The organism is Kineococcus anabasis (genome assembly GCF_054590795.1).
In genome coordinates this window covers 652732-709177 of record NZ_BAAIHU010000001.1, presented here as the reverse complement: position 1 = coordinate 709177, position 56446 = coordinate 652732, and the positions used below count along the sequence as shown (strand labels likewise).

Sequence of the window (56446 nt, the reverse complement as noted above, 5' to 3'; positions counted from 1 at the left end):
CGAAGCGCGGATCGACGATCTTGTCGCCACGGGAGGTGTTGAGCACGTACAGCGCCTCTCCGCGCCGGTCGGCTTCATCGAGGGCGAACGTCAGGGCGGCATCCCCCTGGGGGCTGGGTGTGTAGCCGACGATGATGGTCATGACTGCTCCCGTCCTGCACCGGGCCGGGCCGGTGTCTCGATGGTGTCGCCGCTGCCGTGGGTGCCGGTGGCGGGGTTGTCGCGGCTGGGCGCGTCGTCGGCGTGGGCCGAGGCCAGGACCACCTCACCGAGGCGGCGTTCGCGGCGCTTGAGGTAGAAGCTGCCTGCCAGCAACAGGAAGAGCGCGCCGTACGTGGCGATGGTGAACGGCGTGCTGACGAGGACCGCGAGATCTCCCTGGCTGATCTGCAGCGCGCGGCGCAACTGCTTCTCGGCCAGCGGGCCGAGGATGAGGCCGATCACGGCGGGCGCGACGGGGTAGCCGTGCACGCGCATCGCCCAGCCCAGGAGTCCGAGCAGGAACAGCAGGACGAGGTCGGTGGTGGAAGACCCGACGGAGTAGCTGCCGAGCGCGGCGAAGGTGAGGATGCCGGCGTAGAGGTAGGGGCGGGGGATCTGCAGCAGCTTCACCCACACCCGGGCCAGCGGCAGGTTCAGGACCAGCAGCAGCAGGTTGCCGACGTACAGGCTGGCGATGAGCGCCCACACCAGCGCTGCCTCGTCGGTGAACAGCGTGGGCCCGGGGTCGATGCCGTAGCTCTGGAAGGCGACGAGGATGACGGCCGCGGTCGCCGATGTCGGCAGGCCCAGGGTCAGCAACGGCACGAGGACACCGGCGGCGGCGGCGTTGTTCGCGGCCTCCGGCCCGGCCACGCCCTCGATGGCGCCCTTGCCGAACTCCTCCTTGCGGCCCGACACCTTCCGCTCCAGCCCGTAGGAGAGGAACGTGGCGACGTCCGCGCCGCCGGCGGGAATCGTCCCGATGGGGAAGCCCACGAGCGAGCCACGCAGCCAGGCGGGCCAGGACCGGCGGAAGTCCTCGCGGGTGAACCACGACCCGGAGATGGGGACGAGGGGGATGGGTCCGCGGCGCATCCGGGCCGCGACGAGCAGGGCCTCCCCGACGGCGAAGACACCGACCGCGACGACGACGACGTCGATCCCGTCGGCCAGCGCCGGCAGGCCGAAGGTGTAGCGCTGTTGTCCGGTGATGAGGTCGGTGCCGATGAGGCCGATGAACAGGCCGATCCCGAGCGAGGCGATGCCGCGGGCGGGGGAGCTGCCCATCACCGCGGCGACGGTGAGGAAGGCGACGACCATCAGCGCGACGAAATCCGCTGGGCCGAGCTGGACTGCGAACTCGGCGAGGACCGGTGCCAGCAGGGTGAGCCCGAGGGTGCCGATGGTGCCGGCGACGAACGAGCCGATCGCGGCGGTCGCCAGGGCCGCCGCGCCGCGCCCGGCCCGGGCCATCGCATTGCCCTCCAGGGCGGTGATGATCGACGCCGATTCGCCGGGGGTGTTCAGGAGGATCGAGGTGGTCGACCCGCCGTACATCCCCCCGTAGTAGATGCCCGCGAACATGATGAGCGCGGCCTCGGGTTCGAGGGAGTACGTCAGCGGCAGCAGCAGCGCGACCGTCATCGCCGGGCCGATGCCGGGCAGGACACCCACGGCGGTGCCGACCGTGACGCCGATGAGCGCGTACAGCAGGTAGGCGGGGTTGAGGGCCGTGGCGAACCCGTCCGCGAGCAGGCCGAAGTCACCCAAAGCCGATCACTCCCGACAGCGGCCCTGCGGGCAGGTACAGCCCCAGGACCTGGAGGAAGAGGATGTGGGTGCCGACGGCGATGACCAGGCCGACGACGACCGGGCGCCACACGGGCCGGGCGCCCAGCGACCAGGCCGTGCCGCCGAAGAGCAGGGTGGCCGCGATCGGCCAGCCGAGGGGCTCGACGAGGACGACGAGCGCCGCGAAGGACCCGGTGAGCTCGGCGACGGTGACCCAATCGGTCCCGGCGGAGGCGTCGACGTCCTCGGAGTCCTCCACCTCCCCGCGCCGCCCGGTCAGGACGGCGGCGACGACGGCAACGCCTGCGGCGATGAGCAGCATCCCGACCGCGTAGGGGAAGACGCGGGGCCCGACGGTGTTCTGGGTGCCGGTCTGGGCGATGGTGCCGGCATGCACGACGGTGTAGACGCCGAGGGCGGTGATCGCCACGGGCAGCAGCAGTTCCGGCCAGCGCCGGGGGCGAGCAGGTGCCGACGCAGCGCCGGCACCCGTCCCGGCGCCGGCGGCGCCGAGTGCGGGGACGCCTGTCACGACGTCAGCCCGATGTCCTTCAGGACGCCCTCGACGCGGGTCTCCTCCTCGTCCAGGAAGGCTTCGAACTCGGCCCCGGAGAGGTACTCGTCGTCCCAGTCGTTGGTCGCCAGCAGGTCCTTCCAGGACTGCGAGGCGTGCATCTGCTCGACGAGGGCGGACAGTTTCTGCCGGGCCTCGTCGCTGATCCCCGGAGGCGCCACCACCCCACGCCAGTTGGTCAGGGTGACGTCGTAGCCGGCCTCGGTGATGGTCGGGACGTCGAGGCCCTCGACGCGCTCTTCACCGGAGACGGCCAGAGCGCGCAGATCACCGGAGCGCACCTGCTCGGCATACTCCCCGACACCGGAGATGCCCGCGGACACCTGTCCTCCCAGCAGAGCGGCGAGGGACTCACCACCACCGGAGAACGGCACGTAGTTGATGTTGGCGGCGGGGACGCCCGCCGCCTTGGCCAGCAGCCCGGCGAGCATGTGGTCGGTGCCGCCTGCGGATCCGCCGGCGATGGCCACGCCCTGGCCTCGCGCGGACATGTCCGCCACGAGGTCCGCGAGGCTCTGGTAGGGGGAGTCCGCCGGCACGACGATGATCTCGTCCTCGCCGGTGAGGCGGGCGATGGGCGTGACGTCGTCGAGGGTGGCTTGCGAGCCGTTGGTCTCGATCGCGCCGACCATGACGAGACCCATGACCATGAGGAAGTCCTCGCTGCGCTCGTTCTTCAGCTCCGCGAGGCCGACGGTGCCTCCCGCGCCGCCGACGTTGCTCACCTGCACGCTGCCGGCGAGCTCCTCGCCCTCGATCGCGGAGGCCATCGCGCGGGCGCTGGAGTCCCAGCCGCCGCCCGGGTCGGCGGGCGCCATGATCTGCAGGCGGCGGATGCGTTCCTGCCCGCCGCCGCCGGGGGAGGTGGAGCCGCCCTCGGAGCACGCCGTGGTGAGGGCGAGGGTCCCGACGGCGAGCACGACCGCGGCGCGGCGGGTGAGGAGACGGTGCGTCGGGGTGCGGGGGACACCGCGTTCGGCGGCTCTGGTGCGGGTGGTGGCGGCGGTGCGGAGCACGAGTCCTCCTCGTCGAGGGTCGTCAGGGTGCTCGAACCGTAGGAGCGGGGCGCCCGGGCCGGGCGTTGCGGCGGCTATTGGTCGTTCCGGTCGTTGTGGTCGCCGAGCGGCGCCGTCCGGGGAGCGCTCATCGGGCGGTGGCGGCCAGGTCTTCGATCGCCGGCGGGGGTGGGGCACACTGGTCGCGTGCGTCGGTCGATGCCGCTCGGGTTGCAGTTGCTGGTTCTGCAGGTGGGCATCGTGCTGCTCACGGTGACCATCGCCGGCGCGCTCGCAGTGCGCCTCCAGCAGCAGCAGATCCGCGACGCCTACCGCCAGCAGGTCCTCACCGTCGCCACCTCGACGGCGAGGTTGCCCAGCGTCGTCGACGCCTACGACGACCCGGACCCAGCGGCTGCGCTGCAGCCGCTGGCGGAGCTGCTGCGGCAGGCGGCGGGCATGACGTTCGTGGTGATGACGGACGCGTCGGGGGTCCGGTACTCCCACCCCGACCCGGCGCGCATCGGCGAGCGTGTGTCGACCGACCCGTCGGGGACACTGGCGGGGCGCGTCTACGTCGGCACGGAGACGGGAACGCTGGGGGAGTCGCTGCGGGCGAAGGTGCCGGTGCGCGACGGGTCGGGGCAGGTGATCGGCGCCGCGAGCGTCGGCATCCTGGAGACCGAGCTCGCCGACGACCTGCGCGAGGACGTCCCCGTGCTGGTGGCGTGGATGGCGGGTGCGGCGCTGCTCGGCTCAGCCGCCTCGTACCTGCTGACGCGGCTGGTGCGCCGGCGCATCCACGGTCTCGAACCAGAGGAGATCGGGCGGTTGCTGGAGGCGAGGGAGGCGATGCTCCACGGCATCCGCGAGGGTGTCCTGGCGGTGGACAGGGCCGGGGTGCTGGTCCTGGCCAACGACGAGGCGCTGCGCCTGCTGGACCTGCCCGCCGACCCGACGGGGCGCGCCGCGGCCGACGTCCTCGACGCCCACGTGCTCGACCTCATCACCGGGCCGCGCGACCTGATCGACGAACCCCTGCTCGCGGGTGAGCGGTTGCTGGTGGCCAACCGCACCTCCGCGGTGGTGTCGGGACGCCAGGTCGCGTACCTGCTGACACTGCGCGACCGCACGGAGCTGGTCACCGCGATGCGGGAGCTGGACTCCCAGCGCAGCCTGACAGGAACGCTGCAGGCGCAGGCGCACGAGTTCTCCAACCACCTGCACGTCGTCCAGGGGCTGCTGGAGCTGGGGCGCCCGGAGCAGGCGCTGTCCTTCATCGACCGCATCGGCGGTGGCGGGGACCTGCTCTCGGCCGGGGACCCGCCCAGGGTCCGCGACCCGGAGACCGCGGCGCTGCTGCTGGCGAAGGCAGCGGTGGGGCGTGGGCGCGGCTGCCGGGTGACGCTGGACCCGGCCAGCGAGCTGGACGCCGCCGCGGGCGACGACGACCTGCTGACCGTGCTGGGCAACCTCGTCGACAACGCCGTCGACGCCGCCGGTGCGGGCGGGACGGTGGTCGTGGCGTTGCTGCGCGCCGCGACGACGCAGGAACCGGGGTCGCTGCTGGTGCGCGTCGACGACGACGGCCCCGGCGTGTCCCCGCAGCGGCGGACGGAGGTGTTCCAGGTCGGGGTCACGACGAAGAGCGGTCGGGGCCAGCACGGGCACGGGATCGGCCTGGCGCTGGTGGCGCGCGTCGCGGCCCGCCGCGGCGGCCGCGCGGTCGTGCTGGAGTCCCCCCTGGGCGGGGCACGCGTCGAGGTGGAGCTGCCGGCCGCACGGGTACCGCGGCCCGTCGCGCGGAGCGTCCGGTGAACGCGTCCCCGGCGCAGCCCGGCGAGCCGGTGCGAGTGCTCGTGGTGGACGACGACGCCGCCGTGGCGGGCGTGCACCGCGCCTTCGTCGAGACGCTGGAGGGTTTCGCGGTGTGCGGCGTGGTGCACCGCGGGGTGGACGTCCTGCCGGCCGTGCGGGCGAGCGCGGCGGACCTGGTGCTCCTGGACATCCACCTGCCCGACGAGTCGGGCATCGACGTGCTGCGCAGGTTGCGGGCGACCCAGACGGCCGTGGACGTCATCGCCATCACAGCAGCCCGCGAGGTCGACACGGTGCGCGACGCGATGGCGGGTGGGGTCTGGCACTACCTCGTCAAACCCTTCTCGCTCGCGACCTTCTCGGACCGGATGCGGGCCTACGCCGACCAGCGCAGCGAGTTCTCCGGCGGGCACAGCACCCGGGAGCTCGGGCAGGACGAGGTCGACCGGCTGCTGCGTGCGCGCCAGCAGCCGCCGTCGCTGCCGAAGGGGTTGTCGCCCAGAACGCTGCAGGTGATCCTCACGCACCTGCGTGCGGCCGGAGGAGAGGGCGACGGGAACGTGTCCGCCACCGAACTGGCGCAGCTGTGCGGCATCGCGCGGGTGAGCGTGCGCCGCTACCTGGAGCACCTGGAGCGGATCGGCCTGGCGAGCGTGCATCCGCGCTACGGCCGGGCAGGGCGCCCGGAGAACGGCTACCGCTGGACGGGGTGACCACTTCGCTCGCCGGCACCGCAGCGCTCGACGCGGCGGCGGCGAGCGCGATGTCCGGAACGTTCCGGCCACAGCCGGGCACAGCGCCCCCCGTAGCGGCCCCTCGCTCCCGAGAAGGGCTCGGCGGTGTGTGCGGGTGCTCCTGCCTGCTCCTGGCGAGCCGGTGCAGCAGGCCGGATGTCGTGCTGTGCCCCGGTGGGGTCAGGCGTCGAGGGCGTCGATGCGCTGGTCCTCGTCCCGCATCCGCTCCGAGCGGGAGTCGTGGGCTCCGTTCCAGGTGCCCAGCAGCAGGAACGGACCGGCGGCGGTTCCGAGCGAGCCGGAGCTGAGCACGAGCGTGCGCACGGAGGAGCGGTCGCTGTCGGTGAGAGCTTGTCGACCGGGACTCCCCGCCCTTCAGCAGACGCAGACGTCACCTGTCTGGTCCTGCCGCCACGACCACGCCCGCACGGCGGTATGAGCGTGAGGCTCGGGCGTGGCTGCGCTCGGCCGTCCACGTCCGCACACCCTTCGGGATGGCGGACGTGGACGGTTGACGTGGGGTGCCCGCCGGAGCACCCACCGGGCGGACCGGACGGGCAGCGAACCCTCCGCGGCAGTCGAGGCACCTGTGCAGGAGTTTCTGCTCGACGCACCGGCGGCAGAACGTGTCCTCGGACGAGCAGATCACCGCCTCCGGGGAATCGGGACGTCTTCCCCGCAGCACTCGCACGAGGGCCGCAGCGCCAGCACGGCGTGATCGCGATCAGTGGGCTGGTCCGAACCTGTTCCGTGCGGGATTCGCACGACTGCGCGCTCGTCGCCGTCACGTGGGTGATCGGCGGCCCCTCATGATCGCGCACTGAGCGCGGCGTGACGGTGCGTCTTCGCGCGCTGGCGCCGGTGATCAGGCGGTCGAGGCCCGAGCGGCTGATCCGCGGTCTCCCGGACGATCGCGGCGAAGGGCTGGCCGCCGGTGGTGCCGACGATCACGGCCGCTGATGATCCGCAGGGCACGTCCTAGTCCTGCGTCTCCGCGCGGGCGATCTCGGTGAAAGCCGCGGCGAGCAGCGGCGGCAGCCGGCGCCCCGAGCGGCGCAGCAGGTGCGCGACGAGGACGGTCGCGGCGGCGGCCACCGCCGCGGGGTCCGCCGCCCGGTGCAGGGGCGGGGAACCCTCCCCGGCCGTGCCGTCGTCGGCCACGGCGCCCGGTGGGGGGTCGTCGGGGTGCACGCCGAGCGCGCCGCAGACGAGGACGACGAGCACGAACGGGTCCACCTCCGGCGGGGTCGGGGTCCAGCCGGCGGTGCCGCGCAGGCAGTCGGTGACCACCTCGCGCACGTCGTCGGCGTCGATGCCCTCGGGGTGCAGCTGCTCCACCAGCGCCCGCACCACCGCGCCGAGCACGAGGCGCACGTGTTCCGGCTCGGCCTGCGCCAGGCGCGCGGCGGCCTCGCCGTGGCGGCCGGTGTCGCCGTCCTGCGCGGCCCGCACCGCCTCGCCCACCGCGTCGGCCAGGGCGCGCACGGGCGCGGGCAGCTCCTCCGGTTTCACGCCCCGAGCGTAGGCGCCGGGACGGACACCGGGTGCCGGCCGCGGTGGGTGGCGCGGGTCAGGCGGCGGGACGGTAGGTGGTGACGACCGTGCCGTCGCGGAACGTCCGCTCCCCGGTGACGGACAGCGCGCGCGGCGCGGGGCGACCGCCGAGGACGGGGATGCCCGCGCCCGCCAGGACGGGGTAGCGCTTGAGGACCAGCTCGTCGATCTCGTCCAGCAGCTGCGAGGCCAGCGCACCGCCGCCGGCCAGCCACACACCGCCTCCCGCCTCCGCCTTGAGCCTGCGCACCAGGCCCACCGGGTCGGCGGCGACCACCTCCACCGCCGGGTCCGCCGGGCCTGGCAGGGAGCGGGACAGGACGTACTGGCGCAGGTGCCCGTACGGGCTCGGGTAGCCCGCGTCCAGGCCCGGCTGGTAGGTGCCCCGCCCCATCACCACCGTGTCGAACCGGGAACCGGTCGCGGTGACGCCAAGCTGGGCCCGCACGTGGGTGGGCAGCGTCTCGGGGAACTCCGCCCTGATGAAGTCCAGCACGTCCGGGGCGAGGGGGAAGAACCCGGTGTCGCCGTCCGGCCCGGCGATGTACCCGTCGACGGTGACGCCGACGTAGTAGGTCAGCTCGCGCACGGCGCCTCCTCCGCGGCGCCCGGCGGGCGCACCGCACAGGGGTACCGCACGCGCGGGCGCGCGTGCCAGCGGTTTCGGCGGTGTGGAGGGTGCCCGGGCACGGGCCGGCTCACCCCAGGGTCGTGCCGAAGGCCAGGCCCAGCGCGTACGTCGCGGCGGCCGCGCCGAACCCGATCGCCAGCTGCCGCAGCGCCCGGCGCAGCGGTGGCCCACCGGAGAGCAGCCCCACGACGGCGCCGGTGCCCAGCAGCGCCAGGCCCACCAGGACGGCCGCGGTGAGCGCGGCCGCGGTGCCGCCCAGGCCCAGCAGGTACGGCAGCACCGGCACGACCGCCCCGGAGGCGAAGAACGCGAAGCTGGACAGCGCCGCGCCCAGGCCGGTGCCGACGGCCTCGTGCTCGTCCTCGGCGGCGCGCGGGCCGGCCGCCAGCGCGTGGTCGTGCAGCACCTCGGCCGCGTGCGCCTCGGCCTCCGCCGGGGACATCCCCCGCGCCCGGTACACCAGGGCCAGCTCGTTGGCGTCGACGTCGAGGTGGGGCAGGGCGGCGTGCGCGGCGGGGTCCGGTGTGGAGGCGGCGAGCAGTTCGCGCTGGGAGCGCACGGAGACGAACTCCCCGGCCCCCATGGACAGCGCCCCGGAGAGCAGCCCGGCGAGGCCCGCGAGCAGGACGGTGCGGTTGCCGACCCCGGTGGCCCCCATGCCCAGCACGAGGGACAGGTTGCTCACCAGGCCGTCGTTGGCGCCGAACACCGCCGCCCGGAAGGTGCCGGAGAGGCGGTTGCGCCCGCGCACCGCCAGGCCCCGGACGACCTCGCCGTGGATGCGCTCGTCGGCGGCCATGGCCTCGGTGGCGTCCGCGTCGCCCTCGTAGGGGGAGCGGGACTCGGCGCGCTGGAGGAGGGCGAGCACGAACACGAACCCGAAGTACCTGGCCAGGAACGCCAGCACCCGGGTGCGCAGGCCCGCGCTGCGGGGCAGGCCGACGTCCGGGCCGAGCAGGCGCTCCCAGTGGGCGGCGTGGCGGCCCTCCGCCTCGGCGAGGGCGTCCAGGATGGCGCGTTCCTCCCCGCCGCGGCGCCTGGCGAGCTCCCGGTAGATGGCCGCCTCGGCGCGCTCGTCCGCGAGGTACTGCCGCCAGCGCCGCAGGTGGGCGGGGGAGGGGGAGGCGGGACGGGTCACGGTGGACCATGGTCCCACGGCTGGGTGCGTGCCCGTCGTGCGCGTGCCGGGCGTGCGCGGGGGCGGGCGGAAAACGGCAGGAGGCGGCGCAGCCCCGCGTGCGACAGTGCGGCGGTGGAGACCCTGCCGAACCCCGCCGACGTCCTGCGCTGCGTGGACGCCCCGGCCGGCACCCGCGCGCCCCGCGACGTCGGCGTGGTCGACGGCCCGCGGGAACTGCCCGCCGGCTACCCGCACCCGCACGCCTCGGAGGAGGCGCGGCGGATCGCCGAGCGCGGTCTCGTGCTGCGCGCGCAGGTCGGCTCCGGCGTGCACGGCACCGCCGTCGGCGGGCAGGACGACCGCGACGAGATGGGCATCTGCCTGGAACCGCGCCGGTTCGTCACCGGTCTGGCCCGGGTTCCCGCCGGAACCCGGGGCACCACCGAGCGGGTGCAGTTCCAGCAGTACCACCGGCACACCGCGTGGGACCGGCCCGGTGGGCTGCGCAACCGTTCCGGCGCAGGCGATCTGGACGTCGTGGTGTACTCCGCGCGCAAGTGGGCGCAGCTCGCCCTGGCGGGGAACCCCACGGTCCTGCTGCTGCTGTTCGTCCCCGACGAGGAGGTGGTGTTCCGCGACGAGGCCGGTGCCGAGCTGGTGGCGAACGCCCACCGCTTCGTCTCGCGCCGGGCGGCGCAGCGTTTCCTCGGCTACCTGGGGGCCCAGCGCGCCGCCGTGACGGGGGAGTGCGGCTCGCCCCGCGCGGAGCTGGTGGCCGCGCACGGCTACGACACCAAGCACGCGATGCACGCCCTGCGCCTGGGGCTGCAGGGCGTGGAACTGCTCACGACCGGCCGCATCACGCTGCCGGTGCCGCAGCCGGCGCTGGGCTACCTGCGGTCGGTGCGCGCCGGCGAGGTGCCGCTGGCGGAGGTCCTGGAGGTGGTCGGCCTCGCGGAGGAGCGGCTGCTGCGGTTGCGCGACGGCAGCGGCCTGCCGGAGCAGCCGGACCGGGCCTGGGTGGACGACTGGCTGCACCGCTCCTACACGGCCGCCTGGGCGCGCGGCTGACGCAGGCGGGCCGGCGCGGGGTCCGGGGGGACCCCGCACCGGCCCGCGCGGATCAGGCGGCCCGCCCGCCCTCGCGGGCCTCGCGCCCGGCCAGGTCCAGCGCGGGGGCCAGGGCGGTGCGGATCTCCTCCAGGAGGGTGGCGCGCGCGGCGGGGGCGAGCCTGTCGCCCGCGTGCGCGAGCGCCAGCCCCTCCCCGGCGACCTCGGCGCCGATGGTGGCCAGCAGCTGCGCGGCGTGCGAGCGGGCGCGGACCCCGCCGCGGGCGCCGGGGGAGGCGGTGAGCACCGCCGCGGGCCTGCCGATGAGCACCGACTGCGCGTAGGGGCGCGAGAGCCAGTCGAGGGCGTTGACGAGGACCCCCGGGGTCGTGCCGTTGTACTCGGGGGTCGCCACGAGCAGGAGGTCGCTGGCGGCGACCGCCTCGCGCAGCTCCTGGACGACCTCCGGGGCGCCCTGCGCCTCCACGTCCGCGTCGTAGTGCGGCAGGCGCGCGAGGCCGGCCTCGACGCTCACCTCGGCCTCCGGCAGGGCCTCGGCCACCGCGTGGGCGAGGCGGGTGTTCAGCGAGTCGCTCCGGGTGGAGCCGGACAGGACGAGGATGCGCATGGGAGCCTCCGCTGAGCCGTGCGGGCACGGCCGGTACGAGTGGTTAGCACCCTAATGGTGTCAGGTGCAACAATCAGCGGCAAGCTGCGCGGAGGGAGCCGGTGTGGAGGAGCGGGAGGCGGAGGCCGTCCACGCGGCCATCCGCGCCGTGTGCCTGCGCCACCGGGCGCGCACGGCGGAGCTGCTGGCCGCCACCGGCCTGCACCCCGGGCAGGAGGTGCTGCTGCTGGAGCTCGACGAGCACGGCCCGCGCACGCAGGCCCAGCTCGCCGCGGCCGCCGGCTGCGAGCCGCCCGTCGTCACGGTCAGCGCCCGCAAGCTCGAGGCCGCCGGGTTCCTCACGCGCGAGCCCTCGCCCACGGACCGCCGGGCGACGGTGGTGCGGCTGACGGACAGGGGCCGGGCGGCCGCGCGGCAGGTCCGCGGCCTCCGGGTGCGGCAGGCCGAGGAGGCCGTGGCCGGGCTGGCGGCGACCACGCCGCAGCAGCTCCTCGCCGTCCTCGACGACCTCGCCCGCAGCCTGTGCGGCGCGCGGCAGGACACGTCGCACCCCCCGGACCCGGGCGGGTGCGCGGGCTGAGGCGGCACCGGGCGGCGGGGGCACCCCCCGTCGCGGCCGGGGGCGCCGTCCCGGCTCAGCGGGCGGTGTACGTCCAGTGCCAGGGCTCGCGCTTGACGTTCTCGCTGAAGCCGTACTCCTTGGCGTGCGCCCGCAGCCAGCCCACGGCGCCGCCGGAGGTGTCGATGTCGACGCTCAGGCCCCAGCCGTGCTCGCTGGTCCCCGGCCTGGCCGCCAGGCCGCCCTGGGAGTACAGACCCTTGCGCTGCGCCAGCTCCACCTGCGACTCGTACGTGCGGTAAGAGTCGGTGACCTTCAGGCGGATGCCGTCCTTGGCCGCGGCGGCGTTCATGCGCTCGAAGTTCTCGGCGGCCGGGCCCCACATGCGGTGCTGGCCGACGCCGATGCTGCGCAGGGCGCCCGTGGGGATCTTGCCGTTGCCGTAGGCGGCCAGCTCCACGGGGACGCCGGCGGCGTTGCGCTTGCCGGAGACGGGCGCGCTCGCCGCGGCCCCACCGGTCGTGCCGCCGCCGGTGACGGCGGTGCTGCCCATGACGCCGCCGACGGCCGTGCCGGCGCCCGCGGAGGTCGATCCCGCGGCGCTCTGCTGGGCCACGAGCTGACGGGGGACGAGGTGGTGGGAGGAGACGGGCTGCGCGGCGGCCTGCGCGGTGGCGGCCTGCTGCTGGGCGGGGGCCGCGCCGGCGAGGACGCTCGCGAAGTCGCCACCACCCGCGGCGCTCGCCGGGATCTGGCGCGTGACCACCGCGGGCACGCTCACCGGCCGCATCGACCCGAACCGGGCGTCGAGCTCCGCGATGCGCGACATGACCCCGTTGATGCCGTCCATTGACCCCGTCCCTCCGCGATACGTCGTCCCGCACTGTGTCGGCCGATGGCGGCTACGCCTTGAGGGTGACGGCGTCACGGGTGCCGGACGCCGGTGCCGGACGCCGGTGCCGGGCAGGGGCGCGGAGGAATGCGGTGGCGCCGCGGCGCGGCGGGGAGGAGGCTGCGGGCGTGCCCACCGTCCGGCCCGCGGAGCCGGCCGACCTGCCCCTGCTACCCGCGCTGGAGGCGGCGGCCGACGGGATGTTCGCCGCCGCCGGCCTCGTCCTGCCGCCCTGCGTCGGCTCCGTGGAGGACCTGCGGACGGCGGCCTGCGTGCTCGTCGCCGGGCGCCCGCCCGCCGGGTTCGTGCGGCTGGAGGTCGTGGACGGGCTGGCGCACGTGGAGCAGCTGGCGGTGCTGCCCTCCGCGACGGGGCGGGGCACCGGCTCGGCGCTGCTCGCCGCCGCGGCCGGCTGGGCCCGCGGGGAGGGGCGCGCCGCCCTCACGCTGACGACCTTCCGCGACGTGCCGTGGAACGGGCCCTTCTACCGGCGCCGGGGGTTCCGCGAGCTGGCCGAGCCCGGACCGGAGCTGCGGGCGGTGCGCGCCGCCGAGGCCGCCGCCGGCCTCGACGCCCTGTCACCGCGCACGGCCATGGTGCTGCCGCTGCGGAGCGCGACCCCGCCGGGGTAGCGGCTCGCCCGACCGTGGTGTCCCGGCCCGGGCGCCACGGGCGGGCGCCCGGGCCGGGAACGTGCGGTGCGGGAAGCCTGCGGTGCAGGGCCGCCTCAGTGCCGGCGTGCGGCGTACTGGCGGGGCGCGGAACCGCCGGCCCTGCCCGGGATGCGGGAGCGGCCGCTCCGTTCCTGCCACGCCGGTGCCTTCCGGGCTGCCGTCGCGGGCGGGAGCCGGTCGACGCCCGCGGCGGGAGGCGGGAGCGCCGGCACCGCGGCGGGGAGGGCGACCTGGAGCGCCGGCGCGGGAGGCGCGGACGCCGCCGCCCGCAGCCCGGTGCCCTCCGGCGGGAGCGCACCGGTCGCCGGTGGGGTGTGGTCCGCGGGGCGGTCGCGGAAGGGATCGGGCAGCGGGAGAGGGGTTCGCATGGGGTCCTCCTGACGGGAAGGGGCCGTGCGGCGCCCCGTGCCGGGACGGGGCGTGCTGCAGCGGGCCGGGCGCGACGGCGCGGCACGGCGTGGCGGGGCGCCGGCAGCGGGCCGGCGGAGGAACGGTGCGGGCGGAGCGGTCACGCCCGGAGCGCCTCAGGAGATCATGCGACGACGGTAGGGCGGCCCGCGCTCCGGGCGCCAGGGGTTTTCCGCCCCCCGCCCCCACCCCCCGTCCGGTCCGTCCCGTCTGGTCGGGACATGCCGTCGGTGAACCGGTCAACTCCGGCGGCGGTACAACCCTTGACGGCGGTGAAACGTCTCAGTACGGTGCCGGAAAACGCTTGCACCGACCTCTCCCACCGCCGGGCGGGGTCGCGCGGAGTGGGGACCGCCCACCGCGCAGGCGTCGTCAGGCCCCCACGGACGAAGGAGTTCGACGATGAGGCTTCTCTCCCGCACGACGACCGGTCGGGCCGTCGTGTGCGGCGGCGCCGGCGCCGCCCTGATCCTCTCTCTGGCCACCGGTGCCGCGGCCGAGCCGGCCGCCCCCGCCGCGGGTGCGGGCACGACGGCCGGCTCGAGCGGCGCGACGCGCCTGGACTGGCTGGACCGCGGCCTCGTCGCGGCCGCCACCGACCGGGGCGTCTTCCTCTCCTGGCGCCTCCTCGGCACCGAGGTCACCGGCTCCACCCCGAAGGGGATGACCGGCCCGGCCTTCCGGGTCTACCGCGACGGCGCGCTCGCGGCCACCGTCACGGACAGCACGAACTGGCTCGACGCCGCAGGCAGGGCGACGTCGCGCTACCGCGTCGTGCCGGTCGTCGGCGGCCGGGAGGCCGGCCCGGCCGGCGAGGCGACGCCGTGGGGCGGCGCGTCCCTGGACGTGAAGCTGCAGAAGCCGGCCGGTGGCACCACCCCGGCGGGTGAGGCGTACACCTACTCGGCCAACGACGTCACCGCCGCGGACGTGGACGGCGACGGGCAGCTCGAGCTGGTCGTGAAGTGGGACCCGTCCAACTCCAAGGACGTCTCCCAGAAGGGCTACACCGGCAACGTCTACCTCGACACCTACAAGCTCGACGGGACCCTCCTCGCGCGCATCGACCTCGGGGTCAACATCCGCGCCGGCGCGCACTACGCGCAGCAGCTCGTGCAGGACTTCGACGGCGACGGCCGCGCCGAGATCATCGTCAAGACCGCCCCCGGCACGACGAGCACCCGCTACGAGGGCGGTAAGGCGGGGGCGACCTCGCCCATCACCCTGCTGCCGCAGGACGTCGCGGCCGGCGTGAAGCACACCGACGACTACCGCCTCAGTGCCCCGCAGTACCGCGACCACCTCGCCGGGATGCTGAAGAACTGGCACGCCCACCCCGAGGTCGTCGCCGGGCGCTGGCCCGCGACCGTGGAGCAGGCGCTCGGCATCGCGCCGAAGTACGCCTACCCGCTGTCCGCGGCCGACGCCGGCGCCCTGGCCGACTACTTCATCGACGTGTACGCGCCCGGCCGTTCCGCCCGCAACGAGCTGCGCAAGTTCGAGGGCTTCATCGTCACCGGCCCCGAGTACCTGACGGTGTTCGACGCCGGCACCGGCCGCGAGCTGCAGACCGTCGCCTACGAGCCCGGTCGCGGCGACGACGGCCTGATGTGGGGCGACTACGCGTACAGCCGCATCGAGCCGGGCAACCGGGTCGACCGGTTCCTCTCCGGCGTCGCCTACCTCGACGGCAAGAGGCCCTCCGCGATCCTCGCCCGCGGCTACTACACGCGCACCACCGTCGCGACCTACGACTGGAACGGCGAGCAGCTCGTCAAGCGCTGGTTCGTCGACAGCGGCCACACGCCCCTGACGAACCCGTTCAACGACAACCCGCACGGCCGCAACGGCAGTGACCCGGTGTACGGGTCGCTGACGACGCAGGGTTTCCACTCCCTCGGCGTCGCCGACGTCGACGCCGACGGCAAGCAGGAGATCGTCTACGGCTCCGCGACCCTCGACGACGACGGGAAGCTGCTGTACTCCTCCACGGACGTCCTGCCCGCGGGCTCCGCGGCCCCCGGGACGGTGGCCAAGCTCGGTCACGGCGACGCGATGCACGTCACCGACATCGACCCCGACCGCCCCGGGCTCGAGATCTTCACGGTGCACGAGGGCGCCACCAGCGCTCCCTACGGCTTCGCGATGCGCGACGCCGCGACCGGCAAGGTCCTGTTCGGGGCGTACTCCGGCCGCGACACCGGCCGCGGGATGATCGGTGACGTCGACCCCGCCGTGCGCGGTATCGAGGTCTGGGCGGGCATGCCGAACGGTTCCGACGGCTCCGGGCTCAAGAGCGCCAAGGGCACCACGGTCGCCGCCGGCACCCCCGGCACCAACCAGTCGATCCGTTGGGCGGCCGACGGCACCACGCAGATCGTCGAGGGGTCCGGGGACCAGAACACGGTCGTCCGGGACTGGAAGCGGGGCGTGCTGCTCACCGCGACGGGCACCCGGACGAACAACACCACGAAGGGGAACCCCTCGCTCGTCGCCGACATCCTCGGCGACTGGCGCGAGGAGCTCGTCGTGCGCACCGCCGACAGCTCGGCGCTGCGGATCTTCCTCAGCACCGAGGTGACCGACCGCAAGCTGTTCACGCTGCAGCACGACGCGCAGTACCGCGCCGACGTCACCCGGCAGCAGACGTCCTACAACCAGCCGGCGTACACCTCGTTCTACCTGGCCTCGGACACCGACTTCACCAAGGTGCCGGTGCCGAACGTGGTGGCCCCGACGGCCGCGTCCCTCGCGGCGCGGCTCGCCGAGCTGACCCAGGCCGGGAAGGTCACCGGCCCGCTCGCGAACACGCTGCGCGCGCACGCGCAGAACGCCCAGCGCCACCTGGAGAGCGGCCGCACGGACCAGGGCCTGCGGGAGCTGGAGCGTTTCCTGGGGCAGCTCGACAAGCACTCCGGGCAGGGCGGGGCGACCGAGCACGCCCAGCGGGTCCTGCGCCACGGTGCGACCTCCGCCATCACCGCCATCGGCTGATCCGCGGGCGCCCCGCGGGGCGAGCACGACCGGCGCCGGCCACCTTTCGGGGCGGCCGGCGCCGTCGTCGTGTCACGGGGCCACCACCCGGAGTGAACCGGTTCACACGCGCCGGTTTCCCGTCTTGACGGATGCCGAAACGTTTCATTACGGTCAGGAAATCGGTTGCCGCCCGCCGATGAGCTTCCCCCTCCGACGACGATGTCGACGCCGCGCGCCCTGCCGTGGCAGATGGGAGCACCTCGTGCTCGTCTCCCCCCGCACCCCCTCCCGCGGTGGCTCCTCCCGGAGCTCCCGCCGCCTGCGCCTGACCGCCGCCGCCGCGCTGTGCCTCGCGGTCGCCGGCACCGCCGCGGTGCCCGCCGAGGCCCGCGTCAACGGACAGGCCGAGCGCCTGGACCGCGGCGCCGTCAGCGTCCGCAGCGGAGACGGCAACCTCGTCTCCTGGCGCCTGCTCGGCAACGACCCCGCCGGTATCGGGTTCCACGTCTACCGCGACGGGACGCGCATCACCTCGACCCACCTGACCGGGGCCACGAACTTCCTCGACCGCGGCGCCGCCGCCGGCGCCCGGTACGAGATCCGCGACGTCGTCAACGGCACGACCGCGTCCACCGGCGCGCCCGCCCTGTCCTTCGCCGCCGGCTACCGCGACGTGCCGCTCTCCGTCCCCGCCGGGGGAACCGTCGGAGGCAGTTCCTACACCTACTCCGCGAACGACGTCAGCGTCGGTGACGCCGACGGCGACGGTGACTACGAGCTGTTCGTCAAGTGGGACCCGTCCAACGCCAAGGACAACTCCCAGGCGGGCTACACCGGTCCCACCCTGATCGACGCCTACCGCCTCGACGGGACCCGCCTGTGGCGCATCGACCTGGGCCGCAACATCCGCTCCGGGGCGCACTACACCCAGTTCCAGGTCTACGACTACGACGGCGACGGCAGGGCCGAGGTCGCGGTGAAGACCGCCGACGGCACCCGCGACGGCAGGGGCACGGTCATCGGCAGCGGGAGCGCCGACCACCGCAACTCCGACGGGTACGTGCTCCGCGGCCCGGAGTTCCTCACCGTCTTCAGCGGCCTCACCGGTGCGGCGCTCGCGACCGCGCCGTACGAGCCGCCGCGCGGGGACGTCGCGTCGTGGGGCGACTCCTACGGCAACCGGGTCGACCGCTTCCTCGCCGGCACCGCCTACCTCGACGGCTCCCGTCCCAGCATCGTCATGGCCCGCGGCTACTACACCCGCAGCGTCATCGCCGCCTGGGACTTCCGCGGTGGGCAGCTCACCCGTCGCTGGACGTTCGACTCCAGCTCCAGCACGAACGGGTCCGCGTGGGCGGGGCAGGGCAACCACAGCCTCGCCGTGGCCGACGTCGACGCGGACGGCCGCGACGAGATCGTGTACGGCGCCATGGCGATCGACGACAACGGCTCCGGGCTCTGGAACACCAGGTACGGCCACGGCGACGCCGGGCACACCGGCGACCTGATCCCGTCCCGGCCGGGCCTGGAGGCGTTCAAGGTCTCCGAGTCCGCCAGCCAGCCGTCCTCGTGGATGGCCGACGCCCGCACCGGCCAGATCCTGTGGCGCACCCCGGCGGGCGGGGACAACGGCCGCGGCGTCGCCGGTGACGTCTGGGCCGGCAGCCCCGGTGCGGAGGCGTGGTCCTCCCTCGGCTCGGACAGCCTGCAGCGCGGCTCCGACGGCGCCGCCCTGGGCCGCAAGCCCTCCTCGGCGAACTTCCTCGTCTGGTGGGACGGGGACCCGGTGCGCGAGCTCCTCGACGGCACCCGCATCGACAAGTACGGCACCAGCGGGGAGACCCGCCTGCTCACCGGCAGCGGCGTCGCCTCGAACAACGGCAGCAAGTCCACCCCGGCCCTCTCCGCCGACATCCTCGGCGACTGGCGCGAGGAGGTCGTCTGGCGCACCACCGACAGCCGGGCCCTGCGGATCTACTCCACGCCGCACCCCACCGGCGTGCGGATCCCGACCCTCATGCACGACCTGCAGTACCGCACCGCGATCGCGTGGCAGAACACCGCCTACAACCAGCCGCCGCACCCCAGCTTCTTCATCGGCGACGGCATGGCCGCCGCACCGACCCCGTCCATCCGGGTCGTCGGCTGATGGCGCTCACGCGGGAGCGCCGCACCACCTCGGGTGGCGCGCTGGGACGCCTGGTCGCCGCCACCGTGGCCGCCGTCCTGACCGTCGGGGCGCTCGTGGGCCTCGCCGCCCCGGCCTCCGCGGCGCCGGGGGACGGCACCGCCACGGACTCCAACGTCCGCTACTTCGGCCGCTGGAACTTCGCGGACCCGGCCGCCCCGACGGCGGGCTGGGCCGGCGCCTACGTCGCCGTCGGCTTCACCGGCGCGAGCGTCAAGCTCCGCCAGCGCAACGCGATCGACGTCTGGGTGAGCGTGGACGGCTCGCCCTACGTCCGCCACAGCAACGTCTCGGGGACCGTCGACGTGACGCCGCCCGGCCTGCGCGCCGGCAACCACCAGCTCCGGGTGTCCTACCGCGCGGTGGCGGGCAGCTACCGCGGCGACGCGGTCTTCCGCGGGGTCGTCCTCGACCCGGGCGCCACGACCCTGCCCGCCGCGGTGCGGGCCCCGCTGGTCGAGTTCGTCGGCGACTCCATCACCGTCGGCCAGCTCACCTCCCAGCTGTCCCTGACCGGCTACGGCTGGCTCGTCGGGGAGCGCCTCGGCGCCGAGCACACCCAGATCGCCGAGGGCGGGGCCTGCCTCGTGGAGTCCGCGGACGGCTGCACCGGGCTGTCGCGGCGCTTCACCCGCGTCGCCTCCGGCGCCACCTCCCCGGAGTGGGACTTCCGCAGGTACCAGGCGCAGGTCGTCGTCATCAACCTCGGCACCAACGACGTCGGGCACAGCGTCAGCAGCACGCAGTTCCAGAGCGTCTACACCGAGTTCCTCGGGACCGTCCGCGGCAAGTACCCCAACGCGACGATCATCGCGATGCGCAACTTCAGGGGCCGCTACGCCCCGCAGACGCAGGCGGCGGTCCAGGCGCGGACGTCGGCCGGTGACCGCAAGGTCGTCTACGTCGACACCACCGGCTGGATCGACCCGGCCGTCCACACCAGCGACAACGTGCACCCCAACGACCAGGGGCACCGCGTGATCGCCGACCGGCTCGCGCCGATCATGCAGCCGTACCTGGGGTCCACGACGACGCCGCCGGCTCCGTCGGGTGTGCAGCTGGTGGGGGTGGCTTCGGGGCGGTGCCTGGACGTGGTGGGCAGCAGCCGCACCCCGGGCGCGGAGATCGACATCTACGACTGCAACGGTGGGGCGAACCAGCGGTGGGTGTTCACCTCCGCCGGTGAGCTGCGCTCCTTCGGTGGGGAGCNCTGTGCCTGGACGCCGAGGCGTCCGGGACGGCGCCGGGCACCCGGCTGGTGTCCTACACCTGCAACGGGCGGGCCAACCAGAAGTTCGCCCGCGGCGCGAACGGCTCGATCGTGGGGCAGCAGTCCGGTCTGTGCCTGGACGTGGCCGCCCGCGGCACCGCCAACGGCACCCGCGTGGCGCTGTGGACGTGCAACGGCGCCACCAACCAGCAGTGGACCACCCGGTGAGCGGCCCGACCACCCCGGTCGTCCCGGTCACCCCGGCACAGGGAGCACCCGTGACACGCCTCGCACGCCGCCTCCGCTCCGCCGCGAGCGCCGTCGGAGCCGCCGCGCTCCTCGCCACCGGGCTGGGCGTGGCCGCCACCCCCGCGGTGGCCGCCCCGCCGCCCACCACGGTCTGGCTGGCCGGTGACTCGACCATGGCGAACAGCTCCGGGACCAACATCGTCGGCTGGGGGAGGGAGTTCCAGTCCTCCTTCGTCCCCGAGGCCACCGTCTCGAACAACGCGCAGGGCGGGCGCAGCATCCAGACGTGGATGTACGAGGGCGGGGTCAGCTCCACGATGGGCTCCAACGGCGAGTGCACGCTGACGAGCACCGCGCCCTCCGCCCGCTGGCAGACCACCCTCAACGGGATGGAGCAGGGTGATTTCCTCTTCATCCAGTTCGGCATCAACGACGGGTCGCCCACGTGCCCGCGTCACGTCGGCGGGGCGCGCTACAAGGAGCTCATGACCCAGATGGCCCGCGCCGCCACCGCCCGCGGTGCGCGTCCGGTGCTGCTCACCCCCGTGGCGGCGATCAGGTGCAGCGGGTCCACGGCCGTGGGCAACCGCGGCTACCTCACCGAGACCCGGGAGGTCGGCGCGGCGACCGGGGCCCCGGTCATCGACCTGCACGCCCTCAGCGTCTCGCTGTACAACCGCCTCGGGTTCTGCCCGAACGACGGCGACTACAGCCGCGGGGCCGTCGGTGACTTCTTCGCCGACGACCACACCCACTTCTCCGCCTCCGGGGCCCGGCAGATCGCCGCGCTGGTGGCGGACGCGGTGGACCGGCAGAACATCCCCCTGGAGGCCTGGCTGAGGACGGCCCAGCCGGCTCCGTCGGGTGTGCAGCTGGTGGGGGTGGCTTCGGGGCGGTGCCTGGACGTGGTGGGCAGCAGCCGCACCCCGGGCGCGGAGATCGACATCTACGACTGCAACGGTGGGGCGAACCAGCGGTGGGTGTTCACCTCCGCCGGTGAGCTGCGCTCCTTCGGTGGGGAGCTGTGCCTGGACGCCGAGGCGTCCGGGACGGCGCCGGGCACCCGGCTGGTGTCCTACACCTGCAACGGGCGGGCCAACCAGAAGTTCGCCCGCGGCGCGAACGGCTCGATCGTGGGGCAGCAGTCGGGCCTGTGCCTGGACGTGGCCGCCCGCGGCACCGCCAACGGCACCCGCGTGGCGCTGTGGACGTGCAGCGGCGCCACCAACCAGCAGTGGACCACCCGCTAGGGCCGTCCACCCCACGACCAGGAGGCCCCGCCCCGGGCACCGCAGCCGGGCCGGGGCCTCCTGCTCCACCGCAGGACCTGCCGTCGCCGGGCGGCCCGTCGCACGACCGGCCGGGACGCGGGCCCGCTGGTAGCCTCGGGCGCCGCTCGGGCCCGGAGTCCGGGGTAGCCCCCAGCGGCTGCCCCGCACGCCGTCACAGTGGAGAGACGCCCATGAGCGAGCGAACAGCCCCCGCGCGACCGGGGAGCGCCAGCGCGCCCCCCGTCAAGCGGGGCGTCTTCTACGGGGCCGCCGCCGGCGTCCTCCTGGTCACCCTCTGGGCGATCGTGGACCCCACGGGCGCCGGCGGCGCGCTCGGCACCGTCGCCGGGGCGATCTCCGAGTGGTTCGGCTGGTTCTACATCCTCCTCGCGACCGTCGTCCTGCTCTTCGTCGTCGGCCTGGCGATCTCGCGCTACGGCCACGTCCGTCTCGGCCCGGACGGCTCCCGCCCGCAGTACAGCACCTTCACCTGGGCCTCGATGCTGTTCGCCGCGGGCATCGGCACCGACCTGATGTTCTACGCGGTCGCCGAGCCCGTCACGCAGTACCTCACCCCGCCGGTGGGGGAGGGCGGCACCGTCGAGGCGGCCCGCGAGGCCACGGTGTGGACGATGTTCCACTACGGGATCACCGGCTGGGGCATGTACGCGCTCATGGGCATGGCGCTGGCCTACCTCGCCTTCCGCCGCGGCCTGCCCCTGGCCATCCGCTCGGCCCTGTACCCGGTCTTCGGCCGGCGCGTGCAGGGCCCCGTGGGCGACGGCGTCGACCTCGCCGCCGTCCTGGGCACGATCTTCGGCGTGGCCACGTCCCTGGGGATCGGCGTCGTCCAGCTCAACTACGGTCTGTCGGTGCTCTTCGGCCTCCCCGAGGGGCAGAGCGTGCAGATCGGGCTGATCGCCCTCGCCGTCGCCATGTCCACGGTCTCCGCCGTCAGCGGCGTCGACCGCGGCATCAAGCTGCTGTCGCAGCTCAACGTGCTCCTGGCCATCGGCCTGGCGGTGTTCGTGCTGATCGCCGGCAAGACCGTCTTCCTGCTCAACGCCCTCGTGCTCAACGTCGGGGACTTCTTCCGCACCTTCCCCGAGCTGACCACCCAGACGTTCGCCTACGACCGGCCGGTGGACTGGCTGAACGCCTGGACGCTGTTCTTCTGGGCCTGGTGGATCGCCTGGGCGTCCTTCGTCGGCCTCTTCCTGGCCCGCATCTCCCGGGGCCGCACCATCCGCCAGTTCGTCACCGGCACGCTGCTGATCCCCTTCAGCTACATCGTCATGTGGGTGTCGATCTTCGGCAACAGCGCCATCGACCTCATCCGCTCCGGCAACACCGGGTTCGGGGAGCTGGCGGCGGCCACCCCGCAGCACGGCTTCTACACGCTCCTGCAGGAGTACCCGGCGTTCCCCTTCGTGGCGGCGGTGGCGACCTTCGTGGGGCTGCTGTTCTACGTCACGTCGGCGGATTCCGGCGCGCTGGTCATGGCCACCCTCTCCTCCCGGACCAGCGGCCCCGAGCAGGACGGCGGGCCTCGGCTGCGGATCTTCTGGGGCGTGGCCACCGGTCTGCTGACGGCCGCGATGCTCCGCGTCGACGGCATCGCCGCCCTGCAGAGCGCGACGATCATCATGGGCCTGCCGTTCGCCTTCGTCATGGTGCTCGTCATGGTCGGCCTGTTCGGGGCCCTGCGCTCGGAGGACCGCGGCGAGAGCGAGCTGCGGCCCCTGTGGGGCGGGGCCCCGCGGACCGGGGCCCGTGGGCACGACGCGCCGCGGCCCGAGCCGGTGACCGCCGAGCGGAGCTGACCGCCTGGCGGAGCCGACCGCACCGGGCGGACGGCTCCCGGACGCACGACGGCCGGGCGGGGAGGACCCCGCCCGGCCGTCGTGCGTGTGGACCGGTTCGTCGTGCGTGTGGACCGGCTCAGGCCTGCGCGGCGCCCTTGCGCCGGTACCGCGCGCGGGCCAGCGTGAAGTACAGGCTCACCGCCACGTAGTACGCGAGGTAGCTCAGGGACAGCGCCACCACCACGGGGTGCGGGTCGGGGAACTGCACCAGCAGGACCGCGTAGGTCACCAGCCAGACGACCGTGAGGACCAGGCTGGGCGTGCGCAGGGCGTTGGTGCGGGACGGGTACAGGTACCCGATCGGCACGAACACCAGCACGGAGCACACCACGAGGATGGTCGCCACCACCGCCGGGCCGAGGTCCAGCACGATGGCGTAGAACGCCACCACGTTCCAGTAGCTCGGGAAGCCCAGGAACAGGTGGTCGTCGGTCTTGGCGTCGACCCGGCAGAACTGGTAGCTCGAGGCCAGCAGGGGCAGCACGGCCAGCGCGATGCCGGCCGCTCCGGCGGGCAGGCGCCCGTCGCTGAAGAGCAGCAGCATCGGGGCGAAGGCGTACGTCAGGTAGTCGACGATGTCGTCGAGCCGGGCGCCGTCGAACCAGGGGAGGTGCTCGCGCACCCGCAGGCGGCGGGCGAGCATGCCGTCGGTGCCGTCGATGACGAGCGCGGCCAGGCCCAGCCACAGCGCCGCCATGGCGTTGCCCTCGAAGGCGGCCAGCACGATGAGCAGCGCGAGCGCGGAGCCGCTGGCCGTGTAGAGGTGGACGGCTCCCGCCCCGAGGCGCTGCCGCCCCGAGGAGTGCCCTGGGGTCACGACAGGGGTGTCCGATGGGAGAGCCTCTGTGCTGATGTCGCCACCCCCGGTGCCGGTGCGGAGCGCCGGGCGGCAGGGGGCCGGCGCGGCTGTCGATGGGGGGAAACGCTACCGCCGTCCACGGCTGCCCGCGTCCGCTGTGCACGGGCGCGCGCGTCGCGGCACCGCCGGGGCGCCCCGGGAACACCCGGACGGGCGTGCCGCCGCACCGGCCGCAACAGGGGTTTCTGCAGGTCCGGCCCGCCCGGGCGGGCGGCCCGGGCCCGCACGGGGCGCGCCCGGGTGTCCGTGCGATGGTGCAAGCTGCGCGGGTGAGAAGGACCCGCGGCCCGGTGGAGGGCCACCGCCGGGACACCGGCCCGGACGCCCGCCGGGACACCGGCCCGGACGCCCGCCGGGACACCGGCCCGGACGCCCGCCGGGACACCGGACGCGACCCCCGCCGGGGCGCCGCCCAGCGGCACCACCGCCTGGAGCTGACCTTCCTGCCGGGCCTGGAGGACGTCGTGCGCGCCGAGCTGGCGACCTGCCCGAACGCCGGGGTGGTGCGCCCGGTGCCCGGGCGCCCCGACGCCGTCGTCACGAGCTGGAGCGGCCCGCTGCGGCCGGCGCTGGCGCTGCGGACCGTCGTCGCCCCCTTCCTGGTCACCCGCTTCGCCGTGCCCGGTCCCCGCGCCCTGCTCGACGGCGCCCACTTCCCCCGGCTGCTGGCCGCGGTGCGCACCGCCCGCGACCTCGGCCCGGGGCCGGCGCCGCGCACGTTCCGCTTCGACGCGGCCGGGCGCGGCTCCGCGGTCTTCCGCTCCCTGGCCGCCCAGGTCGCCGACGCCGCGCACCTGCGCCACGACCCCGAGGAGGGGGACGTGGTGCTGCGGGTGCGCCCCGACGCCGGCGGCGACGGCTGGGAGGTCCTCGTCCGCCTCGGCTCCCGGCCCCTGTCCGCGCGGCCGTGGCGGCGCGCCGGGCACCCCGCCGCCGCCAACGCCACCGTGGCCGCCGCCATGACCGTGCTCGCCGGCGCCCGCCCCGGCGACCGGGTCGCCAACCTGATGTGCGGCTCGGGCACGCTCCTCGTCGAGCGGCTGCTCGCGGGGCCCGCCCGCTCGGCCGTGGCCGTCGACACCGACGCCGGCGCCCTCGCCGCGGCCGCGGAGAACCTCGCCGCCGCCGGGCTCGCCGACCGGGTGCGGCTGCTGCACGGCGACGTCGCGGAGGACGGCTGGACGCGGCACGGGCCCTTCGACCTGCTGCTGGCCGACCCGCCGTGGGGTGACAAGGCGGGCCGGGACCAGGACGCCGAGCACGTGCACCGCCTGCTGCTGCGCCGCGCCGCCGGCGCCGCGGCCCCCGGTGCGCGCCTGGTCGTCCTCACGCACGCGCTGCGCGTCATGGAGCGGTGCCTGCGGGAGGCCGACGACGTCTGGCACCTGCAGGAGCAGCTGAGCGTCTTCCACAAGGGGCACCACCCCCGCATCTACCTGCTGCACCGCCAGGACGGACCGGACCGTTGCACGTCACGGTGAGCGACTGCCACGGTGGTGCCGTGCGCACCTCCGCGGCGGAACGGGCCTCCGGGCTGGGCCGCGCGCTGCTCGCGGGCGCCGTGGTGGCGGCCGGCTGCGGTGGCGTGCTGGCCCTCCTCGCCCTCGCCGGGCGCGAGCCGGCCCTGTGGCGGCGCCTGCTGCCCGCCGCGCTGTGCGCCGCGCTGACGCTGGCGGCCGTCGCGTGGTTGCGCCGGCTGGACCGCGGCGGGATGCGCGCGCTGGGCACCACCGGGCCGGGGGCGCTGCGGGGCCTCGCCGTCGGCGCCGCCGTGGTGCTGCTCGCCGCGGTGCCGGTGCTGGTGCCGGCCGGTGCGGCGGGGCTGGTGCGCTGGGAGGTGGCCGGCCGGGCGGAGGTCGCGGCGCTGGCCGGTGCGGTGCTCGTCGCCGCCCTCGCCGTCGTGCTCCCCGCGGAGGTGGCGCTGCGCGGTTACGCCCTGACCTCGCTGCGGGAGCGCGGCGCGGGCGCGGCGTGGGCGGCGGTCCTGGTCACCAGCGTCTGGGTGCTGGTGCCCACGGCCGCGGTGGTGGTGGGCGGGGCCCTGGTGCGCGCCACCGGCCGGCCGGGGTCCCTCGCCGACGTCGGCGGTGTGGCCCTCACCGGATCCCTCACCGGGGTCCTGAGCGGCCCGGAGCCCGTGGCGGCCGCGGTGCTGACGACCGCGGCCGGGCTGGCGCTGGCCGCGGCCCGCGAGGCCACCGCCGCGCGCTCGGTCTGGACCTGCGCCGGGGCGCACCTGGTGCTCGTCGTGCTCCTGCTCGGCGTGGGCACCGGGCGCACGGGCAGCGGGGCGGTGCGCCCGGCGCTCCTCGTGCTCGTCCTGGCCCTGGCCGCCGCGGTCTTCCTGCTGCTGCGGCGCCGCGCGGCCGGTGCCCCGCCGCGCCGCCGCCGCGCACCGCGCCCCAGCGCCCCGGTGGCGCTGGAGCAGGTGCGCTGAGGTCGTCGTGGAGCTCCCGCGCGTACGGCTTCCCGACCTGCCGGAGGCGCTGCGGTGGGACCACAACGCCCACCACCACCCGTGGCTGCTGGCCAGGGTCCCCGCGGGCGCCCGGGTCCTGGACGCCGGGTGCGGCGCGGGGGAGCTGGCCCGGCGCCTCGCCGGGCGCGGGGCCGCCGTGGACGCCGTCGACGTGGAACCGGCGGTGCTGGAGCGCGCGCGGGCGCTGACCCCGCCGTCGCTGCCGGTGCGCTGGGTCGAGGGTTCCGTCCTGGACCCGGACCTGCCGCTGGAGGAGCGGGGGTACGACGTCGTGACCGCCGTGGCCAGCCTGCACCACCTGCCGCTCGTCCCGGCGCTGCGACGGTTCGCGGACCTGCTGCGCCCCGGCGGGCGGCTGCTGGTCGTCGGCCTGGCGCGGCCGGTCTCGGCCGCGGACCTGCTGTGGGAGGCCGCCGCCGTTCCCGCGAACGCCGCGCGCGGTGCCTGGCTGGCGGCCCGCCGGCGGGCGGGGAAGCCCCACGAGGAGGGGATGCCGCTCCGCGACCCGGAGGCGTCCCTCGCCGAGGTCCGGGCCGCCGCGGCGCAGCTCCTGCCCGGGTCCCGGGTGCGGCGGCGGCTGTACTGGCGCTACACCCTGGACTGGTCCCGGCCGGGGCCGCGCTGAGCGGCGATCGAGGCGGCCGCGTCCAGCAGCACCGGCAGCAGGCGCAGGACCGCGGCGTCCCGGGCGGCGAGGTCCGCGGGGGTGCGCACGCCGAGCAGCCCGGTGGTGGCCCGGCGCAGGGCGGCGTCCGCGGCGGCCACGTCGCGCGCCGCGCCGCCGTCGGCGAGGACCGTGCGGCAGCGCGCGAGGGTGGCGACGATCCAGAACACCGCCTCGCGCGCCGAGCCGGAGCGCACCAGTTCCGCGGTGCCGTCGACGGAGACCGTGCGCGCGTCGGGGGAGAGGTCCCGGGAGAACGGCAGACCGCCGTGCCCCAGCGCCGCGGCGGTGTCGAACACCTCGGCCAGCGGTTCCAGGTGCGCGGCGACGTCGCCCGTCCCGCACCCCGCGCACCCCAGCAGGCCGAGGAGCTCCCCGTGCAGTTCCGGCAGGCCCCGGGCGTGCAGCACCTCGCGGGCGGCGACGTAGCGCCTGCGGACCGTGGGGACGCGCAGGTCGGCCACGAGGGGGATCTGGGTGGGCAGCGACGCGGGGAACAGCCACGCCAGGACCTGCCGGTGCCAGGGGTCGTGGGGGTCGCGGGCGGCGAGGTTGCGCCGGACGCGGGCGGCGACGTCGGCGCACCGCCTCGCTGTCGCGGCCGGTGTCGCGAAGTCCGCGGACACGAACCGGGACAGGGCTTCCAGGAAACCTCCGCGATCGGCGAGCACGGCGCCGGGCGTGGCGAAGCTCGGGGCGAGGAAGTAGCAGCCGGCCACCTCGCGGGGATCTGCGAGGTCCGCGGCGGGCAGGACCGCCACGTCCAGCAGGACACCGCCGGAGCGGCTCTTGCCGGGTTTCCCGGGCCCGGCCTGCGCCAGCACCACGCTGACGTCCACGTCCGAGGTCCGCGGCAGGTCGGCACCGGGGGCTGCGGCGAGGACCGAGCCGGTGAGGAACGCGCCGCGGAAACCCGGCAGGCCGGTGGCGTGTGCACCGACCCAGGTGCGGGCCGCCTCGCGGGCGTCGCGGACGAGCACCGCACCAGCCTACGGCCGCAGGTGCCGCCGCCGGACTCCACCCGGGGGTGGAGGCGGGAACCCGGCCGCGGGCGGACGACCCCGGCGCCGCGCGCTGCCTACCGTGGAATCAGGCCGGCCACCTGCGCCGGCACGAGACGAACCCCAGGAGTTCCGCGATGCCCGAGCCCGTCCCCGCCCGCCCCGAAACCCGCCCCGTGTCCCGCCCCGTCGTCGCGGGGGTGGCGGCCGTCTCCGCGACGGCGCTGGCCGCGGCCGTGCTCGCCTCGCTGTCGCTGACCGGGACCTCGCCGGGGGCGCTGCTGGCGGAACTGCGCGGGCAGGTCCGCACCGACAGCTACGGCAGCGCGGACCGGGCCCCCCGGGGCGACGTGCCGGCGTGGCTGCCCCCGTCCTCCGCGGAGGTGGTCGTGCGCAGGCCGGGGGAGGAGCAGGGGGCCGGCCCGGGGGCGGTGGCGGTGCAGGCCGACGTGCCGCACGGCTGGGCGCTGCCGCAGGAGTGCGCGGCGGTGGGGTACTCCCAGCCCTGGGACGGCGGCGGGAACTGGCCGCTGGCGCGCTCCACGCCGCTGTCGAGCTGCCCGGACGACGGTGGGGCCTGGACGGCGTTCCTCGACGGCGGGCGGCTGTACGCCTGGCGGTGAGGTCCCTCCCGCCTCAGCCCGCGCCCGCCCCCAGCGCGCTCACGTGCCGCTCGAGCAGGTCCGTCGCCCAGGTGCCGGCCACCTCCTCCGGCTGGCGCAGCAGGTGCAGCGCGAGGCCGTCGACGAGGGCGTGCAGCCGCCGGGCCTCGAACCCGGCGTCGAGGGCCGGGTCGTCGCGGCCGGCGGTGAGAGCCTCGACGCAGGAGCGGCAGGCCCCGGCGAGCTCGGCGTGCGCCGCGTCGTAGACCCGCCGCAGCGCGGGGTCGGTCGGGGCGAGGGACCCGATGTGCAGGAACACCTCCATCTCCATCCGGCGCTCCGCGTCCAGGGGCAGCAGCTCGGCGAGCAGTGCGCGGACGGCGTCCGCGGCCGGCAGGCCGCCCGGGAGCGCGGCGGTGCGTTCGCGGACGCGGCGGCCCACCAGTTCCAGGCAGAACACCAGCAGGGCCTGCTGGGTGGGGAAGGCGCGGCGCAGGGAGCCGGTGGCGAGACCGGCCTCGGCGGCGACGGAGCGCACCGAGACGCGGCCGACGCCGTCGCGGACGAGGACGCGCCAGGCGGCGCGGGCGACCTCCACCTCGCGGGCGGCGTGGTCGACGAGCTTGGGCACGCCCTGAATGTATACGACTGTGCTAACTTGACGGAGTTAGCACAGTCGTGTTCAGAAGGGAGGCCGGGATGATCGCGCTGATCGTGGCGTGCGAGGTGGGGTTCTGGGTCCTGGTGGCCGCCGGGCTCGTGGCGCGCTACCCGCTGCGCCGCCCCCGCACCGGCCTGCTGCTGCTCGCCGCCACCCCGCTGGTCGACGTCGTGCTGCTCGTGGCGACCGCCGCGTCCCTGCGCGCCGGGCACGTGGCCACCACCGCCCACGCCCTGGCCGCCGTCTACCTCGGTTTCTCCGTCGCCTACGGCCACCGGCTCATCCGCTGGGCCGACGTCCGCTTCGCCGCCCGCTTCGCCGGCGGCCCGGCGCCGGCGCGCCTGCACGGCGCCGCCCACACCCGCCGCTGCTGGGGCGACGTGGGCCGCACCCTGCTGGCCACCGCGATCGCCGCCGGCCTCCTCCTCGCGCTGGTGGCCTGGGTGGGCGAGCCCACCCGCACGGCCGCGCTGGTGGGGATGCTGCCCGTGCTGGGGATCGTCCTCCTCGTGGAAGTTGTCGCCGCGGTGAGCTACACGCTGTGGCCGCGCCGGGAGAAGGTCCGCCGCGGGCTTGACCCTGCCGCTGCGTCAACCGGAACGCTCCTCGCAGGCCGGGACGACCCGGCCGGTGTGCGCGGAGGAGGACGAGGGTGAGCTGGCCGATCACCGAGGTGGCGCGGATGGCGGGCGTGACGTCGCGGACGTTGCGGCACTACGACGCCATCGGCCTGCTGGCGCCGGCCCGCGTCGGCCCCGGTGGTTACCGCCACTACGAGGTGGTGGACCTGCTGCGGCTGCAGCAGATCCTGCTGCTGCGGGAGCTCGGCCTGGACCTGACCACCATCGCGGAGGTCCTCGGCGGGCAGCGGGACCGGCTCGCGGCGCTGCAGGCCCACGAGCGGTGGCTGCGCGCCGAGTCCGAGCGCCTCGCCCGGCTCGCCGCGACCGTCGCGCACACCGTCACGCACCTGCGAGGAGGGACGACCATGACCGCATCCGAGCTGTTCGACGGTTTCCGCGAGCGCACCGCCCAGGCGGAGGAGGACCTCGCCGCCCGGTTCGGGGAGGGCGTGCGGGAGCACTTCGCCGCCGCCCGCGAGCGCACCGCCGGCTGGAGCGCCGAGGACTACCTCGACGCGGAGGAGACCGGCAGGCGGATCGACGCCCGCGTCCTGGAGGTGATGCGCTCCGGCGCCGCACCGGACGGCGACGCCGCGCTCGACGCCGTGGAGGAGCACTTCCGCGCCGTCAGCCGGCACTGGACGCCGGACGCCACGAGCTACGCCGGGCTGGGCCGGTTGTTCGTGGAGGACCCGCAGCACCGCGCCCGGTACGACGCGCTGGCGCCCGGGCTGGCGGAGTTCTACCGCGACGCGATCGCCGCCTACGCCGCGCGACGCCTGGGCTGAGGCCGCGCGGGCTCAGTCCGGGCTCAGTCCGGGGTGGGACCCGCCCGCACCGGCGTGCTATTCGCTGGTGCGGGCGGCCTCCGCGGGCGCAGCATGCGGGCGTGGGCGAGGAGACGGCGGGAACCCGGACCGGCGGGAGCGGTGACACGGTGGTGCCCCTGCGCGGGTACCGGGCGCCGCGGGACGGGCGGACCCCGGCGGCCGTGGTCGCGCTCCTGCGGCACCTGGACGCCGCGGGTTTCCGCGGCGCCGCACCGCGTCCCGTCGCGGGAGCCGGGTCGCGGACGCCGCGCACCGTGGCGCCGTGCCCGGAGGACGCCCTGCCGGGCATCGGCGCGACCCTGCGGGAGCTGCACGTGGCGTCGGCGTCCTTCCGGGCACCTCCGGGCACCCGGTGGCGCCCGTGGTACGGGCGCACGCTGGGGGACAGGTCGCGCCGGGCCCTCGGCCACTGCGACACCTCCCCCGCGCACGTGCTCGTGCGGCCCTCGGGTCGCGTCGTCCTGACCGGGTGGGGGACGGCCGGGCCGGTGGACCCGCTGGTGGACCTCGCGCAGGCGTGCGGCCTCCACGCCGGGTTCTCGGACACCGGGTTCTCGAATGCCGGGTTCTCGGACGCCGGGTTCTCGGGCGCCCAGGAACCCGGCGCGGAGTTCGGGATCGGGGAGTTCCGGGGCGCGGAGTTCCCGGGGGCTGAGTTCCGCGGTACCGGTCCCCACCCCGCCGGGGAGTTCGACCCCGCCACCGGTGCCCGCCGCGCGCGCCTGGTGTGCGACGGGTACGCGGCGAGCGCCGCGGAGCGGGCGGAGGTCCTCGACCTGCTGCTGGCGCTGGCCGTCCTGGGCGCCGCCGACCGCACGCTGGCGGTGGCGCCCGGCCGGGAGCGCGAGGCGGCGGAGGCGGTCGCGGGCGGCGTCCGCGAGGCGGCCTGGCTGCTGCGGCACCGCCGCCTGCTGGCCGGCGCCCTCGCGTGAGCACCCGGCCGCGTGGGCGGTTCCGGCCGCGTGGGCGGTTCCGGTCGCTACGGCGGCGGCTGCGCGGCGTGCACGGAGACGTCCGCGGCGGCGACGTGCACCCGCACCGGGGAACCGGGGACGAGGTCCAGGTCGGCCGCGGCCCGGACGTCGAGGTCCACCAGGACGTCTCCGGCGGCGCTCCCCACCCGCACCCGCACGCCCGGGCCCGCCGGCTCCACGTCCAGCACCGTTCCCTCCAGCGCTGCCTCCAGCGCTGCCTCCAGCGCTGCCTCGAGCGCTGCCTCCGGCGGGACCTGCGGCGAGTCCTCCGGCCCGGTCCCCGGCGTACCCAGCAGCCGTGCTGCGGCGGGCCGGAACAGCGCGACCGCCGCCGCCCCCGCGGGGCAGTCCGCGTCCACCGCACCGGTCAGCACCGTGCCGCCGGTGGTCAGCAGACCGGTGGGGGTCGCGGTGCCCGGCAGCAGGTTCAGCCCCGCCAGGCGTGCGGCGAACGCGCCGCGGGGCCGGGTGAGGAGTTCCCCGGCCGGACCGGCCTCCACGACGCGCCCCGCCTCCAGCACGACGGCCCGGTCGGCGAGCGCCGCCACGTCCAGGGGGTCGTGGGTCACCAGCAGCGCCGAGCGGCCGTCCTCGCGCAGGACGCGCCGCAGGAGCCGCCGCAGCAGCGGCGCGGAGCGCACGTCGAGCGCGGCCATCGGCTCGTCGAGCAGCAGCAGCCGCGGGCGGGCGGCCAGGGCCCGCGCCAGCGCCACCCGCTGCGCCTGCCCGCCCGACAGCTGCGCCGGGCGCCTGCCCGCCAGGTCCGCCGCCTCCACCCGTTCCAGCCAGTGCAGCGCCTGCTCCCTCGCCCGCCCGCGGCCGGTTCCGCGGCTGCGCGGGGCGAACGCCACGTTCCGCGCGACGTCCAGGTGGGGGAACAGCAGCGGCTCCTGCGACAGCAGCACCGCACGGCGCCGGTGCGGCGGGACCCACACGCCCGCGGCGGTGTCCGCCAGGACCTGACCGTCGAGGACGACCCGCCCGTCGCCGGGGCGCAGCAGGCCCGCCGCCACGGCCAGCAGCGTGGACTTCCCCGCGCCGTTGGGTCCCAGGACCGCGACGACCTCGCCCGGCGCCACGTGCAGCGCCACGTCCAGGTCCCGCGCCGGCACGCGGACGTCCAGCACGAGACCCGCGCGGGGTGGTCCACCTCCCGGGTTCCCCGGCGCCTCGCCCGCGCGTTTCACCGGGTGTCGCGGCCGCGGGCCAGGACGACCACCCCGACGGCCACGGCCACCAGCAGCAGCGACAGCGCGACGGCCGCGTCGGGGTCCACCTCGCGCTGGAGGTAGATCTCGGAGGGCAGCGTGCGGGTGACGCCCTCGCGGCTGCCCGCGAACGTCAGGGTCGCGCCGAACTCCCCGAGCGCCCGCGCGAACGAGAGCACCGCGCCGGAGGCCAGGCCGGGCAGGACGAGCGGGAGCGTCACCCGGCGCAGCACCGTCGTGGGGCGCGCCCCGAGGGTGGCGGCCACCGCCTCGTAGCGCCGCCCCGCCGAGCGCAGCGCGCCCTCCAGGCTCACCACGAGGAACGGCATCGCCACGAACGTCTGCGCCAGGACGACCGCCGCGGTGGAGAAGGCGATGCGGAGGCCGAGGAGGTCCAGGTGCTGGCCGAGCAGCCCCTGCCTCCCGAACGTGGCCAGCAGCGCGATGCCCCCGACGACGGGGGGCAGCACCAGCGGCAGGAGCACCAGCGCGCGCAGCACCCGAAGGCCCGGCAACGCCGAGCGCGCCAGCACCAGCGCGAGCGGCACGCCCAGCAGCAGGCAGCACGCGGTGCTCGCCGCGGCGGTGCGCAGGCTCAGGCCCAGGGCGGCCAGCGACGCGGGGGAGGTGACGAGGGCGGGGAAGCGCACCCAGTCCACGCGGGTGAGCATCCCCAGCAGCGGCAGGGCGACGAGCAGCGCACCCGCGGCGGCGGGCAGCAGCACCCAGCGGGGCAGGTCGGTGCCGGTGGCCGTGGTGCCCGCCGCCGGCCGCGGTGGCCGCCTCACGGGCGCGGTGGCGGGCCGAAACCCGCCGCCGCGAGGACGCGCCGCCCCTGCGGTCCCTGCACGGCCGCCACGAACTCCGCGGCGAGGTCCCGCTGCTGCGCCTCGCGCAGCACGGCGATCGGGTAGGTGTTCACGACCTGCGCCGCCTCCGGGAGCGGCACCGCGTGGACGCGGCCGGCGGCGGCGCGCGCGTCGGTGACGTACACGATGCCCGCGTCGGCCTCCCCGGAGACGACCTTGCCGAGGACGTCGGCCACCGAGGACTCCTCGCTGACGGGGTCCAGCCGCACCCCGGCGGCGTCGGCCACCTGCCGGGTCGCCGCCCCGCACGGGACCTGCGGGGCGCAGACGACCAGGGCCAGGCCCGGCCGCGCGAGGTCGCCGAGCCCGCCGACGCCCGCGGGGTTCCGCGGCGGGGTGATGATCTGCAGGGTGTTGGTGGCGAACGCCGCCGCCTCGCCGTCCACGAGCCCCGCGCCGCTCACCTGCGCCATGCTGCGCTCGTCCGCGGTGGCCAGGACGTCGGCGGGCGCTCCGGCCGTGACCTGCGTGACCAGCTCGGAGGAACCGGCGAAGCCCAGCTCGACCTGCACGCCCGGGTGGGCCGCCTCGAACTCCCCGCCGATCTCGGTGAAGGCGGCCTTCAGGGAGGCGGCGGCGAGGACGGTGAGCGTGCGGGGGGCCGCGGAGCCGCCGGGCCCGGCACCCTGTGCTCCGCCGGTCCCCGGTGCGGGGGGGCCCGTCCCGCACGACGCCAGCAGGACCAGGGCCGCCAGCGGCGCGGCGGCGCGGGTGATGCGGTGCGGCACGGTCACGACGATAGTGCCCGCCGGTGCCCGGCCCGCCCGGCGTGGCGGTGGGCCGCCGGTGGACGGCCGCACCGCCGCACCCGCCGGCTGAACCGGTTCTGCCCGCCCGGCGCTGCCCCCGGCGTGGCGTCCCGGGCACGGATCCGCCCGGCCCTAGCGTGACGTGCGGCGGCCGCGGCGAGGTGGCCGTCTCCGCGCGGCAGCCGCCGGACGGGCTGCCGGAGTCCCTGGAGGAACCGTGGCGGCAGCGACGCACCACCCCCGAACGCCGGCCCCCGACCCCTACGTGCTGGACCCCGCGGGGGTCCGCGAGCCACCGGCGGGCTGGGCCGCCTCCGCGCGGTTCTTCGGCCCCGGTCTCATCGTCTCCGCGTCCATCGTGGGCGCCGGCGAGCTCATCACCGCCACCGCGCTCGGTGCCCGGGCGGGTTTCGTCCTGCTGTGGCTGGTGGTGTTCTCCACCCTCGTGAAGGTCGCCGTGCAGGTGGAGGTCGCGCGGTGGTCCATCGCCACGGGGGGCCGCGCCCTGGACGGCTACAACCGGGTTCCGCCGCGCGTCGGGCGCCTCGGCTGGGTGGTGGTGCTGTGGGTGCTCATGGCGCTGTCGAAACTCGTCCAGACCGGTGGCCTCATCGGGGGCATGGCGGCCGTGATGTCGCTGCTGCTGCCCATCGGGTCCGCCCCGCTGGAGCCGGTGAGCCTGACGGTGTGGGCGGTTCTCGTGACCCTCGTCGCCGTGGTCACGCTGCTGCCCAACAGGTACGGCCTCATCGAGAAGGTCGCGACGGTCCTCACCGTCACGTTCGTGGTGGTCACCGTCGCCGTCACCGCGGGCCTGCCGGCCACGGAGTTCGGCTTCGGCGCGCAGGAGATCGCCTCGGGGCTGTCGCTGTCGCTGCCGCTGGGCGCGCTCGGCATCGCCATCGCGATGTTCGGCCTGACCGGGGTGGGTTCGGAGGAGATCACCGCGTACTCGTACTGGTGCCTGGAGAAGGGGTACGCGCGCTGGACGGGCCCGGACGACGGCTCGGAGGCGTACCGGCGCCGGGCGCGGGGCTGGATCGCGGTGATGCGCAAGGACGCCGCCGCGTCGTGGGTGCTCTACACGGTGGCGACGATGGCCTTCTACGTCATGGGCGCGGCGGTGCTGCACCCGCAGGGCTTGGTCCCCGAGGGCAACGACATGATCGCCGTGCTGTCCGGGACGTACTCCTCGGTGCTGGGGGAGGGCGGCCGCTACCTGTACCTGTTCGGGGCCCTGGCCGCGCTGGGTTCCACCATCTGGGCGGCGGTGCCGTCGTGGTCCCGCTCGTGGGCGAACCTCGTGGCGATCCTGGGCGGCCTGGACTGGGCGGACGCCCGGCGCCGGAACACCGTCATGCGGTTCTTCGTCGTCGCGCTGCCGCTGACCTGGCTGGCGACGTACCTGTGGATCGCCTCGCCGTTCGTGATGATCCTGATCGGTGGGGTGGCCGGCGGCGTCTTCCTGGCCGCGGTGGCCGTCGCGGCGTGGTGGCTGCGGCGCCACGAGGTCGACCCGGCGCTGCGCGGGGGGCGCGGCTCCGCGGTGGCGCTCGCCGTGAGCGCCGCCGCCATCGTCGCGCTGGGCGTGTGGAGCGCCCTGAGCTCGACGGGGCTGGTCTCCGCGGGGGGCTGAGCGTCCCGCTCCCACTTCGTACACGACTCGATGTACAGTCGCGGGGTGGAGCTCCTGACGCACGGCGGGGTGCTGGCCCGCTTCGGCCACGCCCTGTCCGACCCGACCCGCGCGCGCCTGATGCTGGCCCTGCGCGAGGCCCCCGGCTACCCCGCCGAGCTCGCGGAGCTGCTGGGGGTCAGCAGGCAGAGCCTGTCGAACCACCTGGCCTGCCTGCGGGGCTGCGGTCTCGTCGTGGCCGTCCCCGAGGGCCGCCGGGTCCGCTACGAGCTGACCGACCCGCGCCTCGGGCACGCCCTGGGCGACCTCCTCGGGGTCGTGCTCACCGTCGAGGCCGCGTGCGCCCCCGACGGGCAGGGCTGCTGCTGATGTGCGACGGGCACGCGGCGCGACCGGCGCCCCACGACGAACTTCACGACGTACCCCACGACGCGCGCCGGGACGTGCTGACCCGGCGGGTGCGGCTGCTGGTGGCCGCGACCATCACGTGGAACGTCGCCGAGGCCGCCGTCGCCCTCACCGCCGGGGTCCGGGCCTCCTCCAGCGCGCTCGTCGGCTTCGGCCTGGACTCCGTCGTCGAGGTCTCCTCCGCCGCGGCGCTGGCCTGGCAGTTCTCCGCCCGCGACCCCGGGGTCCGCCAGGCCCGGGAGCGCCGCGCGCTGCGCGTCATCGCCCTGTCCTTCTTCGCCCTGGCCGCCTGGGTCGCCGCCGACGCGGTCCGCACCCTCACCGGCTCCGGGGAGGCGGACCCCTCCCGCACGGGCATCGTGCTGGCCGCCCTGAGCCTGCTGGTCATGCCGCTGCTCTCCACCGCCCAGCGCCGCGCCGGGCGGGAGCTGCACTCCGCCTCCGCCGTCGCCGACTCCCGGCAGACGATGCTCTGCACGTACCTGTCCGCGGTCCTGCTCGTCGGGCTCGTCCTGAACGCCGCGCTCGGCTGGTCGTGGGCCGATCCGGTCGCCGCGCTCGTCATCGCGGGCCTCGCCGTGCAGGAGGGGCGCGCCGCCTGGCGGGGGGAGGGCTGCTGCGCCCCCGGCGCCGGCACCGCGACCGGATCCGCCGCCGCGCAGGCGTCCTGCTGCGCCGGGCCGCAGGAGGCCACCCCGCCGCCGGCGGACATCGCCGCGCCCCGTCCCGCGCTGACCGTCAAGCCGCTCGCGGCCCCGGGCGGGACCGCCGGCGGCGGCTGCGCGAACGGCTGCTGCGCCCCGGCGCCCACCCCTGCCGGAGCGGTGCCCCTGCCGCTGGAGGCGCGCCACCCGCGCTGAGCGGCGCCCGCTCAGCCGGTGACGCCCACCCGGTCGGTGAAGGCGTTGGCGAAGACGCCGTCCGGGTCGTGACGGGCCACCAGCGCCCGGAAGTCCGCCATCCGCGGGTACAGGCCCGCCAGGCGCCGTGCGCCGGTGGTGAAGAGCTTGCCCCAGTGCGGCCGGGCGTCGAAGGGGTCCAGGGCGGCCTCCACGTCGGCGAGGGCTGCGAGCACCTCCGCCGGGCGCTGCCGGAACGTGAAGTGGACGGCGAGGGTGTCCCGCCCGCAGGAGCCCGACAGCCACAGCCCGTCCGCCGCGACGGTGCGGATCTCGCACATGTGCAGCAGGGGCGCGAGATCCGGGCCCAGCTCGCGCAGCGCGCCGATCGCGGCGGCGGCGTGCCCGCGGGGCAGCAGGTACTCCGCCTGCAGCTCCTCGCCGTTGCTGGGGGTGAAGCTGAACCGGAAGTGCGGCAGCCGCTCGTGCCACGGCCCGGGCACCCCGAGCTGCTGCGTCGCGTTGCGCACGTCGACCTCGGGCAGCGGGTGCAGCGGCTCGCCCGCCCGGTGCGCGCCGAACAGCTCCCGCGGCGCGTCGGGCGAGTCCGCCAGGCGCGTCTTGAGCCACACCTGGCGGGTGTCCGGGCCCACCCAGTCCGTGTAGACGCTGACGCTGTAGGCGGCCGAGGTCACCGCGTCGAGGTTCGCCAGCAGCGCCTCGAAGGACAGCCCGGAGTAGACGTCCTGGCGCACCTCGTAGGCGGGCACGACGTCCAGCTCCAGGTGCGTGACGATCCCCAGCGCGCCGAGCGCCACGACGCTGCCCTCGAAGTCCGCCTCGCCGCGCTGCACCCGCCGCACCTGACCGCCGGCGCCGACGAGCTCCACCGCCCGCACCGCCGCGGCCAGGTTCTGCGTGCGGTCCCCGGAGCCGTGGGTCCCCGTCGCCACCGCGCCCGCGACGCTGATGTGGGGCAGCGACGCCATCGTGGCCAGCGCCATCCCCCGCTCGTGCAGGGCCTGCGCCAGCACCCCGTAGCTCGTCCCGGCGCTCACCCGGGCCACGCCCGCGCCGGCGTCGACACCGACCTCCACCGGCAGCCCCTCCAGGGTGACGAGGTCACCGGGGGAGTCCGCGATGTCGTTGAAGCAGTGCCGGGTGCCCAGGGCGCGCAGCCGCCGCGCGCCGGCGACCACGCGGCGCAGCTCCTCCGTCGACGTGGGCCGGTGCAGCGCCCGGGCGGCGTAGCGGTGGTTGCGGGCCCAGTTGAGCCCCGGTGCCGGTGCCGGTGCCGCGGGGGACGTCGTCGTCGGAGTGCTCACCGGTGAACGATAGACACCACCGGAACGGGCGCCGGGCTCAAGAGCGCTGCGTGCGGTCCCGATGCACCGACCGTGGGAGGAACCGGCTGGCACCGCTACTCTCGTGGCGCCATGGGCCCGCAGACGAGACGCCACGGGGCGGTGTCCCCGTCCGGGGAGGTCCCCGTGCGGCCCGGGAACGACTCCACCGACCCCTTCACGACCATCTTCGTGGCGTCACCGGTCCCGATCGGCCTGTGCGCGCGCGGGGTCTTCATCGCCGTCAACCCCGCCATGTGCGAGCTCCTCGGCCGTCCCGAGTCGGAGCTGCTGGGCTCCTCCACCGTTCCCTTCACCCACCCCGACGACCTGCACACCAACCGCAACATCGCGGCGATGCTCGAGTCCGCCCGCGCCCGCGGCGAGCGCGCGGTGCAGCTGGAGAAGCGGTACGTGCGCCCCGGCGGCGAGATCGTCTGGGCGTGGCTCACCGTCACCGTGACCACCGGGGCGGCGGGTGAGGAGTGGACCCTCATGCACGCCCAGGACATCACCGCCCGCAAGGCCGCCGAGGAGGCCCTGCGCAGCTCCGAGGCCAACCTCGCCGCGCTCAACCGGATCGCCCGGCGCGTGCAGGCCGGGGAGGACCCCCGCCAGGAGATCATTGACTCCGCGCGGGCGGTGTCCGGCGCCGGCTTCGTCGCCCTCTGCGAGCCGCAGGGCGGTGAGGGCCCCGCGGCGCTGCGCGTCACCGCCGCCACCGACCCCGGCGCGGTGGGCGCCCAGGTGCAGCTCGGCTCGGCTTCCGCGACGTCCCACTGCTACCTCTCCGGTGACGTGGTGCTGGTGCCGGACTGCTCCGCCGACCCCCGCGCCGGGCAGGACCTCCCGCAGGTCGCCGCCGCCCGCTCCGTGCTGTGCAGCCCGCTGCGGACCACGGGCCTGGTCAGCGCGGTGCTGGTGGTGTGCTGGCGGGAGCAGGTCGCCCTCGTCGAGGAGCGTCCCGCGCGTGCCCTGCTGATGCTGGCCGCCGGCGCGTCCGCGGCGCTGGAGCACGCGCGCGTGGTGGCGGAGCTGGAGGCCTCCGCGGTCACCGACGCCCTGACGGGCCTGCCGAACCGCCGCGGCTGGGAGGAGCACCTGACGCGGCTGGCCGCGGCGTGCGCGCGGGAGGGCCGGCCGCTGACCGTCGCGGTCCTCGACGTCGACCGGTTCAAGCTCTACAACGACACCGAGGGGCACCTGGCGGGGGACCGCCTGCTCGCGGAGGTGGCGCGGCTCGTGGCCCGCGAGCTGCGCGGCAGCGACGTCGTCGCCCGCTGGGGAGGGGAGGAGTTCGCCCTGGCCCTGCCGGACTGCTCCGCCGAGGCGGCCCTGCCCATCCTGGAGCGTGTCCGCCTCGCCGTCCGCGACGCGCGCACGTGCAGCATCGGCTACGCGACGCGCCGGGGGGCGGAGCCCTTCGCCGACCTGCTGTGCCGCGCCGACGCCGCCCTCTACGCCGCCAAGCAGGCCGGGCGCGACCGGGTCCTCGACGCCGGGACCCTGGAGGCGCGGGCCGTCGAGGCGCGCGGCTGCGCACCGGAGCCCGGCACCCGTCCCCGCTTCCCCACGCAGCCCGGCGCCGACCGTCCCGACCCGGCCGTCTGGTACGGCAGCCGCGACCGCTGAGCCCGGCCCGGACGCGGCGCACGGAGGGCCGCAGGTGGCCTCACCCGCGCCGCCGGAGCGCGCGCGCCTCTCCGGCCAGGTCCACCGCCGCCGCGTCCCAGCCGGGGTGCGCGAAGGCGAACCCGGCATCGAGCAGCCGGCCGGGGACCACCCGGCGGCTCTTCAGCAGCAGTTCGGTGTCGGTGCGCAGGGCGAACGCCCCGACCTCGGCCATCAGGCGGGTCGCGGGCAGCCCGGGGCGCCGGCCCCACGCGGCGCGCAGCGACCGCATGAGCTCGCGCTGCAGCACCGGGTCCGGGGCGGCGACGTTGACGGGGCCCTCCAGGTCCGCGCGGTCGAGGAGGAACTCCACGGCGCGCACGAAGTCCTCGCCGTGCACCCAGGAGACGTACTGGCCGCCGCCCGCCACGGGGCCGCCGAGGCCGAGGCGGGCGATCCACGACAGGTAGTCGAAGATCCCGCCGCGGTCCGGGGTCATGACCATCGCCGCGCGCAGGGCGACGCGGCGCGTGGAGGGGGTGTTCGCCTCCGCCTGCGCCTGCTCCCACCGCCGGGCGATGCGGACGCTGTACTCCCAGTAGAGGGGGACGTCGGGTTCCTCCCCGCCGAGGACGCCGTTCGCCTCGTCGTGCGGGAGGTCGTCACCCCGGCTGCGGGAATCGGCGTAGATCGTGGCCGTGCTCATCTGCAGCCACACCGCCGGTGGGCGTGCGGCCCGCGCGATCGCCTCGCCCACCACCCGCGTGGAGTCGACCCGGGAGTCCATCATCTGGCGCAGGTTCGCGTCGGTGTAGCGGCAGCTGACCGTGCGCCCGGCCAGGTTCACCACGGCGTCGGCCCCGTCGAGCTCGGCCGCCCACGCGCCGAGGGTGCGGCCGTCCCAGAGCACGTGGCGGACGCCGTCCTCCAGCTGCCCGGGGCGGCGGCCCAGGACCGTGACCTCGTCCCCGCGTGCCACCAGCGCCCGCCGCAGCACCCCGCCGACCTGACCCGTCCCCCCGGGGATGACGATCCTCATGCGGCGAGACTAGGTCGCGCGCCGCGGGCTGCGGGCGGCGCGCCGCTGTGACGGCGGAACCACCCGGCCGCGAGCCCGCGGGGGCCGGCCACCCCCCGGACGGCCCATCGCGGCACCCGTTCACGGCGCCGAGAACCAGGGGGAGCGAGCAGTTCTGGAAGTCCGGTCGCCGTACAACCCCGAGGAAGCCACCGTGCACCGCCACCCCCGCAGCGCCACCGCCCACCCCGCCGCCCCGCCCGCCTCCGACACCGAGGTGGCCGACCTGGCCCGGCTGCTCCTGCGCCGCCCGGAGCTGAACCACCTCGACGACGACAGGCTCCTGCTGCGCCTGGCGCGCACCACCGCCATCGGGCACCTGCTGCGCTGGCGGGTCGCCGTCGCCGCCCTCGACGCCGAGCGCCTCCTGGACACCATGCTCGTCGACGGGCGCGCCGTGGTGCTCGACGTCACCGACCCCGTACCCCGCGAGGGCGTCCTGCCCGTGCGCCGCCCCGTCGCGGCGCACGACCTGACCCGCGCCCGCGACATGGCGCGCTCGCTGGCCCCGCTGCTCGCCTCCCGCTGAGGCGCCCGCGCCGGGCCGCTGCGCTCCTGCGCCTCAGCCCCGCCCGCCGGGTGCGGTGGTGCCGGTGTGCTGCCGTGTCGCGGCCCGGCCGTGCGGGTCGCGGCCGTTCCCGCTCCCCGCGCCTCCGGCGGCGGCATGCTCCCAGCCGGGCCGGAAGTCCCGGGCGGCGGGAGCGAGGGCGGAGGCAGCGTCCATGACCGGCGGAATCCACTCCCACGGGCTGGAGAACCTCCGCGGGCACCTGGAGAAGGCCCGCCGGGGCGCCCCGGACCCCACCGCGGAACCGACGACCCTGCTGGACGGCCCGGCGTTCGCCCTCTCCGACGCGCACCAGGCGATCGGGCTGGTCAGCGGGGTGCCCGGGTGCTCAGCGGGTGCGGAAGGGTCCGCGCAGCGCCGCCCACTGCAGCAGCATGATCGTCTTGGCGTCGGCGATGTGTCCGGTCCCGACCTGGCGCAGCGCCTCGTCGACGTCGAGCTCGACGACCTCGATGTCCTCGCCGTCCTCCGCGAGGCCGCCACCGGCGCCGGTGCGGTCGGACGGGGTGTAGGCGGCGGCGTAGAAGTGCAGCCGCTCGGTGACCGAGCCCGGGCTCATCCACGCGTCGAAGACGTGCTCGAGCGGGCCGACCTCCACCCCGAGCTCCTCGGCGGTCTCCCGCCGGATCGCGGTGGCGGGGTCGTCGTCGTCGAGCAGGCCGGCGGCGGTCTCGACGAGCATCCCGTCGGGGTGGCCGTTGACGTAGACCGGGTAGCGGAACTGCCGCGTGAGCAGCACGGTGCGCCGGGCGGTGTCGTACAGCAGGATCGTCGCGCCGTCGCCGCGGTCGTAGGTCTCGCGCTGCTCGGTGCTCCAGCGGCCGTCGGCGTGCCGGTAGTCGAACGTGGTGCGGCGCAACACGTGCCAGCCCGCGGCGAGGAGCTCGACGTCGCGCACGACGACGCCGGGGTTGCCGCCCAGGTCCCGGCCGGCCCGGTCCAGCCCGGTGCGGCCCCGGGCGTCCGGCACGTCCAGGCCCGGACCGTGCCGGACGGGCCCGCCCGTCACGTCGCCGGTCGTCACGGGACGCTCCGGTGGTGCACCTGCGTCCCGCACCCCGGGACGTCCTCGAGCCGGAAGTACACCGGCAGCCCTCGCTCCTGCGCGATCGCGACGTCGTGGTCGTCGCCGGTGCCCGAGCGGTACGGGCCGGCGATCAGGATCAGCAGTGGTCGTTCCATGCGGAGAACTGTAACCTGAGAACGCGGACAACCGCGTAGAAACATGGAGGAACGCGCATGCTGGTTGCTCAGCGGCGGGAGGTGCTGCTCGCCCGGCTCGGGCGGGACGGGCGCCTGGTGGCCAAGGACATCGCACTCGAGCTCGGGGTCACCGAGGACAGCGTGCGCCGGGACCTGCGCGAACTCGCAGCCGCCGGCCTGTGCCAGCGGGTCTACGGCGGAGCCCTGCCGGTCTCGCCCGCGGTGGCGGACTACGCCACGCGGACGGGCGTGGCGACCGGGAGCAAGGAGCGCGTCGCGGCCGCCGCCGTCCGGCTGGTCCGACCGGGCAGCACCCTGCTGCTCGACGGGGGGACCACCGCGCTGGCCGTCGCCCGGGCCCTGCCCGAAGACCTCGCCGCGACCGTCGTCACCCACAGCCCCACCGTCGCCGCGGCGCTCGTCGAGCACCCCATCGTCGAGGTGTACGTCCTCGGCGGCCGGCTGTTCAAGCACTCCGCCGTCACCTGCGGCGCAGCGGCCGCGGAGGCCGCACAGGGCGTGCACGCCGACCTGTTCCTGCTGGGCGTCACCGGCATCCACCCCGAGGCCGGCCTCACCACCGGCGACCCCGACGAGGCCGCCATGAAACGCACCCTCGCCGGTCGCGCGGCCGAGACCTACGTCCTGGGTAGCTCGGAGAAGATCGGTGCCGCCTCCCCGTTCACCGTGCTGCCCCTGGCCGACGTCAGCGCCGTCATCACCGACGCCCCCGCCGACCACGCCGTCCTCCTGGAGCTGGCGCGGGCCGGCACGACGGTCATCGACGCCCGCTGAGCAGCCCCACGGACCGGCCGTCAGAGCGGCACCGGTGCGGCGGAGTCCGACCGCACGGGCGACCTCATCCGCTCGCTGCCGAGGGGGTCGCGTTCCGCACCGGCCTGCTGGGCCTCATCGCCACCCGTGAGGGCTTCGCGAACAACCTCGACCGGCTGGACGCGACGCTCGCCACGATCGAGGGCGACGTCGACCTCCCGGTGCGGCAGTTCGCCGAGCGGCTTCCCGCGGTCCGGCCGGGCGCCGCGGACGCACGGCCCGCCGGCTACTCCCCTCCGGAGCGGCTCGAACCCTGCGGGCCCTCGTCCCCCTGCGGGTTCCCAGCGTCCGGGGCTACCGCAGGGCCCGGCGAGGGTTGCGGGGAAGGTTGCGCCGCCCGCAGGCGCAGGGCACTGGCCTGCAGGTCGGCCGTGACCCGCTGCCGGATGTCCGGGGGCAGGCTCTCCAGCAGTTGGACGGCGTACTGCGCGCAGAAGACGGCCGACAGCGCCGCCTGCTGCGGGGGTGCGGAGCCGATGAGCTCGCTGAGCCCCTCGCGGTCACCGCGCAGGACCGCCAGCAGAACCCCCGTCCCCAGAGCCGCCACCTCCAGGGCCTCCGGCCCCTGACCGGGTGCGGGATCGAGGAAGTGCTCCGCCTGACCCATCGCGACCTCGCCATCGACTCGACCGTGGGGACGCTCCCCACGCCTGCTGAAGCCCGGCGGCAGGGCGCGGCATTCCCTCCCGCCGCCTGCCACCGGCTCCTCCGGCCCGCGGCGGCCCAGGCCGACGAACTGCCAGGAGACGGAGGCCCCGGCCACCAGCACGACTCCCTCCGCGCGGGCGTCAGGTGGTGTCGTGGGCGTAGATGTCGCGGTAGAGCCGCAGGGCCGCGTCGCGCAGTTCGCCCCTGGACGTCCCGTCCGGTCGCCCGAAGCGGCCCACGGCGACCTCGCGGGGGAGCGGCGCCTGCCGGGTCATCGCGTCGGCGAGCGCGCGTGCGGCACCGGCGGCGTGGGTCACCCACAGGGCCTGCGCCATCCACACGCCGTCCAGGTCGGGGTGGGGGCCGAGGAAGGGCAGGTTGTCCGGGGTCATCGCGAACACCCCGTTGACCCGCTGCTGCGGCTCCAGCCGGGAAGCGGGGCGCAGCAACGAGCGAGCGCGGGTGATGACGTCGTCGAACCGCTCGTCCCAGGGCAGGCCCGCCCCGCCGGTCAGGGCGTGCGGGTCGACGGGTGCGGGCGGGTGGTCGTAGGAGCCGATGCCGAGGCGGTCGGTGTGGACGCGGGCGTAGACGTGGCGCTCCGGCCAGCGCACGAACGGGCCCGGACCCAGGTGCGGGGCAGGTGCGGAGTAGACGTAGGGGTGGGCGACGGGGAACAGCGGCAGGTCGGTGCCGGTCAGGGCGGCCAGGGCGGGGCCCCACACCCCGCCGGCCAGGACCACGTCGTCCGCGTCGAGCCGGGCCCCGTGCTCGGTGGCGAGGACCCACCGGCCTGCGCGGCGCTCCACGGCCGCCACCTCGTGCCCGGGCAGGAACCGCGCCCCGCGGGCCACAGCTTGCGCCCGCAACGCCGACGCCAGCACGGAGGGGTCCGCGACGCCGTCGTCGGGGAAGGACCCGGCGGCGAGGACCTGCGCGCCGTCGACGAACGCCGCCACCGGTGCCGGCAGTTCGGAGGCGCCCAGCACCCGGGCGGGCAACCCCGCTTCCCGGGCCGCCTCGACGCGCCGCTCGACCTCGGCCGCGCCTGCGCCGGAGACGGCCAGTTCCAGGCCGCCCGCCCGCCCGAACCCGGCGCCGGCCTCGTCGTAGACCGCGGCCGACGTCCGGGCGAGCTCGGTCAGGACGGGGGCGTCGTTGTAGAGGCCGACGAACCCGGGAGCGAGGGCCGTCGACCCGCGCGGCGCCGCCGTGTCGCGCTCGAGCACCGTCACGTCCACGCCGTCGCGCCCGGCGAGCTCCCGCGCCAGGCAGGTGCCCGTGATGCCGGCTCCCACGATGAGGACCGCTCGCGCCACGGCCGTGACCTCCTGTCCGCGCACCGGGGCGGGAAACCGGGTCGCGGCGGTGCGGTCGTGACCCGCACCGCAGTCTGCCCGACGTCCCGGGCGGCCCGGTCCGCGGTGCCCGGTGACGTTCGTGACGGGTGCCCGGTCCGGGGCGTCGGGACTACCTGGGCAGCTGGGCCGCGGCGTCGGCGTACTTGATCAGGAGCCGGGCGAACTGCAGCCGTTCCTGGTCGGGCCAGTCCCGGGTGATGTGCTCGAAGGCCTGCCGCTGCTGGCTGCGGAAGCGGTCACGCAGGGCGAATCCACCGGGGGTGATGTGCAGCACGCTCCGGCGCCCGTCGTGCTGCGAGGGCGCCCGCACGAGGTAGCCCTCCGAGATGCAGTCCGCGACCGCGCGACTGGCGACCGAGGGGTCGACGCCCAGCTGGTCGGCGAGCTCACCGACCGACACCTCGCTGTCCGACTCGTCGATGATGTTGATGACGAGGTTGCGGGAGAGGTCCTTGCGGGAGACCGGCGGCTCGACGGCGACCTGGACGGTACGCCGGCGCAGGCGGGAGAACGCCGCACCCACGGCGTTCAGCAGTGCGTCCTCGTCCTCAGGCATCGCTCCTCCGGTCGGCACCCCCCGAGCCTAGGACGCGACTGTGCATCTAGCAAATGCGTGCATTTGTGCATATGCTTGCACTATTGAATCTAGTTGACGCCACGAGGGGAAGCCATGCCCACCACCATCACCAACGTACGGATCTTCGACGGGCAGCGAGTCCTGCGCGAGAACACGGTCGTCGTCGACGGGACGACGATCGCGGCTGTCCGGGACGTCTCCGGCCGCCGGCGTGGACGCGGGCACCACCGCGGCGTCCGCCCGCTCATCCCGGCGGACGCCGAGATCGTCGACGGACGGGGGATGACCCTGCTCCCGGGGCTGATCGACGCCCACGTGCACACCTCCCTCGAGTCGCTGGCGCTGGCGCTGACCTTCGGCGTCACCACCGAGCTGGAGATGCAGGGAACCTCCACCGCCGGTCGTAGAGACGACATCACGACCAACGACGCCGTGGCAGACGTGCGATCCGCCGGGTTCGGGATCACACCGCCGGGGGGTCACCCCAGCGAACTGTTCCCCGAAGGTGAGGAGCCGGGTGAGGGCCAGGGCCCCGGTGACGGCGCAGGTGGCGAGCCGGACGACCTCGTCATGCCGTTCTCCAGCACACCCGAGGAAGCCGTGGGTTTCATCCCGAAGCTCATCGCGAGCGGTTCCGACTACATCAAGTTCATGATCGACGACGGAACGGTCGAGGGTGCGCCAGGACTGCCCCTCATCGACCAGGCGACCCTCGACGCCGGGGTGGCGGAAGCTCGCCGCTCAGGCATGCTGACGGTCGCGCACGCGTTGACCATCGACGCGACCCGCATGGCGTTGGAGGCCGGTATCGACGGGCTCGTCCACCTCTTCATGGACAAGCCCCACACCCCTGAGATCGTCAGGCTCATCGTGAACTCAGGGGTCTTCGTGGTGCCGTGCGTGGTCCTGAACGCCTCGATGATGGGGATCACCGGGGAGAGCTTCGCCGCCGATCCGCGGGTGTCCTCCCGCTTGAGCGATGAATGGCTGACGACGCTCAGGAGCAGTTTCGGCCACTACCCGCAGGGCGAACTCGCCGATGTCCTGGCCACCGTGAAGGTGCTGCACGACGCCGGTGTCGACATCCTCACGGGAACCGACGCCTCCGTGCCGCTGCCCTTCCTCGGCGGCCTGGCGCACGGGGCGAGCGTCCACCACGAACTGCAGATGCTGGTGCGGGCCGGTCTGAGCCCCCTCGAGGCCCTCTCCGCCGCGACCCTCGTCCCCGCACGGCGCTTCAGCCTGGACGACCGCGGCCGCATCGCGGAAGGGAAGCGGGCCGACCTGCTCCTGGTGGAAGGCGATCCCACCACGACCATCTCGGACACCCTGAACATCCGCGCCGTCTGGCGCCGCGGCTCACGCGTCGACCTGTCGCGAGTTCACGCGCCGGTGGGCCCGGGAGGACGCTCGTGAGCTGCACGGACCAGACCCGGCCCGCAGACACCGTGCGCTCGTCCGGTGGGGGTGCCGGCCCCTCGCCGGAGGTGATGACGGCCGCGTCCGGGAGGACCTCACGCAGGAGCGTTCTCTCCGCTCTCGGTGCCCTGGGCCTGGCCGGCCTGTTCGGCACGGCCGCGGTCGTGCCCGCCGCTCCCGCCGCCGCAGGCGCCGGACCGCGGGCAGCGGGCGCGGTCCCCCTCTCCCGGACGAGCGGGAGCCATCTCGTCTCGACGTCCTGCCACCGGAGGTTGCCGGAGGTCCGGTGATGCGCGCACGACGGTGCTGTTCCCAGCCCACCGGCGCAGATCAGGCCCGACCGGAGCCGCGATCCACCTGGAGGGGGCAGGGGGTCCCTGACAGATCGCGGTGCTGCCGGGAGTTCCCGGGCCGGCGAGAGGCTGCCGCTCCCGGTGCCGGTCCAGCCTCTCGCCGGGTTCGGGAGGAGCCGCTGGCTGTGACGACGGCGGCAGCCGTTCCGGTGCCGGCCACCTCAGCGGTCAGCACGCCTCTCACCGATCTGACCCACCTCGCTCCGGAACTCGTCCAGACCCAGCCGCCCCCGGGTGGCGATGACGAGCACGACGGCGGCGACCACCGCTCCGGAGGCCATCGCCACCATCGCGCGGTCGGTGTCGATCGTGGGGAAGATGTCGAACCACAGGACCGAGGCGAAGTTGTTGACGCTGACGTGGGCCAGGACCGCCAGCGGCAGGCTCTGCCCCGTGCTGTTGAACACCCACGTCATGACGAGGTTGAACGCCAGGCAGAACACGACGAACGCCACCGGCCGCGACCAGTGCGCGTGCGGCCACCCACCCCACTCGGTGAGGAACAGCGGGGCGTGCCACAGCGCCCAGAACGGCCCCAGCACCATCGAGCCGGCCAGCGGGCCGAAGCGGTCCTGCAGGCGGGGCAGCGCGAAGTCGCGCCAGCCGGGTTCCTCCGCCAGGCCGGTGGTGACCATCTGGACCAGCAGCGCCGGGACGTACGCGGCGACGGCGACCAGCGACGGGGTGCTGTACTGCCCGCCGGAGAAGGCGAACCCGGTGAGCAGCATGGCCGCGGGCACCCCGAGCAGCGCGATGGCGTACCAGTGCCAGCGGACCCGCCAGCGCCACATCCGGCTCGTCCAGCGCCGCAGCCCCTCCCGCCCGTCGGCGACGGCGGTGACGAGCAGCGCGGAGGCGATCGGGCCGAGGTAGGCGCCGGGCAGGACCCCGAGGAGCTGGCCGCCATCGGGGAAGCGGTAGTCCCACACGCCGAGTCCGTGCTGGGACAGGACGTAGGGGATCCAGGCGAGCCAGCTCATGGCGTGGGCGAGGACGAAGAAGCTCAGGAGGGGGTGGTTGCGGACGGGGGACAGGACGCCACCGGTCCGCGGTCGGTGTGGAGCGGCCGGTGCTGATGTGGTGGTCATGGAGCCGAGCCTGGCTCGGGGAAGGGGGACCGCTCCAGCGGCGAAAGCCGCAACCGGTGCGGTTGCACCGAAAGGACCACGGCGCGCAGTTCGCGAGTGCGGTGTGAACGGGCGTGCAGCCACCCCTCACGGGATCCCGGAAGGTTGCCGCGCACCGCGCTGGCAGGATGTGGGCCATGCCCCTGCGCACCCGGACGCCCACCCTCACCGAGGTTGCCGTCCCGGGCGCGACCTGCCTGGTCGCCGTCACGGCGCTGCTCCTCCTCGTCCCCGCGGTGGAGGCGGACCCCGAGGCCGCGGCCACCATCCCCGCGCCGGGGAGCGGAGCGTGGTGGGCCGGTGTCGCTGTGCTCATCGCGCAGGCCCTCGCCCTCGCGCGGCGCCGCGCGCACCCGCGCCTGGTCCTCGGGTTCGCGGCCGCCGGCGTCCCGGTGGCGGCCCTCGCCGGGCTCGGCGACGCCATCGGCACGACGTCCGTCGCCGTGCTCGTCGCCGCCTACACCGCGACGGTCCTCGGGCCGCTGCGCCGTGCGGCGCCGGCCCTGGGCGTGGCCGCGGTACTGGTCGGCGTCGGGACGCTGATCGCCCAGCCCGGTGACGGCGAACCGCTCCTGGTGTGGGTGGGCGCCCCGCTCGCCCAGGCGCTCGGGATCGTCGCCCTCCCGGTGGTGGTGGGCGTCGTCGTCGGCTCCCGGCGGGAGGCGGCGGAGGCCCGTGCCCGGCAGGTCGAGGCGCTCAGCCGCGAGCACGGCGCCCGCGTGGAGGCGGCCGTGGCCCGCGAGCGCGCGGCGATGGCCCGTGAACTCCACGACATCGCCGCGCACCACCTGTCGGGCATCGCCGTGATGACCGGGGCGATCGGACGCCAGATCGACGTCGACCCCGCCGCCGCCAAGGAGGCCGTGCAGCTGGTGCGGGCCGAGACCTCCGCGATGCTCGAGGAGCTGCGCACCCTCGTGCGCCTGCTGCGGGAGGCCCCCGAGGACGCCGAGCGCCCGGTCGAGACGCTCGCGGCGGTGCCGGCGCTCGTGGAGCGCGCCCGCGCGGCGGGCGTCGAGGCGACCTTCACCGTCCTGGGGAACCCCGCCGGCCACTGGGGCGCGATCGGGCCGCTCGCCCAGCTCGCCGCCTTCCGCACGGTGCAGGAGTGCCTCGCCAACGTGATCCGCCACGCGCCCGGCGCCCGCTGTGAGGTCGTCCTGGACGCGCGGGAGCCGGCCGTGCTGCAGGTCGGCGTCCTCAACGGACCGCCGCCAGCCCCCGCGGCGCCCGAGGCCGGGCGGGGGAACCGCCCCGGGGGCGGGCTCGGCCTCGTCGGCATGCGGGAGCGCGCCGAGCTCACCGGTTCGCGGCTCACCTACGGGCCCGAGCCGGGTGGCGGCTGGCGCGTCACGCTGGGCGTGCCCACCCACCGCGAGGTCGGGGCACCACGGCCACCGGTGCGCGTGGACGGGGTGACCGGGTGATCCGCGTGGTGGTCGCCGACGACCAGCCGCTGGTGCGCGCCGGGCTCAGCGCGATGCTGGGCGTGGAGCCGGACCTGGACGTCGTCGCCCAGGTCCCCGACGGTGCGCAGGCGGTCGAGGCCGCCCGGCGGCTGCACGCCGACGTCGTCTGCATGGACGTGCGCATGCCCGGCACCGACGGCATCACCGCCACCCGTGAGCTGTGCGGGCCCGGCGTGGCCGACCCGGTCCCGGTGCTGATCCTCACCACCTTCGACGTGGACGAGTACCTCTTCGGCGCGCTGGAGGCCGGCGCGTCGGGGTTTCTGCTCAAGGACGCGGAGCCGTCCACCGTCGTCGACGCCGTGCGCTCCGTCGCCGCCGGCAACGGGACCCTCGCGGACACGCTCACGAAGCGGGTGGTCGAGGAGCTGCTCACGCGCCGCCGCACCCAGCCGGTGACGGCCGCCCGCGCCAGCGAGCTGCTGACCGCGCGCGAGCTGGAGATCCTGCTGCACCTGGCGCAGGGAATGTCCAACGAGGAGATCGGCCGGGCGCTCTACCTGGAGGTCTCCACGGTGAAGTCCCACCTGGCACGGATGATGCCCAAGCTCGGGGTGCGCTCGCGCCTGCAGGCCGTCGTCTGGGCCTACCAGAACCGGGTGGTCGACATCGGCCGCTGAGGCACCTGCATCGAAAGGTGGAACCCCCCGGGGCCCTCCTTCCGAGGCTCGATCGCCGCTCCCGCGGTTCCTAGGTTCGAGGCCGACGGAACCGACCTCGACACCGGGAGCACGACCATGACGACGCTGACCACCGCTCGGGGGACGACCACAGCCCTCCGGCTCATCGACCTCCACAAGACCTACCGGGGCCGCGAGCCCGTCCACGCGCTCCGGGGGGTCTCCCTGGAACTGCTCGCCGGATCGGTGACGGCCGTCGTCGGACAGTCCGGCTCCGGCAAGTCCACCCTCCTGAACTGCGCGGCCGGGCTGGACACCCCCACCCGCGGCGCGGTGGTCGTCGGCGGCCACGACCTGACGGTCCTGCGCCCCGACGACCTCACCCGGTTCCGCCGCGAGCACGTGGGTTTCGTGTTCCAGGCCTACAACCTCATCGGGCACCTGACGGCGCGGGAGAACGTCCGGCTGCCCCTCGCCCTCGCCGGCCGCGACGTGGACCGCGCGTGGGAGTCCGCGCTGCTGGAGTTCCTCGGCATCGGCGGCCTGGTGGAGCGCCTGCCGGGCGAGCTGTCCGGCGGGCAGGCCCAGCGCGTCGCGATCGCCCGCGCGCTCATCACCCGGCCCGCCGTCGTCTTCGCCGACGAGCCCACCGGCGCGCTGGACTCCGCCACGGGGGCCGCCGTGCTGCAGGTGCTGCGCGACACCGCCCGCGACCTCGGGCAGACCGTGGTCGTCGTCACGCACGACGCCGGGGTGGCCGCCGCCGCCGAGCGCGTCGTCGTCCTCGCCGACGGGCTGGTCGTCGACCAGCTCGAGCAGCCCACGGCCGAGCAGGTCACCGCACGCCTGCTGAAGAGGGGGCGGTGACCACCGTGTGGCAGCTCGCGTCCTCGGGCGTCCGCGCCCACCGCGGGGCCTTCGCCGGCACCGCGCTCGTCCTGGCCGTCGCCGCGGCCGCCGTCGCCGTCACGGGCGTGCTGCTGGAGTCCGGCCTGCGCGCGCAGTCCACCGGCGACGGGCCCGCCGGGGGGCTGCTCGTCGCCCTCGCCTCCTCCTACGCCGGCACGCTGCTCGTCGTGGTCGTGATGGTCGTCGCGGCGACCGTGAGCCTCGCCCTGCGCGGGCGCCGCCGGGAGTTCGCGCTGCTGCGGGCGGTCGGCGCCACGCCCACCCAGGTCCGGCGCGCCGTCACGCTCGAGGTGGCCGTGGTGTCGCTGGCCGCGGCCCCGCCGGGGGCGTTCCTCGGGCTCTTCGGGGCTCCTCTGCTGGACCCGCTCCTGGTGCAGTCCGGGATGGTGGCACCGGAGTTCACCTCGGCCCCGTCCCCGCTGCCCGCCCTCCTCGCGGTGGTGCTGATCGTCGCCACCGCCGTGCCCGTGGGCCGGCTCGGGGCGCGGGAGGCCGCCCGCACGGACCCGACGGCTGCGCTGCGGCAGAGCGCCGTCGAGGCCGGGGAGGTGGGCCGGGCCCGGCGGGTCGCCGCCCTCGCCCTGACCGCCGTCGGGCTGGGCGCCGCCTTCACGCCCCTGTGGATCCCCGGGACCCAGGGCAGCGCCGCGGCCGCGACCTCGGCGTTCCTGCTCGTCGGTGCCGCGGCGCTCGCCGGGCCCGTGCTGGTCCGCTGGCTCTTCGGCCGCCTGGCCCGGGTGCACCCGTCCGCGGGCGGCCCGGCGGCGGTGCTCGCCGTGCGCAACGTGCGCGGGTTCTCCCGGCGCCTGACGACGGTCGTGGTCCCGCTCGCGCTGGTCGTGGCCGCGGCGACCGTCCAGACCAGCGTCAACCGGGCCGTCACGGTCGCCGCCGAGCAGGAGACCACCGCCGCGCTCACCGCCGACCTCGTCGTCACACCCGCCGGGGGCCCGGCGGACATCACGGGGCAGGTTGCCGCGGTGCCCGGCGTCGCCGCGGCCGTGCCGCTGGCCACCGTCCCGGCGCAGGTCCGCACCGAGGACCCCGACGAGGAACTCGCCCTCACCGGCGCTCTGGCGTGGGAGGCGGCCGCGCTGCGGGTCGTCCCCGGCGAGCTGGCCGGCACCCTCGACCCCGGGATCGTGGAGGGGGACCTCGCGGGCCTCGCCGCCGCGGACACCGTGGCCATCAGCACCGACACCGCCTTCCTGACCGGCACCGGGCTGGGCGGGACGCTCACCCTCCGGCTCGGCGACGACGTCGTCGACGCCGACGTCGTCGCGGTGTTCTCCCGCGGGCTGGGCGTCGCCGGAGTGCTCACCGGACCGGCGACGCCCCGAGCGCGCGGGCTGCCCGTGGTGCCCGACACGGTGCTCGTCGACGTCGGCCCGGGCGTCGAACCCCGGGACGCCGCCGCGGCGATCAGCGCGCTGGGCACGACGGCGAGCGACGTCGAGACCCACGTCACCGGGGCGACGCGGTCCACCGGCGGGGAGAACGACATCGGCACCGCGCTGCTCCTGATCCTGCTCGGCGTCGTGGCGGTGGGGGCGGTGAGCACGCTGGCCCTCACCACGGCGGCGCGCCGCGAGGAACTCGCGCTGCTGCACCGCACGGGCACCACCCGGCGCCAGCTCATGGCGATGACCACCGTCGAGGCGCTGATCACGGGGGTGACCGCGTGCGCCATCGGCACCGTGGCCGTCGTGCCGTCGCTCATCGGCGTCAGCGCCGGGCTGCTGGGCGGGCCGCCCGTGGTCGACCTGCCCGTGTACGGCACCGTCAGCGCAGCCGTGGTGGTCTTCGCCCTCGTCGCGACAGCTGCAGCCGCCGGCCGGACGACACGGCTGGCCACCGCCGTGGCGTGAGCGACCTCCTCTCCAGCAGATGGCCCGGCCGGAGTCGGCGGCGTGAAGCTCTGTCCTGCGTCGAGATCATGGCCGGGTTGCTCCTGAGTGGAGATTGCCGGCCGGGTCCGACACTGGTGCTTCCTCCGGCCGGTGGGCGCAACCGTTAGGTGGCGGAGGCCATGTAGGCGGCGAGGATGTAGTTGGGGTGTCGGTCCAGGCTGGTACGGGCCCGGTCGTAGCGCATGGTGGTGCGTCAAGATCATGGCAGGGTGAGTGGTGACGGGCTTCGTCCAGCCGGTCAGGCAGGTCCGGATGCTGCCTGAGTTGTGGTGTGGGTGATCACGACTGGGGCGCTGGGTAGGTGTCTGGCGGGGAGACCGCTGCTCGATCGGCGCGATCAGGCCGGCACCTGACAGCGGACAGACGCTCGCCTAGCGGGTCACCCACCGCCTCCACGGCGGCATGAGCCTTCGACTGCTTGCGAGGCACGCAACAGCTGACACCTCCTCGATGGGTATTCCTCTGTCGACGTGGTCGAGGAAGTTCTGGGGCTCCACCGCGCTTACGGTGCCACGACGGTCGCGGTGACCGGGCCGGTCAGGACAGAGAGCTGCTGCGCCGCGTCACCCTCCAGCCGCCCGAGCACCACGATGCCCGGGTAGTACGACTGGTCCCCGTAGTACAGGACCAGATCGTTGCCGGGGGCGTAGTAGCCCACGTCGCCCACGTCCGGGTCCGCCCCCTCGGGCTGACCGTCGAGGGACAGGGGCGAAGGCAGCGGACCGGTTTTCTCGACCCCGCCGTGGTCGACCATCTCGACCGTGAGGGGCAGTTGGGCGATGAGGTCGGCCGTTGCGGCGCTGTCGGTCAGGGTGGCGTTGAAGCTCTGACCGTCGATGGTGATCTGGAGCCGCATCCGGTCCTCCTGGTCGGGGCCGGGGGGCTGGACCGCGCTGGTTGAGGGGGTGGTGCTGTTCCGGGTGCTGGTCGGCGACGGACCTGGGGACTGCTGGCCGGCGCCGTCCCCGGCGCCGCCGCACCCGGCAGCGAGGATCGCGGCCAGCGCCACGGCAGGAGCCGTCGCGGCTGCTCGCGGAAGGGGTCGCCTGGTCACGGCACTGGCAGGCCCTCGGCGGCGGTTCGCTGCCCCGTCGTGGACGAAGGTCACGGCAAGGGCCCGTCTGAGGCGGTCCGAGGCCTGGCGATGACGAGCAGGCCGACGATGGAGGCCACCGCGCCGAGGGTCATCATCAGCGCCATCGGCACGGCGGTATCGGTTCCACCGAGGCCGGCGATGGGTGCCGCGATGCCGGCGGTGCCCCACTGCAGCATGCCTAGGACGGCGGAGCCGGTGCCGGGGTGCTTGGGCACTGCGGCCGACGCCAGCGCCCCTGCGTTGCCCCACATCAGGCCCAGGGCGACCATGAGGGCGAGGAAGCAGCCCATCGTCAGCAGCAGCGGCGTGTCGAACCACAGGGCACCGGCGAGCATCACCAACCCGGCGACCAGGGCGAGGATCTGCCCGGCGAGGATGACCGTGCGGGTGGCGACCTTCCCTGCCAGGTGGGCGGCGGCGAAGGCGGCCAGGGTCATGCCTCCGGCGTTGGCAGCGAAGTCGACGGAGTAGGCCAGGGGGGACAGCCCGTTCATCGACTGCAGCACGAAGGCGGAGGTCGCGACGTAGGCGAAGAGGGCGATCATCGCCGCGGAGCTGACCACGACGTAGCCGACGTACTCGCGATTCCTCAGGACCTCGCGCCCGGCGTGGCCGAAGGCGCGCAGGCCACCGGCGTGCCGCCGCTCCGGGGGGAGCGACTCCGGCACCACCAGGTAGGCGACGACGAGCATGACGGCAACCAGTGCGGTGATCACCCAGAACGGCGCCCGCCAGTCGGCGACCTGCAG

55 protein-coding genes (2 of these 55 running past the window's edge) are annotated in these 56446 nt (G+C 75.6%); 28 read left to right on the top strand and 27 right to left on the bottom strand.

All coding sequences use genetic code 11. The annotated features are described in order from the left end of the window. The 4 genes in view from ACYQBY_RS03270 to ACYQBY_RS03255 are tightly spaced (each overlapping or abutting the next) and all read right to left on the bottom strand, a layout consistent with a single transcriptional unit that may run on beyond the window. On the bottom strand, positions 1-142 hold the start of the coding sequence (locus ACYQBY_RS03270; protein ID WP_459642352.1) for a universal stress protein. The gene continues 257 nt to the left of window position 1, outside the view; 142 of the gene's 399 nt are visible here — the first part of the coding sequence; it begins with the start codon at positions 140-142; the stop codon falls past the left edge of the window. Next, entirely contained in the window at positions 139-1752 is a 1614-nt protein-coding gene (locus tag ACYQBY_RS03265; RefSeq protein WP_459642351.1) for a tripartite tricarboxylate transporter permease, read from the bottom strand. The genes ACYQBY_RS03270 and ACYQBY_RS03265 overlap by 4 nt, the downstream gene beginning before the upstream one ends. Then, a complete protein-coding gene (locus ACYQBY_RS03260; protein ID WP_459642350.1) occupies positions 1745-2305 on the bottom strand; it encodes a tripartite tricarboxylate transporter TctB family protein in 561 nt (186 codons plus the stop codon). Before ACYQBY_RS03260 ends, ACYQBY_RS03265 begins: the two co-directional genes overlap by 8 nt. Then, positions 2302-3267, bottom strand: coding sequence for a Bug family tripartite tricarboxylate transporter substrate binding protein (locus ACYQBY_RS03255; RefSeq protein WP_459642462.1), 966 nt, complete (start codon positions 3265-3267; stop codon positions 2302-2304). The genes ACYQBY_RS03260 and ACYQBY_RS03255 overlap by 4 nt, the downstream gene beginning before the upstream one ends. A 282-nt stretch (positions 3268-3549) precedes the next feature. Between ACYQBY_RS03255 and ACYQBY_RS03250 the strand changes: the two genes are divergently transcribed. Beyond that, entirely contained in the window at positions 3550-5160 is a 1611-nt protein-coding gene (locus tag ACYQBY_RS03250; protein ID WP_459642349.1) for an ATP-binding protein, read from the top strand. Then, entirely contained in the window at positions 5157-5873 is a 717-nt protein-coding gene (locus ACYQBY_RS03245) for a response regulator (protein WP_459642348.1), read from the top strand. The genes ACYQBY_RS03250 and ACYQBY_RS03245 overlap by 4 nt, the downstream gene beginning before the upstream one ends. Before the next feature lie 201 nt (positions 5874-6074). Here ACYQBY_RS03245 and ACYQBY_RS03240 read toward each other — a convergent pair whose 3' ends face one another. From ACYQBY_RS03240 to ACYQBY_RS03220, 5 genes are all read right to left on the bottom strand, one after another. After that, positions 6075-6218: a hypothetical protein gene (locus ACYQBY_RS03240; protein ID WP_459642347.1), complete on the bottom strand. Its 144-nt coding sequence runs from the start codon at positions 6216-6218 to the stop codon at positions 6075-6077. 67 nt (positions 6219-6285) lie between these two features. Continuing rightward, positions 6286-6579, bottom strand: a complete 294-nt coding sequence (locus ACYQBY_RS03235; protein ID WP_459642461.1) for a DUF1272 domain-containing protein — start codon at positions 6577-6579, stop codon at positions 6286-6288. Between the two features lie 293 nt (positions 6580-6872). Continuing rightward, positions 6873-7406, bottom strand: a complete 534-nt coding sequence (locus ACYQBY_RS03230) for a hypothetical protein (RefSeq protein WP_459642346.1) — start codon at positions 7404-7406, stop codon at positions 6873-6875. A gap of 58 nt (positions 7407-7464) precedes the next feature. Continuing rightward, positions 7465-8037 (bottom strand): dihydrofolate reductase family protein, encoded by a 573-nt coding sequence (locus ACYQBY_RS03225; RefSeq protein ID WP_459642345.1) that lies wholly within the window; start codon positions 8035-8037, stop codon positions 7465-7467. A gap of 109 nt (positions 8038-8146) precedes the next feature. Continuing rightward, positions 8147-9217 carry a VIT1/CCC1 transporter family protein gene (locus ACYQBY_RS03220; RefSeq protein WP_459642344.1) on the bottom strand — a complete coding sequence of 357 codons (1071 nt, stop codon included), beginning with the start codon at positions 9215-9217 and terminating at the stop codon, positions 8147-8149. A gap of 114 nt (positions 9218-9331) precedes the next feature. Between ACYQBY_RS03220 and ACYQBY_RS03215 the strand changes: the two genes are divergently transcribed. Continuing rightward, complete coding sequence (locus tag ACYQBY_RS03215) at positions 9332-10270, top strand: DNA polymerase beta superfamily protein (RefSeq protein WP_459642343.1); 939 nt, start codon at positions 9332-9334, stop codon at positions 10268-10270. Positions 10271-10322: 52 nt separating this feature from the next. Here the strand turns inward: ACYQBY_RS03215 and ACYQBY_RS03210 are convergent, their stop codons facing one another. Then, a complete protein-coding gene (locus tag ACYQBY_RS03210; RefSeq protein ID WP_459642342.1) occupies positions 10323-10877 on the bottom strand; it encodes an NADPH-dependent FMN reductase in 555 nt (184 codons plus the stop codon). A gap of 103 nt (positions 10878-10980) precedes the next feature. Here ACYQBY_RS03210 and ACYQBY_RS03205 point away from each other — a divergent pair, with 103 nt between their 5' ends. Continuing rightward, positions 10981-11457, top strand: coding sequence for a MarR family winged helix-turn-helix transcriptional regulator (locus ACYQBY_RS03205; RefSeq protein ID WP_459642341.1), 477 nt, complete (start codon positions 10981-10983; stop codon positions 11455-11457). Positions 11458-11512: 55 nt separating this feature from the next. On the opposite strand, the gene ACYQBY_RS03200 is transcribed toward ACYQBY_RS03205, so the two are convergent. Then, positions 11513-12286, bottom strand: coding sequence for a M15 family metallopeptidase (locus tag ACYQBY_RS03200; protein WP_459642340.1), 774 nt, complete (start codon positions 12284-12286; stop codon positions 11513-11515). Positions 12287-12456: 170 nt separating this feature from the next. On the opposite strand from ACYQBY_RS03200, the gene ACYQBY_RS03195 reads away from it, so the two are divergent. The 6 genes from ACYQBY_RS03195 (at position 12457) to betT (ending at position 23127) form a co-directional block, all read left to right on the top strand. Beyond that, positions 12457-12960: a GNAT family N-acetyltransferase gene (locus ACYQBY_RS03195; protein WP_459642339.1), complete on the top strand. Its 504-nt coding sequence runs from the start codon at positions 12457-12459 to the stop codon at positions 12958-12960. Positions 12961-13812: 852 nt separating this feature from the next. Beyond that, positions 13813-16404, top strand: a complete 2592-nt coding sequence (locus ACYQBY_RS03190) for a rhamnogalacturonan lyase (RefSeq protein WP_459642338.1) — start codon at positions 13813-13815, stop codon at positions 16402-16404. Positions 16405-16582: 178 nt separating this feature from the next. Next, a complete protein-coding gene (locus ACYQBY_RS03185) occupies positions 16583-18535 on the top strand; it encodes a rhamnogalacturonan lyase (protein ID WP_459642337.1) in 1953 nt (650 codons plus the stop codon). Continuing rightward, on the top strand, positions 18535-20199 hold the full coding sequence (locus ACYQBY_RS03180) for a GDSL-type esterase/lipase family protein (RefSeq protein WP_459642336.1): 1665 nt from the start codon (positions 18535-18537) through the stop codon (positions 20197-20199). Before ACYQBY_RS03185 ends, ACYQBY_RS03180 begins: the two co-directional genes overlap by 1 nt. Further along, positions 20141-21283 carry an RICIN domain-containing protein gene (locus tag ACYQBY_RS03175; protein ID WP_459642335.1) on the top strand — a complete coding sequence of 381 codons (1143 nt, stop codon included), beginning with the start codon at positions 20141-20143 and terminating at the stop codon, positions 21281-21283. Before ACYQBY_RS03180 ends, ACYQBY_RS03175 begins: the two co-directional genes overlap by 59 nt. Positions 21284-21495: 212 nt before the next feature. Beyond that, on the top strand, positions 21496-23127 hold the full coding sequence (gene betT, locus ACYQBY_RS03170; protein WP_459642334.1) for a choline BCCT transporter BetT: 1632 nt from the start codon (positions 21496-21498) through the stop codon (positions 23125-23127). Between the two features lie 118 nt (positions 23128-23245). On the opposite strand, the gene ACYQBY_RS03165 is transcribed toward betT, so the two are convergent. After that, the gene (locus ACYQBY_RS03165; RefSeq protein WP_459642333.1) at positions 23246-23986 is read right to left on the bottom strand and encodes a CDP-alcohol phosphatidyltransferase family protein; all 741 of its coding nucleotides are present in this window, start codon (positions 23984-23986) and stop codon (positions 23246-23248) included. A 311-nt stretch (positions 23987-24297) separates the two neighbouring features. Here ACYQBY_RS03165 and ACYQBY_RS03160 point away from each other — a divergent pair, with 311 nt between their 5' ends. The 3 genes from ACYQBY_RS03160 to ACYQBY_RS03150 are packed head-to-tail and all read left to right on the top strand — an operon-like array spanning position 24298 to position 27132. Next, the gene (locus ACYQBY_RS03160) at positions 24298-25509 is read left to right on the top strand and encodes a methyltransferase (protein ID WP_459642332.1); all 1212 of its coding nucleotides are present in this window, start codon (positions 24298-24300) and stop codon (positions 25507-25509) included. Positions 25510-25529: 20 nt separating this feature from the next. After that, positions 25530-26465 carry a CPBP family glutamic-type intramembrane protease gene (locus ACYQBY_RS03155; RefSeq protein WP_459642331.1) on the top strand — a complete coding sequence of 312 codons (936 nt, stop codon included), beginning with the start codon at positions 25530-25532 and terminating at the stop codon, positions 26463-26465. 7 nt (positions 26466-26472) lie between these two features. Beyond that, positions 26473-27132 carry a class I SAM-dependent methyltransferase gene (locus tag ACYQBY_RS03150; protein WP_459642330.1) on the top strand — a complete coding sequence of 220 codons (660 nt, stop codon included), beginning with the start codon at positions 26473-26475 and terminating at the stop codon, positions 27130-27132. Here ACYQBY_RS03150 and ACYQBY_RS03145 read toward each other — a convergent pair. Continuing rightward, a complete protein-coding gene (locus tag ACYQBY_RS03145) occupies positions 27096-28151 on the bottom strand; it encodes a hypothetical protein (protein ID WP_459642329.1) in 1056 nt (351 codons plus the stop codon). The genes ACYQBY_RS03150 and ACYQBY_RS03145 overlap by 37 nt on opposite strands. Positions 28152-28309: 158 nt before the next feature. On the opposite strand from ACYQBY_RS03145, the gene ACYQBY_RS03140 reads away from it, so the two are divergent. Continuing rightward, the gene (locus tag ACYQBY_RS03140) at positions 28310-28795 is read left to right on the top strand and encodes a hypothetical protein (RefSeq protein WP_459642328.1); all 486 of its coding nucleotides are present in this window, start codon (positions 28310-28312) and stop codon (positions 28793-28795) included. Positions 28796-28808: 13 nt separating this feature from the next. Here ACYQBY_RS03140 and ACYQBY_RS03135 read toward each other — a convergent pair whose 3' ends face one another. Beyond that, the gene (locus ACYQBY_RS03135) at positions 28809-29405 is read right to left on the bottom strand and encodes a TetR/AcrR family transcriptional regulator (protein WP_459642327.1); all 597 of its coding nucleotides are present in this window, start codon (positions 29403-29405) and stop codon (positions 28809-28811) included. Positions 29406-29473: 68 nt separating this feature from the next. On the opposite strand from ACYQBY_RS03135, the gene ACYQBY_RS03130 reads away from it, so the two are divergent. The 3 genes from ACYQBY_RS03130 to ACYQBY_RS03120 all read left to right on the top strand — a co-directional run bounded on the left by ACYQBY_RS03130 (position 29474) and on the right by ACYQBY_RS03120 (position 31820). Beyond that, entirely contained in the window at positions 29474-30091 is a 618-nt protein-coding gene (locus ACYQBY_RS03130) for a hypothetical protein (protein ID WP_459642326.1), read from the top strand. Further along, on the top strand, positions 30088-30846 hold the full coding sequence (locus ACYQBY_RS03125; RefSeq protein WP_459642325.1) for a MerR family transcriptional regulator: 759 nt from the start codon (positions 30088-30090) through the stop codon (positions 30844-30846). The genes ACYQBY_RS03130 and ACYQBY_RS03125 overlap by 4 nt, the downstream gene beginning before the upstream one ends. Before the next feature lie 101 nt (positions 30847-30947). Continuing rightward, a complete protein-coding gene (locus ACYQBY_RS03120) occupies positions 30948-31820 on the top strand; it encodes an aminoglycoside phosphotransferase family protein (protein WP_459642324.1) in 873 nt (290 codons plus the stop codon). Positions 31821-31867: 47 nt separating this feature from the next. On the opposite strand, the gene ACYQBY_RS03115 is transcribed toward ACYQBY_RS03120, so the two are convergent. The 3 genes from ACYQBY_RS03115 to modA form a co-directional block, all read right to left on the bottom strand. Further along, positions 31868-32974, bottom strand: a complete 1107-nt coding sequence (locus ACYQBY_RS03115; protein ID WP_459642323.1) for a sulfate/molybdate ABC transporter ATP-binding protein — start codon at positions 32972-32974, stop codon at positions 31868-31870. Between the two features lie 71 nt (positions 32975-33045). Continuing rightward, positions 33046-33858 carry an ABC transporter permease gene (locus ACYQBY_RS03110; RefSeq protein ID WP_459642322.1) on the bottom strand — a complete coding sequence of 271 codons (813 nt, stop codon included), beginning with the start codon at positions 33856-33858 and terminating at the stop codon, positions 33046-33048. Further along, entirely contained in the window at positions 33855-34667 is an 813-nt protein-coding gene (gene modA, locus ACYQBY_RS03105) for a molybdate ABC transporter substrate-binding protein (RefSeq protein ID WP_459642321.1), read from the bottom strand. Before modA ends, ACYQBY_RS03110 begins: the two co-directional genes overlap by 4 nt. A gap of 238 nt (positions 34668-34905) precedes the next feature. Here modA and ACYQBY_RS03100 point away from each other — a divergent pair, with 238 nt between their 5' ends. From ACYQBY_RS03100 to ACYQBY_RS03090, 3 genes are read left to right on the top strand one after another with little or no spacing between them, the layout of a single operon-like run. Next, a complete protein-coding gene (locus ACYQBY_RS03100) occupies positions 34906-36324 on the top strand; it encodes an Nramp family divalent metal transporter (protein WP_459642320.1) in 1419 nt (472 codons plus the stop codon). A 30-nt stretch (positions 36325-36354) separates the two neighbouring features. Next, positions 36355-36693, top strand: a complete 339-nt coding sequence (locus ACYQBY_RS03095) for an ArsR/SmtB family transcription factor (protein ID WP_459642319.1) — start codon at positions 36355-36357, stop codon at positions 36691-36693. Further along, positions 36693-37592 carry a cation transporter gene (locus ACYQBY_RS03090; protein ID WP_459642460.1) on the top strand — a complete coding sequence of 300 codons (900 nt, stop codon included), beginning with the start codon at positions 36693-36695 and terminating at the stop codon, positions 37590-37592. Before ACYQBY_RS03095 ends, ACYQBY_RS03090 begins: the two co-directional genes overlap by 1 nt. Positions 37593-37603: 11 nt before the next feature. On the opposite strand, the gene ACYQBY_RS03085 is transcribed toward ACYQBY_RS03090, so the two are convergent. Continuing rightward, entirely contained in the window at positions 37604-38896 is a 1293-nt protein-coding gene (locus ACYQBY_RS03085; RefSeq protein ID WP_459642318.1) for a D-arabinono-1,4-lactone oxidase, read from the bottom strand. Positions 38897-39061: 165 nt separating this feature from the next. Between ACYQBY_RS03085 and ACYQBY_RS03080 the strand changes: the two genes are divergently transcribed. After that, positions 39062-40546, top strand: coding sequence for a sensor domain-containing diguanylate cyclase (locus ACYQBY_RS03080; protein WP_459642317.1), 1485 nt, complete (start codon positions 39062-39064; stop codon positions 40544-40546). A 40-nt stretch (positions 40547-40586) separates the two neighbouring features. Here ACYQBY_RS03080 and ACYQBY_RS03075 read toward each other — a convergent pair whose 3' ends face one another. Continuing rightward, positions 40587-41564 (bottom strand): epimerase, encoded by a 978-nt coding sequence (locus ACYQBY_RS03075; RefSeq protein WP_459642316.1) that lies wholly within the window; start codon positions 41562-41564, stop codon positions 40587-40589. A gap of 193 nt (positions 41565-41757) precedes the next feature. On the opposite strand from ACYQBY_RS03075, the gene ACYQBY_RS03070 reads away from it, so the two are divergent. After that, positions 41758-42132, top strand: a complete 375-nt coding sequence (locus ACYQBY_RS03070; RefSeq protein ID WP_459642315.1) for a hypothetical protein — start codon at positions 41758-41760, stop codon at positions 42130-42132. Positions 42133-42499: 367 nt separating this feature from the next. On the opposite strand, the gene ACYQBY_RS03065 is transcribed toward ACYQBY_RS03070, so the two are convergent. Together ACYQBY_RS03065 and ACYQBY_RS03060 are read right to left on the bottom strand one after the other, a co-directional pair. Further along, positions 42500-43195, bottom strand: a complete 696-nt coding sequence (locus ACYQBY_RS03065) for an NUDIX domain-containing protein (RefSeq protein ID WP_459642314.1) — start codon at positions 43193-43195, stop codon at positions 42500-42502. Next, a complete protein-coding gene (locus ACYQBY_RS03060) occupies positions 43192-43353 on the bottom strand; it encodes a hypothetical protein (protein ID WP_459642313.1) in 162 nt (53 codons plus the stop codon). Before ACYQBY_RS03060 ends, ACYQBY_RS03065 begins: the two co-directional genes overlap by 4 nt. Positions 43354-43410: 57 nt before the next feature. On the opposite strand from ACYQBY_RS03060, the gene ACYQBY_RS03055 reads away from it, so the two are divergent. After that, positions 43411-44169, top strand: coding sequence for a DeoR/GlpR family DNA-binding transcription regulator (locus ACYQBY_RS03055; protein ID WP_459642312.1), 759 nt, complete (start codon positions 43411-43413; stop codon positions 44167-44169). Positions 44170-44434: 265 nt separating this feature from the next. Here ACYQBY_RS03055 and ACYQBY_RS03050 read toward each other — a convergent pair whose 3' ends face one another. The 3 genes from ACYQBY_RS03050 to ACYQBY_RS03040 all read right to left on the bottom strand — a co-directional run bounded on the left by ACYQBY_RS03050 (position 44435) and on the right by ACYQBY_RS03040 (position 46773). Further along, the gene (locus ACYQBY_RS03050; RefSeq protein WP_459642311.1) at positions 44435-44977 is read right to left on the bottom strand and encodes a hypothetical protein; all 543 of its coding nucleotides are present in this window, start codon (positions 44975-44977) and stop codon (positions 44435-44437) included. Between the two features lie 19 nt (positions 44978-44996). Further along, positions 44997-46175, bottom strand: coding sequence for an NAD(P)/FAD-dependent oxidoreductase (locus ACYQBY_RS03045; protein ID WP_459642310.1), 1179 nt, complete (start codon positions 46173-46175; stop codon positions 44997-44999). 151 nt (positions 46176-46326) lie between these two features. Next, a complete protein-coding gene (locus ACYQBY_RS03040; RefSeq protein WP_459642309.1) occupies positions 46327-46773 on the bottom strand; it encodes a MarR family winged helix-turn-helix transcriptional regulator in 447 nt (148 codons plus the stop codon). Positions 46774-46887: 114 nt separating this feature from the next. Here ACYQBY_RS03040 and ACYQBY_RS03035 point away from each other — a divergent pair, with 114 nt between their 5' ends. Beyond that, a complete protein-coding gene (locus tag ACYQBY_RS03035) occupies positions 46888-48210 on the top strand; it encodes an amidohydrolase family protein (protein ID WP_459642308.1) in 1323 nt (440 codons plus the stop codon). 517 nt (positions 48211-48727) lie between these two features. Here the strand turns inward: ACYQBY_RS03035 and ACYQBY_RS03030 are convergent. Then, entirely contained in the window at positions 48728-49654 is a 927-nt protein-coding gene (locus ACYQBY_RS03030; RefSeq protein WP_459642307.1) for a CPBP family glutamic-type intramembrane protease, read from the bottom strand. A 176-nt stretch (positions 49655-49830) separates the two neighbouring features. On the opposite strand from ACYQBY_RS03030, the gene ACYQBY_RS03025 reads away from it, so the two are divergent. The 4 genes from ACYQBY_RS03025 (at position 49831) to ACYQBY_RS03010 (ending at position 54559) form a co-directional block, all read left to right on the top strand. Next, complete coding sequence (locus ACYQBY_RS03025; protein ID WP_459642306.1) at positions 49831-51120, top strand: sensor histidine kinase; 1290 nt, start codon at positions 49831-49833, stop codon at positions 51118-51120. Next, positions 51117-51782 (top strand): response regulator, encoded by a 666-nt coding sequence (locus ACYQBY_RS03020; protein WP_459642305.1) that lies wholly within the window; start codon positions 51117-51119, stop codon positions 51780-51782. The genes ACYQBY_RS03025 and ACYQBY_RS03020 overlap by 4 nt, the downstream gene beginning before the upstream one ends. 117 nt (positions 51783-51899) lie before the next feature. Further along, positions 51900-52649 carry an ABC transporter ATP-binding protein gene (locus ACYQBY_RS03015; RefSeq protein WP_459642304.1) on the top strand — a complete coding sequence of 250 codons (750 nt, stop codon included), beginning with the start codon at positions 51900-51902 and terminating at the stop codon, positions 52647-52649. Further along, entirely contained in the window at positions 52646-54559 is a 1914-nt protein-coding gene (locus tag ACYQBY_RS03010) for an FtsX-like permease family protein (RefSeq protein ID WP_459642303.1), read from the top strand. The genes ACYQBY_RS03015 and ACYQBY_RS03010 overlap by 4 nt, the downstream gene beginning before the upstream one ends. Before the next feature lie 544 nt (positions 54560-55103). On the opposite strand, the gene ACYQBY_RS03005 is transcribed toward ACYQBY_RS03010, so the two are convergent. Then, positions 55104-55457: a cyclophilin-like fold protein gene (locus ACYQBY_RS03005; protein WP_459642302.1), complete on the bottom strand. Its 354-nt coding sequence runs from the start codon at positions 55455-55457 to the stop codon at positions 55104-55106. 248 nt (positions 55458-55705) lie between these two features. Then, a protein-coding gene (locus ACYQBY_RS03000; protein ID WP_459642301.1) for a multidrug effflux MFS transporter crosses the window boundary here: on the bottom strand, positions 55706-56446 show its 3' portion. The gene runs 504 nt beyond the window's last position; 741 of the gene's 1245 nt are visible here — the last part of the coding sequence; its start codon lies beyond the right edge, outside the window; it ends in the stop codon at positions 55706-55708.

Bases quoted from the DNA above. Each gene is read 5' to 3' on its own strand.
- ACYQBY_RS03210 (WP_459642342.1), bottom strand. From the start codon at position 10,877: ATGCGCATCCTCGTCCTGTCCGGCTCCACCCGGAGCGACTCGCTGAAC.
- ACYQBY_RS03200 (WP_459642340.1), bottom strand. From the start codon at position 12,286: ATGGACGGCATCAACGGGGTCATGTCGCGCATCGCGGAGCTCGACGCC.
- ACYQBY_RS03190 (WP_459642338.1), top strand. From the start codon at position 13,813: ATGAGGCTTCTCTCCCGCACGACGACCGGTCGGGCCGTCGTGTGCGGC.
- ACYQBY_RS03185 (WP_459642337.1), top strand. From the start codon at position 16,583: ATGAGCTTCCCCCTCCGACGACGATGTCGACGCCGCGCGCCCTGCCGT.
- betT (WP_459642334.1), top strand. From the start codon at position 21,496: ATGAGCGAGCGAACAGCCCCCGCGCGACCGGGGAGCGCCAGCGCGCCC.
- ACYQBY_RS03140 (WP_459642328.1), top strand. From the start codon at position 28,310: ATGCCCGAGCCCGTCCCCGCCCGCCCCGAAACCCGCCCCGTGTCCCGC.
- ACYQBY_RS03130 (WP_459642326.1), top strand. From the start codon at position 29,474: ATGATCGCGCTGATCGTGGCGTGCGAGGTGGGGTTCTGGGTCCTGGTG.
- ACYQBY_RS03095 (WP_459642319.1), top strand. From the start codon at position 36,355: ATGTACAGTCGCGGGGTGGAGCTCCTGACGCACGGCGGGGTGCTGGCC.
- ACYQBY_RS03090 (WP_459642460.1), top strand. From the start codon at position 36,693: ATGTGCGACGGGCACGCGGCGCGACCGGCGCCCCACGACGAACTTCAC.
- ACYQBY_RS03075 (WP_459642316.1), bottom strand. From the start codon at position 41,564: ATGAGGATCGTCATCCCCGGGGGGACGGGTCAGGTCGGCGGGGTGCTG.
- ACYQBY_RS03060 (WP_459642313.1), bottom strand. From the start codon at position 43,353: ATGGAACGACCACTGCTGATCCTGATCGCCGGCCCGTACCGCTCGGGC.
- ACYQBY_RS03055 (WP_459642312.1), top strand. From the start codon at position 43,411: ATGCTGGTTGCTCAGCGGCGGGAGGTGCTGCTCGCCCGGCTCGGGCGG.
- ACYQBY_RS03040 (WP_459642309.1), bottom strand. From the start codon at position 46,773: ATGCCTGAGGACGAGGACGCACTGCTGAACGCCGTGGGTGCGGCGTTC.
- ACYQBY_RS03035 (WP_459642308.1), top strand. From the start codon at position 46,888: ATGCCCACCACCATCACCAACGTACGGATCTTCGACGGGCAGCGAGTC.
- ACYQBY_RS03030 (WP_459642307.1), bottom strand. From the start codon at position 49,654: ATGACCACCACATCAGCACCGGCCGCTCCACACCGACCGCGGACCGGT.
- ACYQBY_RS03025 (WP_459642306.1), top strand. From the start codon at position 49,831: ATGCCCCTGCGCACCCGGACGCCCACCCTCACCGAGGTTGCCGTCCCG.
- ACYQBY_RS03015 (WP_459642304.1), top strand. From the start codon at position 51,900: ATGACGACGCTGACCACCGCTCGGGGGACGACCACAGCCCTCCGGCTC.
- ACYQBY_RS03005 (WP_459642302.1), bottom strand. From the start codon at position 55,457: ATGCGGCTCCAGATCACCATCGACGGTCAGAGCTTCAACGCCACCCTG.